59 protein-coding genes, 1 pseudogene and 1 other annotated feature (1 of these 61 running past the window's edge) are annotated in these 57671 nt (G+C 31.4%); of the genes and pseudogenes, 9 read left to right on the top strand and 51 right to left on the bottom strand.

Annotation, left to right across the window (positions count from 1 at the left end):
• From N3C_RS01015 to N3C_RS00965, 11 genes and pseudogenes are all read right to left on the bottom strand, one after another.
• Positions 1-2249, bottom strand: partial view of a valine--tRNA ligase gene (locus N3C_RS01015; RefSeq protein WP_074364203.1) — the 5' portion only. 397 nt of this gene lie to the left of the window's left edge; only the first 2249 of its 2646 coding nucleotides appear in the window; its start codon is at positions 2247-2249; the stop codon falls past the left edge of the window.
• A gap of 86 nt (positions 2250-2335) precedes the next feature.
• Positions 2336-2557 (bottom strand) — a binding site (T-box leader).
• 69 nt (positions 2558-2626) lie between these two features.
• A pseudogene (locus tag N3C_RS01010) lies at positions 2627-6915 on the bottom strand (acyl-CoA dehydratase activase-related protein).
• A gap of 155 nt (positions 6916-7070) precedes the next feature.
• Positions 7071-7688, bottom strand: coding sequence for a V-type ATP synthase subunit D (locus N3C_RS01005; protein WP_074364202.1), 618 nt, complete (start codon positions 7686-7688; stop codon positions 7071-7073).
• A gap of 76 nt (positions 7689-7764) precedes the next feature.
• The gene (locus N3C_RS01000; RefSeq protein ID WP_074364201.1) at positions 7765-9138 is read right to left on the bottom strand and encodes a V-type ATP synthase subunit B; all 1374 of its coding nucleotides are present in this window, start codon (positions 9136-9138) and stop codon (positions 7765-7767) included.
• A gap of 12 nt (positions 9139-9150) precedes the next feature.
• Positions 9151-10932 carry a V-type ATP synthase subunit A gene (locus N3C_RS00995; protein ID WP_207648603.1) on the bottom strand — a complete coding sequence of 594 codons (1782 nt, stop codon included), beginning with the start codon at positions 10930-10932 and terminating at the stop codon, positions 9151-9153.
• Positions 10933-10943: 11 nt separating this feature from the next.
• Positions 10944-11555: a V-type ATP synthase subunit E gene (locus N3C_RS00990; RefSeq protein ID WP_074364200.1), complete on the bottom strand. Its 612-nt coding sequence runs from the start codon at positions 11553-11555 to the stop codon at positions 10944-10946.
• Positions 11556-11565: 10 nt separating this feature from the next.
• The gene (locus tag N3C_RS00985) at positions 11566-11874 is read right to left on the bottom strand and encodes a V-type ATP synthase subunit F (RefSeq protein ID WP_074364199.1); all 309 of its coding nucleotides are present in this window, start codon (positions 11872-11874) and stop codon (positions 11566-11568) included.
• A gap of 10 nt (positions 11875-11884) precedes the next feature.
• Positions 11885-12310, bottom strand: coding sequence for an ATP synthase subunit C (locus tag N3C_RS00980; protein WP_074364198.1), 426 nt, complete (start codon positions 12308-12310; stop codon positions 11885-11887).
• A 135-nt stretch (positions 12311-12445) separates the two neighbouring features.
• Positions 12446-14446: a V-type ATP synthase subunit I gene (locus N3C_RS00975; RefSeq protein ID WP_178377746.1), complete on the bottom strand. Its 2001-nt coding sequence runs from the start codon at positions 14444-14446 to the stop codon at positions 12446-12448.
• Positions 14447-14462: 16 nt separating this feature from the next.
• Positions 14463-15509: a V-type ATPase subunit gene (locus N3C_RS00970; protein WP_074364196.1), complete on the bottom strand. Its 1047-nt coding sequence runs from the start codon at positions 15507-15509 to the stop codon at positions 14463-14465.
• Between the two features lies 1 nt (position 15510).
• The gene (locus N3C_RS00965; protein WP_074364195.1) at positions 15511-15834 is read right to left on the bottom strand and encodes a hypothetical protein; all 324 of its coding nucleotides are present in this window, start codon (positions 15832-15834) and stop codon (positions 15511-15513) included.
• Positions 15835-16117: 283 nt separating this feature from the next.
• Between N3C_RS00965 and N3C_RS00960 the strand changes: the two genes are divergently transcribed.
• Complete coding sequence (locus N3C_RS00960) at positions 16118-16528, top strand: tetratricopeptide repeat protein (RefSeq protein ID WP_083604377.1); 411 nt, start codon at positions 16118-16120, stop codon at positions 16526-16528.
• Here the strand turns inward: N3C_RS00960 and N3C_RS00955 are convergent.
• From N3C_RS00955 to N3C_RS00945, 3 genes are read right to left on the bottom strand one after another with little or no spacing between them, the layout of a single operon-like run.
• Positions 16482-17633 (bottom strand): transglutaminase domain-containing protein, encoded by a 1152-nt coding sequence (locus tag N3C_RS00955; RefSeq protein ID WP_074364194.1) that lies wholly within the window; start codon positions 17631-17633, stop codon positions 16482-16484. The two genes, N3C_RS00960 and N3C_RS00955, sit on opposite strands and share 47 nt — an antisense overlap.
• A gap of 16 nt (positions 17634-17649) precedes the next feature.
• Positions 17650-18291, bottom strand: coding sequence for a recombination regulator RecX (gene recX / locus N3C_RS00950; RefSeq protein WP_074364193.1), 642 nt, complete (start codon positions 18289-18291; stop codon positions 17650-17652).
• 13 nt (positions 18292-18304) lie between these two features.
• On the bottom strand, positions 18305-19549 hold the full coding sequence (locus N3C_RS00945; protein WP_074364192.1) for a M16 family metallopeptidase: 1245 nt from the start codon (positions 19547-19549) through the stop codon (positions 18305-18307).
• 238 nt (positions 19550-19787) lie between these two features.
• On the opposite strand from N3C_RS00945, the gene N3C_RS00940 reads away from it, so the two are divergent.
• Entirely contained in the window at positions 19788-20285 is a 498-nt protein-coding gene (locus tag N3C_RS00940) for a QueT transporter family protein (RefSeq protein WP_074364191.1), read from the top strand.
• 44 nt (positions 20286-20329) lie between these two features.
• Here the strand turns inward: N3C_RS00940 and rd are convergent, their stop codons facing one another.
• Complete coding sequence (gene rd, locus N3C_RS00935) at positions 20330-20494, bottom strand: rubredoxin (protein ID WP_074364190.1); 165 nt, start codon at positions 20492-20494, stop codon at positions 20330-20332.
• A gap of 293 nt (positions 20495-20787) precedes the next feature.
• Between rd and N3C_RS00930 the strand changes: the two genes are divergently transcribed.
• From N3C_RS00930 to N3C_RS00920, 3 genes are read left to right on the top strand one after another with little or no spacing between them, the layout of a single operon-like run.
• Complete coding sequence (locus N3C_RS00930) at positions 20788-21585, top strand: DeoR/GlpR family DNA-binding transcription regulator (RefSeq protein ID WP_074364189.1); 798 nt, start codon at positions 20788-20790, stop codon at positions 21583-21585.
• Between the two features lie 4 nt (positions 21586-21589).
• Positions 21590-22711 (top strand): DegT/DnrJ/EryC1/StrS family aminotransferase, encoded by a 1122-nt coding sequence (locus N3C_RS00925; RefSeq protein ID WP_074364188.1) that lies wholly within the window; start codon positions 21590-21592, stop codon positions 22709-22711.
• A 26-nt stretch (positions 22712-22737) separates the two neighbouring features.
• Positions 22738-23904, top strand: a complete 1167-nt coding sequence (locus N3C_RS00920; protein WP_074364187.1) for a DegT/DnrJ/EryC1/StrS family aminotransferase — start codon at positions 22738-22740, stop codon at positions 23902-23904.
• Positions 23905-24009: 105 nt separating this feature from the next.
• Here N3C_RS00920 and N3C_RS00915 read toward each other — a convergent pair whose 3' ends face one another.
• Positions 24010-24477 (bottom strand): chemotaxis protein CheX, encoded by a 468-nt coding sequence (locus N3C_RS00915; protein WP_074364186.1) that lies wholly within the window; start codon positions 24475-24477, stop codon positions 24010-24012.
• A 296-nt stretch (positions 24478-24773) separates the two neighbouring features.
• Positions 24774-26063: a homocysteine synthase gene (locus N3C_RS00910; protein WP_074364185.1), complete on the bottom strand. Its 1290-nt coding sequence runs from the start codon at positions 26061-26063 to the stop codon at positions 24774-24776.
• A 613-nt stretch (positions 26064-26676) separates the two neighbouring features.
• Here N3C_RS00910 and N3C_RS00905 point away from each other — a divergent pair.
• Positions 26677-27660, top strand: coding sequence for a sulfide/dihydroorotate dehydrogenase-like FAD/NAD-binding protein (locus N3C_RS00905; RefSeq protein ID WP_074364184.1), 984 nt, complete (start codon positions 26677-26679; stop codon positions 27658-27660).
• A complete protein-coding gene (locus N3C_RS00900) occupies positions 27657-28934 on the top strand; it encodes an FAD-dependent oxidoreductase (protein ID WP_074364183.1) in 1278 nt (425 codons plus the stop codon). The genes N3C_RS00905 and N3C_RS00900 overlap by 4 nt, the downstream gene beginning before the upstream one ends.
• A 34-nt stretch (positions 28935-28968) precedes the next feature.
• Here N3C_RS00900 and N3C_RS00895 read toward each other — a convergent pair whose 3' ends face one another.
• On the bottom strand, positions 28969-30087 hold the full coding sequence (locus N3C_RS00895) for a D-alanyl-D-alanine carboxypeptidase family protein (protein ID WP_074364182.1): 1119 nt from the start codon (positions 30085-30087) through the stop codon (positions 28969-28971).
• A gap of 165 nt (positions 30088-30252) precedes the next feature.
• Here N3C_RS00895 and N3C_RS00890 point away from each other — a divergent pair, with 165 nt between their 5' ends.
• Both N3C_RS00890 and ytfJ read left to right on the top strand, forming a co-directional pair.
• Complete coding sequence (locus tag N3C_RS00890) at positions 30253-30753, top strand: DUF2953 domain-containing protein (RefSeq protein WP_074364181.1); 501 nt, start codon at positions 30253-30255, stop codon at positions 30751-30753.
• Between the two features lie 33 nt (positions 30754-30786).
• Entirely contained in the window at positions 30787-31227 is a 441-nt protein-coding gene (ytfJ, locus tag N3C_RS00885) for a GerW family sporulation protein (RefSeq protein ID WP_074364180.1), read from the top strand.
• 145 nt (positions 31228-31372) lie between these two features.
• Here the strand turns inward: ytfJ and scpB are convergent, their stop codons facing one another.
• The 33 genes from scpB to N3C_RS14930 all read right to left on the bottom strand — a co-directional run.
• Positions 31373-31999, bottom strand: a complete 627-nt coding sequence (gene scpB / locus N3C_RS00880; protein WP_074364179.1) for an SMC-Scp complex subunit ScpB — start codon at positions 31997-31999, stop codon at positions 31373-31375.
• Positions 31986-32741 (bottom strand): segregation/condensation protein A, encoded by a 756-nt coding sequence (locus N3C_RS00875; protein WP_074364178.1) that lies wholly within the window; start codon positions 32739-32741, stop codon positions 31986-31988. Before N3C_RS00875 ends, scpB begins: the two co-directional genes overlap by 14 nt.
• Before the next feature lie 201 nt (positions 32742-32942).
• The gene (locus tag N3C_RS00870) at positions 32943-34112 is read right to left on the bottom strand and encodes a D-alanyl-D-alanine carboxypeptidase family protein (RefSeq protein WP_074364177.1); all 1170 of its coding nucleotides are present in this window, start codon (positions 34110-34112) and stop codon (positions 32943-32945) included.
• 79 nt (positions 34113-34191) lie between these two features.
• A complete protein-coding gene (locus N3C_RS00865) occupies positions 34192-35073 on the bottom strand; it encodes a site-specific tyrosine recombinase (RefSeq protein WP_074364176.1) in 882 nt (293 codons plus the stop codon).
• 293 nt (positions 35074-35366) lie between these two features.
• The gene (gene spoIIM / locus N3C_RS00855) at positions 35367-36014 is read right to left on the bottom strand and encodes a stage II sporulation protein M (RefSeq protein WP_074364174.1); all 648 of its coding nucleotides are present in this window, start codon (positions 36012-36014) and stop codon (positions 35367-35369) included.
• A 95-nt stretch (positions 36015-36109) separates the two neighbouring features.
• A complete protein-coding gene (locus tag N3C_RS00850) occupies positions 36110-36640 on the bottom strand; it encodes an NUDIX hydrolase (protein ID WP_074364173.1) in 531 nt (176 codons plus the stop codon).
• Between the two features lie 164 nt (positions 36641-36804).
• Entirely contained in the window at positions 36805-37617 is an 813-nt protein-coding gene (gene spo0A / locus N3C_RS00845) for a sporulation transcription factor Spo0A (protein WP_074364172.1), read from the bottom strand.
• A 164-nt stretch (positions 37618-37781) separates the two neighbouring features.
• On the bottom strand, positions 37782-39008 hold the full coding sequence (gene spoIVB, locus N3C_RS00840) for a SpoIVB peptidase (RefSeq protein WP_074364171.1): 1227 nt from the start codon (positions 39006-39008) through the stop codon (positions 37782-37784).
• A 320-nt stretch (positions 39009-39328) separates the two neighbouring features.
• Positions 39329-41053 (bottom strand): DNA repair protein RecN, encoded by a 1725-nt coding sequence (gene recN / locus N3C_RS00835; RefSeq protein WP_074364170.1) that lies wholly within the window; start codon positions 41051-41053, stop codon positions 39329-39331.
• Positions 41054-41110: 57 nt separating this feature from the next.
• Positions 41111-41566: an arginine repressor gene (locus N3C_RS00830; RefSeq protein ID WP_074364169.1), complete on the bottom strand. Its 456-nt coding sequence runs from the start codon at positions 41564-41566 to the stop codon at positions 41111-41113.
• 3 nt (positions 41567-41569) lie between these two features.
• Positions 41570-42424, bottom strand: a complete 855-nt coding sequence (locus tag N3C_RS00825) for an NAD(+)/NADH kinase (RefSeq protein ID WP_074364168.1) — start codon at positions 42422-42424, stop codon at positions 41570-41572.
• Positions 42425-42471: 47 nt separating this feature from the next.
• The gene (locus N3C_RS00820) at positions 42472-43284 is read right to left on the bottom strand and encodes a TlyA family RNA methyltransferase (RefSeq protein WP_074364167.1); all 813 of its coding nucleotides are present in this window, start codon (positions 43282-43284) and stop codon (positions 42472-42474) included.
• The gene (dxs, locus tag N3C_RS00815) at positions 43271-45157 is read right to left on the bottom strand and encodes a 1-deoxy-D-xylulose-5-phosphate synthase (RefSeq protein WP_074364166.1); all 1887 of its coding nucleotides are present in this window, start codon (positions 45155-45157) and stop codon (positions 43271-43273) included. Before dxs ends, N3C_RS00820 begins: the two co-directional genes overlap by 14 nt.
• A 63-nt stretch (positions 45158-45220) precedes the next feature.
• Positions 45221-46099: a polyprenyl synthetase family protein gene (locus N3C_RS00810; RefSeq protein WP_074364165.1), complete on the bottom strand. Its 879-nt coding sequence runs from the start codon at positions 46097-46099 to the stop codon at positions 45221-45223.
• Entirely contained in the window at positions 46096-46320 is a 225-nt protein-coding gene (locus N3C_RS00805; RefSeq protein WP_074364164.1) for an exodeoxyribonuclease VII small subunit, read from the bottom strand. Before N3C_RS00805 ends, N3C_RS00810 begins: the two co-directional genes overlap by 4 nt.
• A gap of 2 nt (positions 46321-46322) precedes the next feature.
• Positions 46323-47525: an exodeoxyribonuclease VII large subunit gene (xseA, locus tag N3C_RS00800; protein ID WP_074364163.1), complete on the bottom strand. Its 1203-nt coding sequence runs from the start codon at positions 47523-47525 to the stop codon at positions 46323-46325.
• The gene (locus tag N3C_RS00795) at positions 47515-48363 is read right to left on the bottom strand and encodes a tetrahydrofolate dehydrogenase/cyclohydrolase catalytic domain-containing protein (protein ID WP_074364162.1); all 849 of its coding nucleotides are present in this window, start codon (positions 48361-48363) and stop codon (positions 47515-47517) included. The genes xseA and N3C_RS00795 overlap by 11 nt, the downstream gene beginning before the upstream one ends.
• Before the next feature lie 13 nt (positions 48364-48376).
• Positions 48377-48790: a transcription antitermination factor NusB gene (nusB, locus tag N3C_RS00790; RefSeq protein WP_074364161.1), complete on the bottom strand. Its 414-nt coding sequence runs from the start codon at positions 48788-48790 to the stop codon at positions 48377-48379.
• 138 nt (positions 48791-48928) lie between these two features.
• Positions 48929-49321 (bottom strand): Asp23/Gls24 family envelope stress response protein, encoded by a 393-nt coding sequence (locus N3C_RS00785; protein WP_074364160.1) that lies wholly within the window; start codon positions 49319-49321, stop codon positions 48929-48931.
• A 78-nt stretch (positions 49322-49399) separates the two neighbouring features.
• Positions 49400-49948, bottom strand: coding sequence for a SpoIIIAH-like family protein (locus tag N3C_RS00780; RefSeq protein ID WP_074364159.1), 549 nt, complete (start codon positions 49946-49948; stop codon positions 49400-49402).
• A 47-nt stretch (positions 49949-49995) separates the two neighbouring features.
• Positions 49996-50589 (bottom strand): stage III sporulation protein AG, encoded by a 594-nt coding sequence (gene spoIIIAG, locus N3C_RS00775; protein ID WP_083604375.1) that lies wholly within the window; start codon positions 50587-50589, stop codon positions 49996-49998.
• A gap of 34 nt (positions 50590-50623) precedes the next feature.
• Positions 50624-51211: a stage III sporulation protein AF gene (gene spoIIIAF / locus N3C_RS00770; protein WP_074364158.1), complete on the bottom strand. Its 588-nt coding sequence runs from the start codon at positions 51209-51211 to the stop codon at positions 50624-50626.
• Between the two features lie 37 nt (positions 51212-51248).
• Positions 51249-52400 (bottom strand): stage III sporulation protein AE, encoded by a 1152-nt coding sequence (gene spoIIIAE / locus N3C_RS00765; RefSeq protein ID WP_074364157.1) that lies wholly within the window; start codon positions 52398-52400, stop codon positions 51249-51251.
• 8 nt (positions 52401-52408) lie between these two features.
• Positions 52409-52792, bottom strand: a complete 384-nt coding sequence (gene spoIIIAD / locus N3C_RS00760) for a stage III sporulation protein AD (protein ID WP_074364156.1) — start codon at positions 52790-52792, stop codon at positions 52409-52411.
• Positions 52793-52800: 8 nt separating this feature from the next.
• Positions 52801-52998, bottom strand: coding sequence for a stage III sporulation protein AC (spoIIIAC, locus tag N3C_RS00755; protein WP_074364155.1), 198 nt, complete (start codon positions 52996-52998; stop codon positions 52801-52803).
• A gap of 15 nt (positions 52999-53013) precedes the next feature.
• On the bottom strand, positions 53014-53532 hold the full coding sequence (gene spoIIIAB, locus N3C_RS00750) for a stage III sporulation protein SpoIIIAB (RefSeq protein ID WP_074364154.1): 519 nt from the start codon (positions 53530-53532) through the stop codon (positions 53014-53016).
• Positions 53525-54451 carry a stage III sporulation protein AA gene (gene spoIIIAA / locus N3C_RS00745; RefSeq protein WP_178377750.1) on the bottom strand — a complete coding sequence of 309 codons (927 nt, stop codon included), beginning with the start codon at positions 54449-54451 and terminating at the stop codon, positions 53525-53527. The genes spoIIIAB and spoIIIAA overlap by 8 nt, the downstream gene beginning before the upstream one ends.
• 148 nt (positions 54452-54599) lie before the next feature.
• A complete protein-coding gene (locus N3C_RS00740; protein WP_074364152.1) occupies positions 54600-54962 on the bottom strand; it encodes a CD1247 N-terminal domain-containing protein in 363 nt (120 codons plus the stop codon).
• A 36-nt stretch (positions 54963-54998) separates the two neighbouring features.
• Positions 54999-55556, bottom strand: coding sequence for an elongation factor P (gene efp, locus N3C_RS00735; RefSeq protein ID WP_074364151.1), 558 nt, complete (start codon positions 55554-55556; stop codon positions 54999-55001).
• Positions 55557-55706: 150 nt separating this feature from the next.
• Positions 55707-56114, bottom strand: coding sequence for a hypothetical protein (locus N3C_RS00730; protein WP_074364150.1), 408 nt, complete (start codon positions 56112-56114; stop codon positions 55707-55709).
• The gene (locus N3C_RS00725) at positions 56111-56581 is read right to left on the bottom strand and encodes a hypothetical protein (protein WP_074364149.1); all 471 of its coding nucleotides are present in this window, start codon (positions 56579-56581) and stop codon (positions 56111-56113) included. Before N3C_RS00725 ends, N3C_RS00730 begins: the two co-directional genes overlap by 4 nt.
• Positions 56581-57270 (bottom strand): hypothetical protein, encoded by a 690-nt coding sequence (locus N3C_RS00720; protein WP_074364148.1) that lies wholly within the window; start codon positions 57268-57270, stop codon positions 56581-56583. Before N3C_RS00720 ends, N3C_RS00725 begins: the two co-directional genes overlap by 1 nt.
• Positions 57260-57671, bottom strand: a 412-nt coding sequence (locus tag N3C_RS14930; protein ID WP_074364147.1) for a hypothetical protein, incomplete at its 5' end; no start/stop codon positions are given. The genes N3C_RS00720 and N3C_RS14930, both read right to left, overlap by 11 nt.

The following is a 57671-nucleotide window of genomic DNA, read 5'->3' as shown; positions in this document are numbered from 1 at the left end:
TTTGGAACGTTCATTTCAGCCCTTGCATTTCTAATACCCTTAATGGCATCAATTATATAACCCATCTGAATTTCAGCCTGGCTATCATGAACTTCTTCCTTATATTCAGGCCATTTAGATATAGTTATAGATTCATATTCTGCATCTAAATGTGTATAAATTTCTTCTGTAATAAATGGCATTACAGGATGAAGTAGTTGTAGTCCTGTAGTTAATACTTTATATAATACGTTGTAGGTTACACCCTTAGCCTTATCATCCTCTCCATATAGAACTGGTTTTGAAAGTTCAATATACCAATCACAGAACTCACTCCATAGGAAGTCATAGATCTTTTGAAGGGCTATTCCTAGCTCATATTTTTCTATATTTTCTGTAACCTCTTTAACTACTGTATTTAATCTTGATAGTATCCATCTATCAGCAATATTGAAATTCTTTGATTCCTTTTCCTGCTCCATTAGATTTCTATCTAAATTCATCATAACAAATCTTGAGGCGTTCCAAATCTTATTAGCAAAATTTCTAGCCGCTTCTACTCTTTCAGGATAATATCTAATATCGCTTCCTGGAGCATTTCCTGTTACCAAGCTAAATCTTAAAGCATCAGCGCCATAGGTATCTATTACGTCTAATGGGTCTACACCATTTCCTAGGGACTTTGACATCTTTCTACCCTGTGAGTCTCTTACAATTCCGTGAATTAATACAGTTTCAAAAGGTGTTTCTCCCATATTGTGGATACCAGAGAAGATCATTCTAGCTACCCAGAAGAATATTATATCGTAACCTGTAACAAGTACATTAGTTGGATAGAAATAATCTAATTCTTCAGTTTTTTCTGGCCATCCTAGAGTTGAGAAAGGCCATAAAGCTGAACTAAACCAAGTATCAAGTACATCCTCATCCTGCTTAAGATTTTGTGATCCACATTTGCAGCAAGTCTTTGGTGTTTCCTCTGCTACTATTATTTCTCCGCAGTCCTTGCAGTACCATACTGGTATTCTATGTCCCCACCATAGCTGTCTTGATATACACCAGTCCTGGATATTTTCCATCCAGTTAAAGTATATCTTTTCAAATCTCTCTGGTACAAACTTAGTTTTACCAGTTCTAACGGCTTCTATAGCAGGTTTTGCCAAGGATTCCATTTTTACATACCATTGTTTAGATATCATAGGCTCTATAACTGTACTACATCTGTCATGAGTACCTACATTATGAACATGAGGTTTGATCTTAACAAGGTATCCTTCCTTTTCCAAATCCTCAACTATGGCTTTTCTTGCAGCATATCTGTCCATGCCTGCATATTTTCCACCTAATTCGTTTATTGTACCATCAGGATTCATCACATTAATTTCTTCAAGATTGTGTCTTTTTCCTACTTCATAATCGTTAGGATCATGAGCTGGAGTTATTTTAACAGCACCGGTTCCAAATTCTTTATCTACATATTCATCTGCAACAACTGGAATTTCTTTATTTACTAATGGAAGCATAAGCTTCTTTCCTATAAGGTGAATATATCTTTCATCGGATGGATTTACTGCTACAGCGGTATCCCCCAACATAGTTTCTGGTCTTGTAGTGGCTATTTCTAAATATTCATCACTACCTACTACAGGATATTTAATATGCCAGAAGTTGCCCTCTTGCTCACTATATTCAATTTCTGCATCAGAAAGAGCAGTTTGACACTTAGGACACCAGTTAGTTATTCTATTTCCTTGATATATTAAGCCCTTTTCATATAACTTTACAAAAACATGTCTAACAGCTTTATTTAAATTCTCATCCATAGTAAAGGCTTCTCTTGTAAAATCTGCAGAAGCGCCTAACTTTTTCAACTGACCTCTTATTCTTTCTCTATATTCATCAGTCCATTCCCATACTTTATCTAAAAAGGCTTCTCTGCCCATTTCCTTCTTCTTAAGTCCCTGCTTTAATAGTTCATTTTCTACCTTTACTTCTGTAGCTATGCTAGCATGGTCTTCTCCAGGCAACCATAAAGTGCTATATCCCTGCATTCTTTTAAATCTAATTATCATATCTTGAAGAGTATTATCTAAAGCGTGACCTAAATGAAGCTTTCCAGTAATATTTGGTGGCGGCATTACTATAGTAAAAGGCTTTTTATCCTTATCCACCTTTGGTGTGAAATATCCTTTTTCTTCCCAGGTTTTATATATTCTTTCTTCAAATTCTTTTGGATTATAGGTTGTAGACAAAGTAATCTTTTCTTCCATCTTTCTTCCTCCTTCTTTTGATTAGAAATTGCTTATAATTGTCCATTAAAGCTAATTTTGCAAATTATATAAAAAAGTCTTCGTCCTAAAAGGACGAAGACTCGCGGTACCACCTTTTTTCCCACAATATTATGGGCTCTCATATAATAACGGTTGAAAAAAACCGTCTTTGCTTACATTTAGCATTTTTCAGCAAAGAAGCTCAAAAGCTACCTTCAAAGTTCTCCATATAAAAGGTCTCTCAGCCAACGAACCTTTCTCTCTTAATATGGTTTTGAACTTTTACTCCTCTTTATCACAGCTTATTTTCCATATATTAATATAATATGTTAATATACCATATTATAATACAATTTTTTTTAATGTCAAGGGCCTCACTATGCCTTACTACCAGCTGCTTCTTCCATAGCTATCCTTTCCTGTTCCAGCTCACTTGTTCTGGACTCAAGATTTTTAAAGGCTGCAGCCATCATAAGCTTAATTCTATTTAATTGGTTAACTTCGCTAGCACCTGGATCGTAATCTATAGCAGTTATATTAGCCATTGGATATTGTGCCTTTAAGGCCTTTACCATTCCTTTTCCTGTAACGTGATTAGGCAAACAAGCAAAAGGCTGCATACAAATAATATTTTCAGTACCACTTTCAATAAGTTCTATCATCTCAGCAGTTAAGAACCAACCTTCACCGGTTTGATTTCCCAAGGATAAAATCTTAGAAGCTCTCTCTGCCAATCTTTCTATAGTTTCTGGTGGATGGAAACGCTTGCTCTGCTCTAAGGCCTCTCTCATATGTCTTCTATAGAATTCAATAACCTTAATTACAAGTTTACCTCCAAGCTGTCCCTTTTTAGTTCCTTCCAAAAACTTATATTTATAATCTGCATCATAAGCACAGTAAAGGAAAAAGTCTATCAAATCCGGCATAACTGCCTCTGCACCTTCACTCTCAACAACATTAACTACGTCATTATTAGCGGTTGGGTGGAATTTTACTAATATCTCACCTACCAAACCAACCCGCGGCTTCTTAATGTCTCTTAATTCTAGATTATCAAAGTCTTTAACTATATTATAAATATTCTTTTTAAAGGTTTTATGACTACCGCTAATTACAGACTCCTTACATTTTTCTACCCAGCTTTCATAAAGGGCATTTGCAGAACCTTTAATTTTTTCATAAGGTCTTACCCTATATAGAACTCTCATTAATAAATCGCCGTAAACCAAAGCAATAAGAGCTCTATTTAATAGGCCATAGGAAATTTTAAAGCCTGGGTTACTTTCTAAGCCCGCTGCATTTAATGATATAACTGGTACTTGTGGATAACCTGCTTCTACCAATGCCTTTCTTAAGAAACCAATATAGTTGGTTGCTCTACAACCACCTCCAGTTTGGGTAATAATTACAGATGTATTATTTACATCGTATTTACCAGACTGAAGAGCCTCTATAATTTGTCCTACTACAATTATAGATGGATAGCAGGCATCGTTATTAACATACTTAAGTCCTACATCAACAGCACCTTTATCCTTGGAAGGTAGAACCACTACATTATAACCTGAATGCCTAAAGGCAACTTCTAGGAACTGAAAATGTATAGGTGACATTTCCGGTGCTAGTATTGTATGGTTTTTTCTCATTTCCTTTGTGAAAAGTATTCTCTTATATTTTGATTCTTGTGGCTTTCTTATATAGTTATTTCTATCTCTTTCTTCTATAGCAGCTTTTAAGGATCTTATTCTTATTCTAGCAGCTCCTAAATTATTTCCTTCGTCTATTTTAAGGGTAGTATATATTTTCCCTTCTTTTTGCAAAATCTCCTGTACTTGATCTGTAGTTACCGCATCTAATCCACAACCAAAGGAATTTAGCTGAACTAATTCTAGGTTATCCTGTTTTGCTACAAAAGAAGCTGCTCTATATAATCTAGAATGATAAACCCATTGGTCTACAACTCTTAATGGTCTTTGTACCTCTGCTAAATGAGCAATAGAATCCTCCGTTAATACTGCCATATTAAAGCCTGTAATTATATTTGGAATACCGTGATTTATCTCTGGGTCCACATGATAAGGACGTCCACTAAGCACTATTCCTTTAATGCCCTTTTCCTTTATATAGGATAAGACTTCTTCTCCTTTCTTGCGAATATCCTTTTCGAAGTTAAGCCTTTCCTGCCATGCAGCTTCTACTGCCATATTAATTTCATCTTTTGAAATATTAAAGCCATTTAGTTCTTCAAATAATCTTTTCTTCAGTTTCTCTTTATTGTTTAATGAAAGGAAAGGATTCATAAATAATATATTTTTTTCATTTAATATATCCATGTTATTTCTTATAACTTCTGGATAGGAGGTTACAATTGGGCAATTATAATGATTATCTGCCTTTGGATCCTCCTTCTTTTCATAAGGAATAGATGGATAGAAAATAAAGTTAACACCCTTATTAATAAGACTCATTATATGTCCATGTACAATTTTACCTGGATAACATACTGATTCTGATGGTATGGTTTCAATACCCATTTCATAAACCTTTTTAGAAGATCTTTGAGATAGCTCTACTCTAAATCCTAATTTTGTAAAGAAAGTAAACCAAAAGGGATAATTCTCATACATATTAAGAACTCTTGGTATTCCTACCACACCTCTAGTTGCTTCTTCTTTGCTTAAAGGTTTATATTGGAAAAGCCTCTTATATTTATAATCATAAAGGTTTGGTATTGCTTCCCCTTTTTTACTGCTTATTCCTAATCCTCGTTCACATCGGTTACCAGATATAAATTCACCACCATCATTAAACTTATTAATGGTTAGCAAACAATTATTGCCACACAATCCACAACGTCTCATAGTGGTATCATAAATAAATTCTTTAATCTGCTCCTTGCCTAGAATCGTACTAATTTTTCCTTCTTCTGCTCTCTCTCTAGCAATAAGAGCTGCTCCAAAAGCTCCCATAAGTCCAGCTATATCTGGCCTTATTGCTTCTCTTTCTGCTACCAACTCAAAACTTCTTAATACGGAATCATTGTAGAAGGTACCACCTTGTACAATGATATTTTTCCCCAAATCCTTAGGATCCCGTACTTTTATTACCTTCTGAAGGGCATTTTTTATAACAGAATATGCTAATCCAGCAGATATATCGCCTACAGAAGCACCTTCCTTTTGAGCCTGCTTAACCCTAGAATTCATAAATACAGTACACCTTGAACCTAAGTCTACAGGATATTCTGCTTTAATAGCTTCCTTTGCAAAATCTTGCACAGACATATTTAATGAATGGGCGAAGGTCTCTATGAAAGAACCACATCCAGAAGAACATGCCTCATTAAGTAATATACTATCAATAACACCATCTTTTATTCTTAGACATTTCATATCTTGTCCGCCAATGTCTAAAATAAAATCTACCTCCGGTTGGAAAAAGGCTGCAGCCTTATAATGCGCTATAGTTTCTATCTCACCAAGGTCAAGCTTTAAAGCTTCTTTAATCAGTGCTTCTCCATAACCAGTTACACAAGAATTTGCAATGATAACATTTTCCGGTAACTGTTCATATAATTCTTTTAAAATATATATTACCTGCTGCAAAGGACTACCTTGATTACTTCCATAATAGGAATACAAAAGTTGTCCATTTTCTCCAATTAGCGCCATCTTTGTAGTAGTAGAACCGGCATCTATACCTATATATGCTCTTCCTGAATAGCTAGTTAAATCCTCTTTAGCTACCTTATTCTTTTTATGTCTTTCTATAAACTCATCATACTCAGCCTTATTTATAAATAAAGGTCTTAGTCTTTGTATTTCCACAGAATTTTCTTCATGAATATTTTTTAATCTATCCATTAACTCTGAAAATTCAATTTTAGGTAACTCTTGAGATTTAAGTGCTGCTCCCATAGCAACAAAAAGCTGAGAATTCTCTGGAAATATAATTTGCTCTTCTGTTAACTGTAAGGTTTCAATAAATCTTTTTCTAAGTTCTGATAAAAAGTATAAAGGTCCTCCTAGAAAAGCCACATTTCCTCTAATTGGTTTTCCGCAAGCAAGTCCACTTATTGTCTGATTAACTACTGATTGAAAAACAGAAGCAGCAATATCTTCCTTAGCAGCCCCTTCATTAATTAAAGGCTGAATATCTGTTTTAGCAAATACACCACATCTAGAGGCTATTGGATAGATAACTTTAAAGGACTTAGCCAATTCATTCAAACCGGAAGCATCTGTCTGTAAAAGACCAGCCATTTGATCTATAAATGCTCCAGTACCTCCTGCACAGGTTCCATTCATTCTTTGTTCTAATCCGCCAGTAAAATAGGTTATCTTTGCATCTTCTCCTCCTAATTCTATGGCGACGTCAGTTTGAGGAATGTATGTTTCAACCGTGTGAGTACAAGCTATAACCTCCTGTATGAAAGGTATATTCATCCAATTTGAAACAGACATACCCCCTGAACCTGTAACCATCATAGTAATATGGCTATCCGGTATTTTTTTGTATGTTTCTTGAAATAACTCTACAATGGTTTTTTGATATCGGAATAATGACGTCTATAATCGCTAAATACCAATTTACTGTTCTTGTCCAAAACTACCATTTTGACTGTAGTTGATCCTACATCCATCCCCAAATGATAAGTTTCCCTCATCTAATCAACTCCATTTACTCATTTAAATAAAACAAAAGCTTTTCTTAGCAAATTCTAACATCAAAGATTAATCAAGTCAATGAACTCTTTTTTATTGCTCTGAATAAATAAAAGGCAGCATTTTATCTATATAAAATAAAAACTGCCAATATTAACTATTTACGATCTTTATTATTTTTTACAACTTTCAATCTAAAGAAATCTTCTCTTTCTTTTTCTTCCAATACTTCTCCTATGGACTTAACTAGTGCTTGATATTTAGGAATTTGAATATTATCTAAAGCATTAGCTCTTTTTTGAGTTTTCTTTATCTCTTTAGCCAACCTAAAGATGGCATTTTCTACTTCTGCTAATTCATAAATTAAATATTTTACTTCACTAAATTTTTTATAAGCTACATCCATAGCTGAATTGCTATGATAAAAACCGTACTCTGGTGATATGTCTTTCTTTTCATATATAATATGTGGTATTTCTACACCCATTACACTTTTAAATACAATATCATAGTCTTTCTCTTTAGATATGGCCAAAGCTATATCTTCAACATTGGTTATACCCATGCTTATATTAGCCTTTCTAATAGCATCGTAAGCATCACTAAAAACTTGGGTAACTCGTTTTTGAAGTTCTTCTGCTCTATCTACATAAGACATCATTTCCCTAATAAGTACATTTCTTTTCTTATCCAGCAATTCAAAACCCATTTTAGAAAACTGCAAGGAATTTTGTGCATTTATAAGATTAGATTTGGTTGGTGCTACATTATCCATTCTACAGCCTCCTTCCGTTAAATATTAACACAGAAGACAGAAAACAACTAGTGTTTTCTATGTCTTCTGTGGTTAATTATTCTACATAATATTTATCTAAGATTTCCGGACTAACTCTGTCTAATTCGTTCTTGGGAAGAATAGATAATACTTTCCATGCTAGGTTTAAAGTTTCTTCTATGCTTCTATTGTCATTATAATCCTGCTTTAAGAATTTATTCTCAAATTCTTCACCAAATTTCATATATAGCTTATCTATATCCGAAAGTTCGTCTTCGCCAATAACCTGTGCCAATGAAATTATTTCCTGCACCTTAGAGTATGCTGCAAAAATTTGATTTCCAACATCAGCATGGTCTTCTCTTGTATAACCTTCACCTATACCATCCTTCATAAGTCTAGATAAGGAAGGTAAAATATCAACAGGAGGATAAATATCTTTTTGATTAATACTTCTATTTAAAACTATTTGTCCTTCTGTTATAAATCCTGTTAAGTCAGGAATAGGATGTGTAATATCATCATTAGGCATTGATACAATAGGTATTTGAGTGATACTTCCCTTTTTATTTTTCATCATACCTGCTCTTTCATATAAAGAAGCCAAATCTGAATATAGGTAACCTGGATATCCTTTTCTACTTGGTACTTCTTCCTTTAGAGAAGAAATTTCTCTTAATGCTTCACAGTAGTTTGTTAAGTCATTCATTATAACTAGTATATGCATACCTTCTTCAAAAGCAAGATATTCAGCAGCAGTAAGAGCACATCTAGGTGTTGTGATTCTTTCAACTATAGGGTCATCCGCTAAATTCATGAAAGTAACAACTCTATCCTGCACCCCTGCTTGTTGGAAACTCTTTCTAAAGTAGTCTGCATCGTCATGTTTTAAACCCATAGCTGCAAAGACTATAGCGAAATTATCATTTTCATCTCCACTAATTGTTGCCTGTCTAATTATTTGTGAAGCCAATTCATTATGAGGCATACCGTTACCAGTAAATATAGGAAGCTTTTGTCCTCTAATTAATGTAGTCAAGCAATCTATAGATGATATACCAGTTTGAATGAAATTTCTAGGATACATTCTTGCAACTGGATTCATAGGTCTTCCATTAATATTATACTTCCTATCACTATAAATTTTTCCATTACCATCTATAGGTTCTCCTATACCATTAAACTCTCTACCTAATATGTTTTTATTCAAAGGAATTTCTAGTGGCCTTGCAGTAAAGGTTACAGCAGTATTATCAACAGACATTCCGGTTGTAGCCTCAAAAACTTGAACAACTACCGTATCACCATATATGCTAACTACTCTACCTTTCTTTCTTTCCTTGCCTTCAACCACAATATCTACTATCTCATCATAAGCTGCATCTTCTATTCCAGAAAGTATAACAAGAGGGCCTTTTACCTTGTCTAAAACTAAATATTCTTTTTTCAACTTAATCCCCCCCTATTTGTACTTAGCATCAAGTTCTTCAAAATAATTTTCTATTTTTGCTTCTAACTCGTCTAATTTAGTTAGATCATCATTTGGTACATTGTATTTCATCTTTAATATATCTTCAAGTAGTGCTCTATCTTTTATTTTTGTTATAGGCACACCTTTCTTAACGCTTATATTGGCAAGATCATAAAACTTTTCAACAACTTTCAACATTCTATACTGCTTATTTAATGGCACATAGGTATCCTGTGAATGATAAGCATTTTGCTGCAAGAAAGCAACCTTAATTATATTGGCTGTCTCTAGTATAAGTCTTTGATCATCTGGCAGCACATCTTCTCCAACCAACTTTACTATTTCCTGAAGTTTGCTTTCTTCTGATAAAACTCTCATCATTTTATTTCTTAATGGTATCATATCCCTAGCTACATTTTCCTCATACCAGTTCTCTAGCATAGGTATGTAACCACTGTAACTAGAAAGCCAATTAATTGCTGGATAATGTCTAGCATAAGCTAATTTTTTATCCAAACCTAAAAAGGCACTAACGAATCTTTTTGTATTTTGAGTAACAGGCTCAGAAAAGTCTCCACCGGCTGGAGATACTGCACCGATTACTGTTATGGATCCCTCTGAATCATTCAAATTCTCTACATAACCAGCTCTTTCATAGAACTCAGCAAGTCTTGATGCTAAATAAGCTGGATATCCTTCTTCTGCAGGCATTTCTTCTAGTCTACCAGAAATTTCTCTTAAAGCTTCAGCCCATCTAGAAGTTGAGTCTGCCATAATTGCTACATGAAGTCCCATATCTCTATAGTATTCTGCTATAGTAATACCAGTATAGATACTTGCTTCTCTCGCTGCAACTGGCATATTGGAAGTGTTAGCTATCAATACTGTTCTATTCATAAGAGCTAAATTCGTCTTTGGATCTATAAGTTTTGGAAAATCCTCCAAAACTTCTGTCATTTCATTTCCTCTTTCACCACAGCCTATATATACAATTACATCTGCGTCAGACCACTTTGCTAACTGGTGCTGAGTCATTGTTTTTCCTGTTCCGAAACCTCCAGGAATCGCTACTGTTCCACCCTTTGCCAATGGGAAAAAGGTATCAAGTACTCTTTGTCCAGTTACTAAAGGTATGGATATAGGTTTCCTACGTTTTACCGGTCTTGGTACTCTAACAGGCCATTCTTGATATAGGGGCAAATCCTTGTTTCCGTTCTTAGTTTCCAAGATTACCACTGCAGTATTAATGTTATACTCCCCATTAGGTAGAGTTTTAACAACTGTTCCTTCTACACCTGGAGGTACCATAATCTTATGCATAATAAGAGGTGTCTCTTGAACCTGAGCATATATATCCCCAGCCTTAAGATATTGTCCTTCTTTTACTAAAACTTCTGTTTTCCAAAGTTTATCTTCATCTATTGATAATAATCCTATACCTTCAGGAATAAATCCTTCAGAAAGCTCGTTAATTTTATTCAATGGTCTTTCAATACCATCAAAAATATTTCCCATAATACCTGGTCCAAGTTTTACACTTAAAGGACTTCCAGTAGAAATTATAGGTTCTCCAGCCTTTAAACCAGCGGTTTCTTCATAAACCTGTATAGTAGCCCTATCTCCTTCGAGAATGATTATTTCACCGATTAGCTTTTTATTACCTACCATAACCATTTCTCTCATGGCAAAACCTGTCATGTTATCTGCCATTACTACAGGACCATTTATACTATAAATATAACCCATTTTCTTGCTATCAGCAGTAGTTTCCATTCCCATATTTATCATCCCCTATAAAAGTTCTCATTTATCTTCATGCCTACATAATCCTTTAAGTCTAAGAACTTACTCTCTAAAGTATGGTCAATTCTATATTTCCTATCGCTATCTTCTATAATGAAGCCACCTAAAATATCTGTTTCCTGTAACTGCAGATTTAGGTCAAGCTCCTTACTAAAGTTCATTAATGATTCTTTAACCTTTTCTAAATCATTATGTGTTAAATATAAAGTATAGGATCCCTTATCTAATTTTTGCAAAGCAGCCTTTACTATGTTTAAAAGAGTTTTGCTGTATTCTTCTGTCTTTACATAGGCATCTACTCGCTCTTTAACTCCTTTTTCAACTTCCTTCATCATCCCCTGATGAAGGATTAATTCCTTTTGTTTTTGCTTTGCTTTTTCTTCAGCTAATAGTTCCTTTGTCATAACTTTTGTCTTTTTACGAAATTCTTTTAGTTCTTCTTCTCTACTTTTTTCTAGACTTTTGTTTAGTTCTTCTAATTTTATAGCTCTCTCTTTTTCTAAACTATCAAGCTCTGATTGATTTTCTTCTTCTATCTTATCGTAAATAATTTTGGTAAATAGTTTCAATTTTTCTTCAATTGTAGTAGCCAATACTATCACCTCATATCTTTAGGCCTATGGAATCTCTAATATATCCCATAATGGCATCTTTATCTTTACTTTTACCATGTCTATCCGGTATTTCTATAATAAGTGGAAGCTCCTTAGCCAATTTTATTTGTGTCACCTTTTCAGGCACTACACTGGCTGCTTTTTCTGTCAATAGAATTATCCCAATTTCCTTATCTTCCAAAAGTTTATCTAGTAAATACTCTATTTCATCTTTGCTATGTAAAACAATGCCATCAATTCCAGCAATCCTCAAACCTAACATTGTATCAACATTATCACTGATTAAAAAGCTCTTCATAAGCATTCTCCTATAGGCTTGATAAAATCATGATAGAAATTATAAGACCATAGATAGCAATACCTTCTGCTAATCCAACATATATCAAAGTTTTACCTAACATCTTTGGATCTTCTGATACAGCACCTAAAGCTGCTGAACCAACGGAACCTACGGCAACACCTGTACCAATAGTTGCTAAACCAGTACTTAATGCTGCTGCAATATATCCTAAACCAGCTCCATTAGTAACTCCAGATTCTCCTGCTGCTCTAACAACATCTGGTACTAGTAAAATTAAAGCACCACACATAATTGGTATAAATATTGAAAGATTAATTCCCATAGCCTTTTTTAGGCTTTTCTTTCCTTGAATATCCTCTCTTGACTTTTGAATAAGTCCATAGCTTATTGTACTAACCACCAAAATAAAAGTTAAAATTGCAATAATTGTCATGATAATCCCTCCAATGATATATTATTTTTTAAATTTATTCTATATAGATGTCCACCTTCGCCAATCTATTAAACAGCCAAAAAAACTCAAATTAGTTTTTTTGACTACTTAATAGATTGGTTTAAGTTAGAATATCTATAGTACTCCAATTAATTTAACACTTTCAAATACTTCTCCTTCACCTTCATAGTACTTGCTGAAAAGTTCATAATATTCTAGTCTTAAACCTTGAATAAATACTATTAATCCTTCTAAGCCTAAAATAACAACATTACCTAATATATACATGAATACGCTACCTGCGCCATTCATCATATTTGCTAAAGCAGTAAAGGCCATAAATAAACCTACATGGTTCAAAGCAAAGGCTCCTACTCTTATGAAAGATACGGTGTTAGAAAACATGCTTATTAAGGTTTCAATAATACCAAAACCACCTTCTACATAATAATCTGATTTCCCTTCACTGTATAAAGGTCTTTTGCCTAAAATTAGATTTGCCAAAGGTTCTTTGATTAACATTAATAACAAAGATACTCCAAAAATAGCAAACCAAACGCCATTAGGTAGAAGGTTTATCTTAAAGTATGTAGTTACAACAAAGCCTAATAGAGACAAGAAGAAAATGAAACCTACTAATCCTTCTTTTCCAAAAACGCCATTTTCCAAATCTTTCTTTTTGAAATGATTTATTAAGCTGAATATATAACTTATAATTAACAATATACAACCTAAAATCACACCAAATATAAGTGTTTCCATAATATTATCCATTGGTCTAATGAAAAAGTGTGGCATTTCTTCTATGCCAAAGGCTTCATGAATAAACTCTGGAAATTCCTCAAATCCAAAAATACTACCATAAGCGAAACCAAAGATCGTTGAACTTATTCCTAATCTAAATATAACACCACCAAGATTAGGCCTTCTCATCTTCTTAACCAAGAAAATACCGGCTAAAATAAATACTAAACCTTGTCCAACATCTCCAAACATAGCACCAAATAGTAACATGTAGCTTAGTCCTAAGAAAAGTGTAGGATCTAATTCCCCATAGGAAGGTACTGCATACATGTGTACCATACTTTCAAAGGGTCGCACAATGAAGTTATTCTTCATGCTCGTTGGTACTACTATATCACTACTTACTTCATGAGCTTCCTTTTCTGTAATAATTAATCTATCTTCGCAATATTCAATAGACTTTTTAACCTTTCCAAGTAAGCTTTTTGGCACCCAGCCAGAGAAATAAAAGAACTCATTTGTACAAGCCATATGGTCTTTTATAATACTGCTTTTAACTTCTAATTCCAAACTCTTTTCAAGAATTAAAATCTGTCTCTTATTATCATTTATTTGCTTGTTAAATTCTAATTCCAACTGTTTTATTTCTATATTGATCTCATTAAGCCTTGAATTTAATGCCTGTATTAACTCTTTAGGAGTACCTTTTTCCTTTACAGAGAGGGGAATGATTTCGCAATTCAAGGAATTATATATTCTATCCGCTTCCGGCAGTAGCAAATAGGGTGTAAGTGCCATTATTATACGATAATCCTTTTGTTCGTAAATACTAATAGCAATGGAAGGGATATTTTCATAGTTGTCCTTAAGTTTTTGCATATTTTCAGAGGAAATCTTCATTAATCTACAATCCATATATTTTAGATTGTTTAATTCCTCAAAAGTTATATCTACATTTTTAAGAAATTGCAGGTACTTCAAAGTTTCTAATAGTTTCTCCTTTTCCTGTACTTTATTCTGCAATACTTCATACTTCTTCTCCAAAATTTCCTCTAGGTTCATAATACTAGCTCTGAGGGATGAATAATCATCTATTAATTCCTCTGCTTTAATTTTATTACTCCATCCTTTAGGACATATATTCCGTATTTTTTCCATTGCCTTTTCCAATTCTGAAAGGTTTCTTGAGCTGGTATAAGGCCTAATATAGCACACATCAAGTAGTGCTTCTAAATTATCCTCTGTAGTTTTAACAGTAAAGTCAGTAGTATTAAGCTCCTGCATTGCATCTACTGGCTGTACACAACCAGATAAGACCAATGACTTTGATACTTTGTCAATATCAGTGATATGACCTACTATATTTAACATTATCATTTTCTCGATTGCCATTACCTCACCCCTCTGATTACATTGTGGTAGTAATATACTTAATAATTTCATCATTGTGCTGACTATATCTCTTATTCTCAACTATGCTTACAATATTTCTATACTCTATCAAAGATAATTCAAGATAAGTGAGCATAACAGAAATATTCATTTTAGCCTCAGACTTATATCGAGTGTACATTTTTTGGAGAAAAGATAGTGTCTCCTTTTCAAGTAAGTGATCTTCAAAATCACTAGCATAAAAAATGTCTTTATAGGCAGTGCCTTTTATTCTATTAAAGAAGTCCTCAACACTTTTACTATAGCATAGCCTCTTTAAATCTTCTTTATTAAGCTTACACCCGTCTTGTACAGCGTAATTGAATAGTATTTCTGAAGGCAATTTATAGTACTTTATCCCCCTATAAATCATCTGAATATTTAAGAGATCCGCCTGAATTCCATTAATCTTTTCAACAACTTCTTTATCTTCTTTAGGAAGCTTCTTTATAAACCTTTTTAATTGAATAAAATAAACAGAGTCAAGAGCCATCTCAATTCTGAACAAGCCATCTTCCTCAATGCTATCTACTAAGTTATAAATATAGTTATAATAGATAGTACCTTTTAGCTTATCCACAACTTGTGCCACATTGCTGGCCTCCAACAACTCATCGTAGTTTATTGTACTCATAGAACACCTATGAGAAATTCGCTGTTCTAAGTCTTCCTTTAGTTTACCTATGAACTTTCCCCTTATAATAACCTTAATGTCTTCTACTTCGAAACGAGTAAAAATAACTTTTAGTAATTTTCTATAATCATTTCTTAGGTAATGAGAAAGTTTGGTAAAGTTGCTGATATATTGTCTTTTTAAAATTATTTCTAACTGTCCTCTATGTAGTTCATCTACATTGTATTCCTTTAATACTTCACCATATTTTGTCTTATCGCGAAGATAAACAAGGGCTTCTCTAAAATTATTACATTCTACTAGCTCTTTATATTGGGATTTTTTTAACCAAAACCCCTCCATAGCTTTTATTTTTGTATTAATTGTAGCAAAATCAACTACTCTACCCATATCATACTTCCTGGAAATCTTCTATCAATTTCTTAAAGGCGGCGACTTCCAGCTCCTCTTTAATTTTTGAAAACAAATCTCTATCTTCCTGCAACTTTTTTTCCGCCCTTTCTTTGAATTGGGATATTTCGTCCTTTACAGAAGCCATTTCTTCTTCGCGAATTTTTTGCTTTTCAGCTTCAATTAGTTCTTCATTCTTTTCTATAGTATCTCTTATTTCTTTTTCTAACTCTTGCCTCTTAGCTTTTACTATTTCTTTTTTAATCTTTTGATAATTAATAGCTTCCTTATCAATTTCTATGATTTTTTTAATTCTTTCTTCCATATAGCCACCCCTAACAATATGTATAAGTCTAATATAAGTGATATTTGCGCAAGATAGATTTAATATAATTAGTCTATTCCTTTTTCATAAATATTCAAAAGGCAAATTTCTTTATTTTACGTAGAATTAAATAATTTTTATCGTTTTTATTTGCAATTGCATAAATTATTGCAGTTTTCAAGTATATTCTTTTTTAACTTAGACAATACTTTATATGTAATATGTTTATTTGCAGGAATATATTATTAAGGTAGTACTGGTAATGTATTCAAGGAGGATTTTTATGAGTTATTTTGAAAAAGCAAATCAATACTATAATACAAAGAACTATAAAAGAGCTATTGAATTATACGAAAAAGCCATAGAATATAAAGAAAATGAGTCCGCTTCTCTTTATAATGCAGGAGTATGTTTTATAAAATTAAAAGAATATGAAAAAGCCATAACATTCTTAAAAAAAGCCATACAAATAAAAAGAGACAGTAAATATTTTTTTAATTTAGCTTACTGCTATGCTATGCTTAAAAATAGAAAAAAGGCTTTAATATATTTTAACACTGCCTGGAGTTTAGATAATGCAGATAAAGATTGTGAAAGAGCAATTAAGCTTATAATAGATGGGTATAAAAAAATCCCCGCTAAAGGGATTATTTCCATTCCGCTTCTACTGAAGCGTTTCTATGATCTATATTAAATCTACTGCTATTATAATAATTACCACCTTTATAAAAAGTAGTATCCACATTAACCCATTGATTATTTACATATACTTGATTCCAGGCATGACTAACCCAGCTTATACCATTAAATCCTTCACCGGTAATCAATCTTACATCTAAATCCACTGCCCTACACATAGCAATATACAAGCAAGAATAGTCAAAGCAAATACCTTTTCTTTCAGTAAAAGCAGCAATTGCTCCTGACTTAACTTCAAAATCATTATTTAAAATTTTCTTAGCCTTTTCATCATCATATTCAATATTTCTTCCAATCCATTCGTACAATATTCTTGCTTTTTCATCATCATTTTGAGCTTTACTTACTAAACTCCTAGCAAAATTATCTATAGTTGAATTGGATTTGACTCCTTCTTCTAAGGTTATACCGTTATAATATATAACAGTATCAGTTCCAGCTACGTTTTTAGAAGCCTCCTTGATTTCTATTTTCATGGAATTATTTATTATATTTGGAATTTGCCTTGTCACCTTTGAATTGGCAATAGGTACAATAACATCTCTGCAAATATAATTATATATTTTTGAACTTGACAGATAGTCATTAAGTGTACTATTTATATTGGCAAAAACCAATATATTAAAAATAACCGTTAATACAATTACATAACATATAGATTTTGGAATTTGAAATGTAGCAGATAAAAATCTCTTTACAAAATTACTTTTACCCTGTATCGACCTTTCAAGACCATCTAACACTGGAAAAATTATAGTTATGTTTAATAAGTAAAAGAAACTCTTTATTATTTCATAAAATAATAAAATCATCATTGGCAAAACCATTAAATACAATAAATAAGGCTTGGCCTCCATGTAATTTATGAAATTTTTAGGGAAGATTTCATAAATTTTTTTATAAATACCAAAATCATGTTGAAAAAAAATCCTTTTCAAAAAAAATAGTCCCAAAAACAATGCTAAAATGGAACCTATGTCCAGTTCAATTGAAATGATACTTTTTTTCAACTCAACACTAGAAAACCTCTGCAAAAATCCTAAAAAAATAGGATAAATAAAAGAAAAAATAAGAATTATGGACATGATATTTACTTCCATAAACTAACCTCTTTCATTAGTCTTCAATAGAATAATTCATTAATTTGTTAATTACAGATTTAGACAGTTCCCAAGTAAATCCTTTACTAACTAAAAATCTTATCAATTTTTCATATACTTTTCTTTTATCCCTTTCTCTTTTTATGATAGTTTTGTGTTTTTTTTCTGCTAATACTCGAGCACTCTCTTCTTCGGAATCACTTGTTAAGTTTTCAGTTACACTTTCAATAACACTATGACTTACACCTTTTTTTAACAAATCTATCTTTATTTTATTTTTTCCTGCATTTTTTTGCTTAGTTTTTATATAAAGTTCTGCATATTTTCTGTCATCTAAAAAATTGTACTCTTTTAAGAAAATTATTACCCTTTTTATTGTTGCTTCATCATATCCTTTGTTAATCAATTTATCCTTCATTTCTTTTTCTGTTTTATAGGTTCTCTCTATATATTTTAGAGCTGCATTTTTAGCCTTCATATAATTATCCTCAGCGATGATCTCTTTAAGCTCTTCCAGATTAATTATCCTTTGTTTTTTCAAATCATACTTGTAAACAAGCTCCGTATCACAACTAAAGGCATATTCATCATCAACATATACATTTACTCTATTTTTGTTATTTTTTTGAACTTCAACCTTTGTAATAATATTTTCCATATTTCTACCTTCTTCACTTTTTTGGTTTTAATATGTGAATAGTTGGATTATTAAAAACTTCCTTGGCCACCATATATATTTCTTCCTTATGAAGATTATCTATATTCTTCATATCATCTATAAATTCGTATATACTTTCTCCATCTAAGCACTGATGTAAAATATAATTAGCTAAATCCGTAGAATCTTCTAAAGTTGACGCCACTGAAGTTTTCATAACTTTCTTTATTAAAACAAACATATCGTCATCATTTACCATACTGCCCATCTTTATTTGATCTATACAATTATTTATAACATCTATAGTTTCTTTTATCAGCGACTCTTGTACTGCTGTATATATATAGAGAGTCTTTATTTCCCTAGTAGTATCAAGGTGAGTATATACATCGTAAGCCAAGCCTCTCTTTTCTCTTAACTCTCTAAACAATATAGAATTTGTACTTTCACCAAGTCTATGATTTAGAATTCTTAAGGCTAATTCCTTCTTTTTATCTAAATTATAGAAAGTATAAAGATATGTTATAGTGCTTTGCTCAATATTGCTCTTATAGGTGGTCTTCTTTATATTAATATTTTTTTCTATAATCGGATTTAATCTATCAATAATATTGCTTTTCCAATGGCCAAATTGCTCTTTCATCATTTCTATTGCCAGCTCATGTTCCATAGAAGAAACTAAGGTTATAACACAATTATTAGGAACATAGTTCTTATAATAAAAGTCTCTTAACTGTTTCCTAGTAAAATTGCTTATAGTTTCCGCTGTACCAATTACATCATACTTTAAAGGACTTTCTTTAAAACCATAATAATTTGTCATTCTAAAGCTATAATCTTCAATATCATCACTAATTGAATTATACTCCGCCAGTATAACTCCCTTTTCTTTTATTATTTCATCCTCAGGAAAAGTAGAGTTTATAAGCATATCTGCTAATAAAGCAGCCGCATTTTTTATTTCTTCTTCAAGCACTGTTATGCTATAAACGGTGTTAGTATAATCTGTATAAGCGTTATACTCCCCACCCAAAAATTCCAATTCCTGATTTAGAACTTGATTGCTTCTATTTTTAGTCCCCTTAAAAAGCATATGTTCTATAAAGTGAGATATACCCCTTTCCTCTGGCCCTTCGTATAAAGCACCAATCTTTATACCACATTGTAAAGAAGCTATACTTGTGTTTCTTTTAACGGTAATTATTCTTAATCCATTATCTAATCTTGTATCTCTTGCATCAAAAAAATTATACTCCATAGTCATCTCCAATATTTATAAGTTAATATACTATACTATTTTACTAAATTATATATACAATTACTATAACATAATAATAAAAATCAATCTTCATAAAAAGACAAAGTATAACATATTTTATCCTAATTTTTTATTGACTAAAATGAAAATACTCGATATAATGAACAAGCATTCTAAAAAAGAATGTAGACAGTTCGAAACCATCCTGTCTTAAAACAAAACTAAGGAGGTATAAAAAATGAAACTATCTATTAAACAGCTTTGCATTTCTGCTATGATTGCAGCAATTTACGCCAGTTTAACCATAATGTTTTCCTTTATGAGTTACTCAAATGTGCAGTATAGATTAGCAGAAGCTTTAACTATCCTACCAATTTACTCACCTATCTATATTATTGGCCTTTTTATTGGCTGTATTTTGAGTAATTTACAGAGTACTTTAGGACCAATAGATATAGTTCTAGGTTCACTAACAACTCTTGTAGCTGCTACCATAACTTATTTCATAGGAAAGAGCAATTTAAAATACAAGAAATTTTTGATTCCTCTTCCAGCAGTTATTTTAAACGCGCTAGTAGTAGGAGTAGAATTGCATGTATTGATAGATGCTCCACTAGCTTTAGGTATGCTTCAAGTTGGCTGGGGAGAATTTGTATGTGCATATATATTAGGATTATTATTAATGAAATTTATAGATAGTAAAAGATCACTAAAAAGACTTCTTACTAATAATTAGCATATAAAAAACAGCTTGCATAACAAGCTGTTTTTTATATGTTCTTATTCATCAGCTGGTTCAAATTGATCCTTACCTACACCGCAAAGTGGGCAAAGCCAATCTTCTGGCACATCCTCCCATGCTGTTCCTGGTGCTACACCATTATCTGGATCTCCTTCTGCTGGATCATAGATATATCCACAAGCTAAACATACATACTTTTTCATAATTATTCTCTCCTTTATTTCAAATATGATTTTAATATAATTTATATTTTAATTATATTATATCTATCATTTTTTATCTAGTACTTTTACCATTGTTTTCTTTAATATTATCTTCAATTTTCCTTTTCATATTCATAAAAGAACTGAGAGTTAAAATGTAATATTAATCCAAACACATCACAAAACAGAATAATAAAGCAAAAAATCATTAACAAAACAGCACATATGTGATATGATAATAATGCATGATTGCAAAATCATGTATCTCTTTATTTGAAAGGAGTTAGCTACTCATGTTTGCTGAGGAAAGAAGAAATTCCATACTAACTAAGGTTAAAACCTTTGGTCGAGTGTTAGCCAAAGACCTAGCAGAAGAGTTTGGAGTTTCCATAGATACTATTCGAAGAGATTTAAGCTTTATGGAGGAAAAGGGATTACTAAAAAGAACCCACGGAGGTGCTATATGTCTTCCAAAGGTTAGAAGGTCCCCTATAGAAAATAAGATAAGATATGGAGAAGGAACAATTCATCAAAATGCCGTTGCCAAATTAGCTTCCAATTATATTGAAACTGGCGATACCATTTTTATTGGTGGAGCTAGTATTCATTATATACTTCTCAAGTATCTTCCTAGAGATAAGGAGTATACTATTATTACTAATTCTCTTACTATCGCAGAAAAGCTAAAAAACTTTGATAATATAGAAACCTACATAGTCTGTGGCAAAGTAAAAAACCCAGAAGGTATGGTAGACGCCTTTGCCCTTGAGTTTATTAAAAATTTACGGATTGATACTTCCTTTTTAACAGGAGGAGGTATATCTGCCAAACAGGGTTTAAGCAGTTCTACACCGGAGGGTGCAATTTTTCAGAGAACTGTAGCTTCCATATCTCACAAACGAATATGTTTAGCTAATTTTGATAAAGTTGGAGCAGAATACTTCACCAAAACAGTTAATCTGCAGGATATAGATATTCTCATTACAGATTGGGAAGCTTCCACAGAAGAAATTGATAAGATTAGCCAGCAAGGCGTTGAAGTATTAGTTGCAAAGAATCCTAATATAAATAAAGATGTTCAGGAGGAATAGAATTATGAAGGTTAACTTTTACAGTTCTCAAAGAGAATACAATGAGAAGAAAGATGAATTTAATAAAGCTATACAGACCGTTATAGAAAAAGGAAACTTTATCCTTGGAGATCAAGTAGCCAACTTTGAAAAAAGCATCGAAGGCTACACTGGTGCAAAGCATGCAATAGGTGTTGCTTCTGGTACAGATGCTTTAGTTATTGCCGCTGATATACTAGGATTTAAGGATGGAAAAGAAGTAATAACCTCCCCTTTTACTTTCCTAGCATCTGCCTCTTGCATTATTAAACATAAGGGAAAGCCGGTTTTTGTAGATATCGATGAAGATACCTTTTCTATAGATGTAAATCAAATAGAAGAAAAAATATCTTCTAACACCGTTGGAATATTACCTATTCATCTATTTGACCAAATGGCTAATATGGATAAAATAATGGATATAGCAAATAAGTATGACTTAAAAGTGTTAGAAGATGCCGCAGAAGCCTTTGGAATGTGCTGGAATGGTAAAGATAATCAAAATAATCATGCAGGAACTATTGGGGATTTTGGTGTTTTCTCCTTTTTCCCTACAAAAACCCTAGGCGGCTATGGTGACGGTGGAATGATAGTAACTAATAATGATGAACTAGCAAAACTTGCTAAGAGCTATAGGGTGCATGGCGCATCCAAAAAATATCATTATGACTATATTGGTTATAATTCCCGTCTAGATACGCTACAAGCAGCAATACTATCCGTTAAACTTAAATATATTGACGAAGCAATTAAGAAAAGAGAACAAATTGCGCATTTATATATGGAAGGTTTAAAAGATCTTGAAAACATTCGATTGCCTAAGTTAAAAGGAAATCAGAAGCAAGTATTTTATGTCTTTAACATATTAGCAGAAAATAGAGATGGCCTTGCAGAATACTTATCAAAAAATGAGATAGGTTACAGCATCTACTATCCAATGCCTTTACATTTACAGAAAGCTTTTAAATATCTTGGCTATAAAAAAGGTGATTTTCCTGTAGCGGAGAAAGTATCACAATCTATTATTGCTCTTCCTATTTATCCTGAATTAAAGGAAGAGGAAGTTGAATATGTATGTGAAACCATTAGAAACTTCTACAAAAAATAATAATTTTAATGAAAGAAGGTTAAGTTATGACTAATAAAAAAATTCCTTTTTCACCACCAGATATTACACAGGCAGAAATAGATGCGGTGGTTGAAGTATTAAAATCTGGCTGGATTACTTCCGGTCCAAAGACTGCCGAGTTTGAAAAGAAACTAGCTGAATATAGTGAAGCTAATTATGGAGTTGCTTTAAACAGCGCTACTGCAGGTTTAGAACTTATTCTAAAGGTAATGAATGTTGGTGTTGGTGATGAAGTAATTACAACACCCTATACTTACGCTGCAACCTCCAATGTTTTAATTCACCGTGGTATAAAACCAACTTTTGTAGATGTAAAAAAAGATCATTTTCATATTGATGAAGAAAAAATATACCATGCTATAACTCCAAAAACTAAAGCTATTATTACCGTTGATATTGCTGGTTACCCAGTAGATTATGATGCTGTAAAGGCTGTGCTTAAAGCTAAAAACAGAGAAGATATCATACTTATCTCCGATTCAGCTCACTCTTTTGGTGCTAAATACAAAGGTAAAAAGGTAGGTAGTCAATTTGATTTTCATGTATTTTCTTATCATGCTGTAAAAAACTTAACCACTGCTGAAGGTGGTTCCATAACTTACAATGATAATAATTTTAAAGGCAAAGAGGACTTATATAAGGAATTTAAATATACTTCCTTACAAGGACAAACCAAGGATGCCCTTTCAAAAATGAAAGCAGGAGCCTGGAAATACGACATAGTAACAGATGGATTTAAATCTAATATGACAGATATAATGGCAGCCATAGGCCTTGTACAACTAACAAGATATGATGAAATGATAGAAAAAAGAAAGGCTTTATTTAATGTGTATAACGAAATTCTCGGTAAATATGACTGGGCTATCATTCCTCCAAGTAAAACAGAAGATACTGAAACCTGTTACCATCTATATACATTAAGATTAAGAGACTTTACTGAATCTCAACGTAATGAAATAATTCAAAAATTAGCTGAAAAAGATATTGCTACAAACGTTCATTTTATACCTTTACCTATGATGACTTTATACAAAAACTTAGGCTACAGAATAGAAGACTATCCAAACGCTTATGCTCAGTATGCTAACGAGATAACTTTACCTCTTTACTCTACCCTTACTTTAGAAGATGCAGCTTACGTTGCTGAGGAACTTGTTAAACTTATTTAAATTAAATATTAAAAGTTCTGCTGTACAACTATTAATTTTAAGGTGCCCCCAAAAAGTTTAACTTTTTGGGGGCACCTCATTTAAGTAATTATGCAACAGCCACTTTTAATTTTTCTGATAACTTACATCAATTTCCAAAGATTCTCCACCTTGAAAATTTAACGGTATACAAACTGTCACAGACTTAGTTGGAGTAAGATTGATATTTTCTCCTGTCAAAACTGTAGGTGGCGTTATATCTATGCCTATACCATTTTTATAAAAAATACTAGCAGTATTTCCCAAGATCATATTAGCCAATTCAGCAATAGCACTCTTTGATATTTCATCCAATTCAATTACTGGCATCCCACCCATCATTGCAGAAGCTATGTTTAATGCCAAATTCTTAGATAAAGAAAGAACCACATTACCATTAATTTTACCAGTTAAACCAATAAAAATCACAACCCCGTCACCGTTATAAGAATTATTTTTTACAAACACTTTTCCAATAGTAGGTTTCATATTTGTAGTTTGACTAATTACTTCTAAACTAGCCTCTATAAAAGGATTAATATATTCAACTTTCAATTTTATCGTCCCTCATTTCTCAACCTATGGTTATATAAATTCATATCAATATCCTTTGATTATTTTAATAATTATATTCAATTTTAAACCCATTGTCAACTTTTGTCTTATTTAGTCTATAAATAAACATACCTGAGATGATCACTATCACCTCAGGTATTGATTCTAGCCTTTATATATTTTCCATTATACTCTAAAATATGCATTTATTTTCTAAACAAAAAGCAAAACCGTAAGAAACTCAACTCTCCTACGGCTTTTTACTTTATATGTGATTTAATCTTACTAACTCTTTATTATTTAGTAGCTTTCTCCAAAGCCTGATCTAAGTCAGCAATTAAATCTTCTACATCTTCTATACCTATGGACAATCTTACTAAATCAGGAGTTACTCCTGCCTTTATTTGATCTTCTTCAGATAATTGTGCATGAGTAGTGCTTGCAGGGTGAATTACTAAAGATTTTGCATCCGCTACATTAGCTAACAATGAGAATAATTCTAGACTATTTATAAATTTCTTTCCTGCTTCAAGACCACCTTTTATTCCAAAGGTAAATATGGAGCCTGCACCCTTTGGAAAATACTTTTCAGCTAGCTTCTTGTATTTGTTACCTTCAAGTTCAGGATAATTTACCCAAGCTACAGCAGGATGCTCTTTTAAATAATTTACAATCTTTCTAGTATTGGATACATGCCTTTCAACTCTCAAGGATAAAGTTTCTAAACCTTGTAGCAATAAAAAACTGTTAAATGGACTTATAGCTGCTCCAGTGTCTCTTAACAACTGTACTCTTACCTTTGTAATATATGCCAAAGGACCTAAAGCTTCATAATATTTAAGTCCATGATAACTTGGATCTGGTTCAGTGAAACCAGGGAACTTTCCACTTTCAGCCCAATTAAACTTTCCACTGTCCACAATAACTCCACCTAAAGTTGTACCATGTCCACCGATAAACTTTGTAGCAGAATGAACAACGATGTCTGCTCCATATTCAATAGGTCTAATTAAGTAAGGTGTACCAAAGGTATTATCAACTATCAATGGAATACTATTTTCATGAGCTATGTTAGCTACCTTTTCAATATCTATAATATTTATTCCTGGATTTCCTATAGTTTCTATATATATAGCCTTTGTTTTTTCTGTTATAGCACTTCTGAAATTTTCTGGATCATCTGGATCAACAAATATTGTTTTAATTCCTAATTTAGGAAGAGTATTTGCAAACAAATTATATGTTCCACCATAAAGTGTACTAGCAGCAACTATTTCATCACCAGTTCCAGCTATATTTAATATAGAATAGGTTATCGCTGCAGATCCTGAACTTACAGCTAATGCCCCTACTCCTCCTTCCAAAGCTGCTATTCTCTGCTCAAAAACATCATTAGTTGGATTAGTTATTCTTGTATATATGTTACCAGTCTCTCTTAAATTAAATAAATTTGAAGCATGATCTCCATCATTAAAAACATAAGATGTTGTTTGATAGATAGGTACTGCCCTTGCCCCTGTTGTAGGATCAGGTTTCTGACCTCCGTGTACTTGTATTGTGTCAAATTTGTATTTTTTTTCTGTCATTATAGACCCTCCTTTATTATTATTATAAATTTTTTTAATATTGATATATATTAATTTATTTATTATTATTCATATCTGTTTTATATGGTTTTTTATATTAATAATCCTATCTTACTAATATGTCCTATGTTATACAAGAGTAGTAAATCATTCTTCTATAGCATTTACAACTATCATCAATTTTCTATTTCATAAAATTGATTATTTAGATTCACTCACTTCTTGATATACAGAGGTTGTACATTTATTAACTACTATTTTATCCATTTATATAAAGTACAATCTCTTTATGTCAATTAGTTTATAATTGAATTATACTTAACTTTCAGTGTAAAGTGTTAATACATAAAATAGATAGTTGGTTATAAAATTTTCCTATAACAGTTTTCATTTACCAGTTTTATAGTTAAATTTTTACCTTTATTATTGCCTATATTTTAAAATATGTTTAACTAATAAATAATTAATATTCCATCAGTTTTAGATTTTCTAAAATAACTCTAAGAACATTTTTACCTGTTATTACAGTAACAAAATTAAAGAAAATAAATAGTTTAATAGTATAGTAATGTTTTTAACTTAAGGTTATTAATGGAAGAAAGGCAGGTTAAAAATGAATTACGAGGTAACGGATTGCATTGATGCGGGAACTGAATTTTGTCCTTGTCATCTGGCAGAAGTTGGTCAATGTATATTATGTTCACAACTATCCGGAAAAACCTTTTGCGATTGCATAAATTGGAAGGGTGTATGTATCTACCAAGAATATGTTTGGAATAGAAAAAAAGCAAAAAACCAAAGAAAAACATATTTTTGCAAAGTTTTAGAAAAGAAAGTATTAGAAGATAAATTAATAATTCTTACATTGCTCACTACTCACAAAATAGCTCAAGATTTAATGCATCCCGGTAGTTATATTTTTATGAGAAGTCCTAAAACAAGTCAATTTTATGATACCCCTATTTCTATAATGGACGTAAATACAGAAGAAAATTGGATAAAAGTTGCTATAGAAATTAAGGGTATTAAAACCAAAACTATAAATACTATTCAAAAAAATGAAGATATGCTTATAAGAGCTCCCTTTTGGAACGGAATATTTGGTTTAAAAAATATATACGCTGCTAAAGATGGAGCGTCTTTAATAGTGGCCAGAGGTATCGGACAAGCACCTATGATTCCAGTATTAAAGAAGTTATATTCAAATGGTAACAAGTTAATTGTGGTTTTAGATAATGCTAATTTTAAGAATACATTTGTACAAGAATATTTAATTCAATATGATTGTAAAGTTATTAATTGCAATACCTTAGAAAAAGGCGAGCTTACAGAAGAAATTAAAAAAATAATAGATAAGGCTATAGAAGAAGAAAAAATTAACCTTATACATTGCGATGGAGCAGATATATTGAATTTAAAGATAGTAGAATATGTAAATGATAGAGTAAAAACCTCTTGCTGCAATAATGCAAAAATGTGTTGTGGAGAAGGAGTTTGTGGTAGCTGTAGTGCACGATATAAAGGAAGAGTAGTTAAGCGACTATGTAAAGTTCAGACTGAACCAAAAAAATTATTCGAGGGGAGAAGATTAATATGAAGGTCCTTATTATTGGAGGAGGTTGGGCAGGCTGCGCCGCTGCAATAACTGCAAAAAAAGCAGGAGCTGATGTTACACTATTTGAGAAAACAGATATGCTACTAGGTTTAGGTAATGTTGGTGGCATTATGAGAAACAACGGAAGATTTACTGCCTCTGAAGAATTAATAGCTATAGGTGCTGGAGACTTAATAAATATTACTGATAAATTAAGCAGACATAAGAATATACAATTTCCAGGGCATAAGCATGCTTGGCTATATGATGTAAACAAAGTTGAACGGGCTGTAACCGATTATTTAAAAGATATAGGAGTAAATATCTGTCTGCTTTCAAGGGTTGTAGATGTAGAAAAATCAGGAAATAAAATTACAGGAATTTATTTATCCGATGGAAGCTTTTATGAAGGTGATGTTTTTGTTGAAACTACTGGTTCTACTGGACCTATGGGCAACTGTTTAAGATATGGTAACGGCTGCTCTATGTGTGTGCTAAGGTGTCCAGCTTTTGGTCCCAGAGTTAGCATAAGTGCTAGAGCTGGTATTGATGACTTACAAGGAGAAAGAGAAGATGATGTTTTCGGCGCTTTCAGTGGTTCCTGTAAATTAGCTAAGGATAGCTTATCTGATGAAATTGTTAAAGAACTAGACGAAAAAGGCGTGGTAGTATTAAAGGTACCTTCTGAAGACATTAATCTAGATAAACTAAAACTAAAAGTTTGTCAACAATATGCACTAAAAGAATTCGCAGAAAATATCATATTGCTAGATACTGGTCATGCTAAATTGATGACATCTCATTACCCTTTAAATAAATTAAGAAAAATCAAAGGATTAGAACATGCTAAATATGTAGATCCCTATGCAGGAGGAAAAGGAAATTCCATCCGTTACCTATCTGTAGCACCCCGTAGTGATGATATGAAGGTGAAAGGTTTAGACAATCTCTTTGTAGGAGGAGAAAAGGCTGGCTTATTTGTAGGTCATACGGAGGCCATAGCTACCGGTTCCCTAGCAGGTCATAATGCTGTTCGATATGCTCTTGGTATGCCATTATTAATTCTTCCTAGATCCATTGCCTTAGGTGATTTAATCACCTATGCTAACTATAAATTATCCACTAAAGAAGGAAGAAGAAATCGCTATACCTTTGCCGGTGCAGAATACTTCAAACGAATGGTTGACCTTGGATTATATACCACAGACCTAGAAGCAATAAAATCAAAAATTCAAAAACTAAATTTAACAGATGTAATGAATCAAAAATTAGTATAAATATTTTAAGAGGAGTCATTAACTCCTCTTTTACCTATTTAAGCCATCTAAATATCCCTTTATTTTTCCTAACATCACTTTCTGAATAAAGCGGAGTAGTATAAATTAGTTTTTTATCTTCATATACGTTTATAGTTCCTAATTTCAGGTTAGCATAAACCGGTGCCTCTATTTCTTTAGGCACCTTAATCTTAACCTCTACCTTACTTCCCTTTTTTACTGGTATCTTTATTGTTGTCTTGCTTTTCAAATTCAATTTATCCTTTGATTTTTCCACAGTAAGACTTTTTATTTTTCGATCTTTTTCCACTATCTTTTTAAACTCATAGGTATTTTTTATATAATCATCGATCTTTGCTGTTTCCTTCCACCTACCAGGACAATTTATTACGACTATTATAATATCACTGTCATCCATTTTTACAGAACTTACAAGGCATTTACCAGCTTGCCCTGTATAACCTGTCTTTACTCCATTAGCTCCTGGTATTTGCCATAATATCTTATTAATATTATGAAAGCTTCTACTAAACCCCTCACTGCTTCCATCTATATCCTTTGTAGCTACAATTTTGTTAAACTCATCAATTTCTTTTGCATGAGCGGTTGCTATAGCTAAGTCATATGCAGTAGTATAATGATTAGCGCTATCTAAACCATGCGGTGATTCAAAATGAGTATCTACTAGTCCAATTTCTGTAGCATATTCATTCATTAATTTTACAAATTCATCTACACTACCAGATATACCTTCTGCTATAGCTATAGCTGCATCATTACCACTTTTCAGCATCAGTCCGTAAAGCAATTCTTTAATAGTTACCTGCTCACCTTCTTTATATCCTACCACAGAACCTCTGATGCTAGCGGCTCTAGAACTTATAGTTACTTTTTTATTTAAATCTCCATATCTTAAAGCTACACAAGCAGTAATAATTTTAGTTGTACTAGCCATAGGTGTTATAACATGAGCATTTTTTTCATATAGAACCCTCTTGCTTTTAGCATCTATTGCTATTGCATTTCTAGCATATACTACAGGAACTTTAGTTTTTTCATTAGGTTCTGCTTTAACCTCCTTGCCAGGAATAAAAATACATAGAATATTAAATAAGAGCAATAGTAGACAAATAACTTTCTTCCTCTTGCACAAATATAACACCCCACTTTTTCTTCGTATTACTATTTTATTTTTTGTAATTTTCACCGAAATAACCTTATTAAATTCTACTTCAAATTTATTATTAAGGTTTTTATGATATATTTTCTTATTAATGGTTATAATATGTAATGTTATTCAACTCTGGAGGAGTGTTTTATGTATTACTGGATTGCTATTGTAATCATTATTCTCTTTTTTCCCTTGAGCATAAAACTAACTATAATTTATAAAGACGGAAAGTTTCATGTTTATATATTTAATAAACAACTAAATCTAAAAAAAAAGGTATCCAAACATAAGCCAAATCCAAAGACAGCAAAAAACTCTGAATTTAAGCTAATAAACTTTTTGCCTAGCAACATAAGAAAAATACTATATAAGATTTCCAACGAAAAACATAAACTATCGGCAAGAATAAACTTTCATTTAAATTATGGCTTTGAAGATGCAGCTACCACCGCCATTAGCTATGCTCTATTACACGGACTTAATAGTATACTGTATAATCAGTTTTCTTTTTTGCTCAATATTAAAGAATATAACTATAAAATAGTTCCTCACTATAATGATGCCATGTTTAATTTTAGGTTAAACTGTATAATCTCATTCAATTTAGCAAAAATTATATATATGATATTTGTCATATACGTATTTTAAGGAGGTGAATTCCCCTATAATCGGGAATATATTATGAATAATCATCCTATTGAAGGCTTAATGGAAAGCACCTTAGAAAACTTTAGAGATATGATCGATGTTAATACTATCGTTGGAGAAGCCATTGAAACAAAGGACGGTACAGTTATTTTACCTATATCAAAGGTTACCTTTGGCTTTGCTTCTGGCGGTAGCGAATTTAATCAAAAAAAAGAATTTGAAGGAAATGAAAAATTACCCTTTGGAGGTGCTAGCGGAGCTGGTGTATCCCTTAGACCTGTTGCTTTTCTTGTAATAAAAGGTGATTCTGTAAGACTGCTATCTGTAGATCACGAAAACACTTGTGACAGACTAATTGATTCAGTTCCTCAAATTCTTGATATAATAAAAGGAAATAATAAAAATAAAAAAGATGACAACAATAAAGATAAGGTAAAGGGAGAAAATTACAATACCACATCCGATAGTATATAAAAAGTTTTCTAGATTACTAACGTTATTACACTAGCCTATTAAGTTTACTTCATGATACAAGTATAAAGAATAAGCTTCTTCTTAGTGATTTTAAGAAGAAGCTTAAAATTCATAATTATAAAATTAGAAAGTTCAATGCTATGGTTTATAAAGATTCATTTTCTGCTGCTACTTCATCTTTATTATTACCGGTATCATCCTCATCTAAATATTCGTCAATTATGCTTTCTATAGAGGGCAATTCTTTTATATTTTGGAGATTAAAATGTTTTAAAAACTCGTCTGTAGTAGCAAATAAAGCAGGTCTTCCTGGAGCATCTAATCTTCCTGCCTCCTTTATAAGATTTTTCTCCAACAACCTATTTATTGCACTTTCGCTTTTTACCCCTCTTATCTCGTCTATTTCTACTCTTGTAATAGGTTGTTTATAGGCAATTATAGCTAAGGTTTCTAAGGATGCTTGAGAAAGAGCTTGTCTATGGCTATTTTTTAATATTTTTAATACGTATTCACTATTATCTGCCTTGGTTACTAATTGATACTCATCATTCATGTTTACTAATTTAATGCCTCTATTGCTCTCTTCATAATTAAACATCATCTCTTTTAAAATCTTTTTTGTATATGCTACACTACATTCTATAATCTCTGCAATTTGCTTTAATTTCATAGGTTCTCCACTTACAAATAGAAGGGATTCTATAATGGAAAAGTACTTATCTTTATTAGAAATTTCTTTCATCTCAGTCTGTAGGATTTCATCTTTCCTCATTAGTTTCCACCCTTTCAATATAAATTTCCTTGAAATTAGCTTCCTGATACACTTTAACATTCTTTACTCTTATTAGTTCCAGCAAAGCTAAAAATGAAACTACTACTTCTATCTTGCTTTCACAAAGCTGTATTAGCTCTGTAAACTTATACTTATATCCACTTTGAATTTTAGCTTTTAACTCAACCATCTTATCTTCAATCTTATATTTATCTACAGGTATATGATCTGGTAAGGTATTATTTTGGTTCTTTTTATTCCTATATCTATTTATTAAATCATTGTATAAATTGTATAGATCTAACATTGTTATATTCTTAAAAATGTCTTCATCATTTTTATTTATAGCCTTATCGTCAATTATTTCTGGCTTCTTACTAAATAAATAGCCCGTATCCCCTATTCTTTCCTTAAAATAAGCTGCTACAGCTTTAAACCTTTTATACTCCAACAATTTCTCCACTAACTGTGCTCGTGGGTCTCCTTCTTCTTCTTCCTTGTCATTAGTTCTAGGTAACAGCATTTTAGATTTTATCTCCAATAAGGTAGATGCCATAACTATAAATTCAGAGGTTATCTCTAAATCTACTTCTTTCATTTGGTTTAAATAGTTCAAATATTCATTGGTTATATCGTAAATTTTTATATCGTAGATATCCATTTCGTTTTTCTTTATAAGGTGAAGAAGTAAATCGAAAGGACCTTCAAAGTTTAAATCAGAAATTTTTATGTTATATTCCACAGTGCTGTCACCCCCTTTGATATTGTAACAGAAAGCATAAAATTTATTCAATCATATTAATAATATATCATTAAAACCATATAATTACTATAGTTAAACAAGAAAGCAAAAACTTCGCCATATAAAGTACCTATTAATATTATCATTTTTTAGGTACTTTACAAAGGTGAAGTTTTTGCTTTTAGTATATTCTAAGCTATATTATATGGAATGTTTAAATAGATTTTTAAAATTAAATTCCAAATTTTCAAAAAATCCCGAAGACTTTTTAGCATCTCTATCACAATAAACCTTAATTTTACCTATAAGTTCTCCATTGTTGTAATATTCACAATATCCTATTATTTCTCCCTTTTTATACTCTTTTTTATTGTTATCAATCGTCACCTTCTTACTTATATTGTTAGCACTACCTTTTTCAAGTGTAATAGTTAAATCCTCTGAAGCCTTTACTATAAAGAACTTGTCTCCACTTTTATTTAAAGGAACCTTTTCTAATTCTTCATCTTTCTTTACAATCTGCTTACTTTCAAATTTTGAGAAACCATAGTTAAGCAACATACTAGCATCTCTATTTCGAATTTTATAAGTAGGAGCTCCCATAATTACAGCTAACATTCTAACTCCGTCTCTTGTGGCAGTGGCTGAAATACAGTATTTAGCTTCATTAGTAAAGCCTGTTTTCAAACCATCACAGCCTTTAAAGAATCTTACCAATTTATTATGATTAACTAATTCTATTGGAGTTTTTCTACCTTCACTTATGGTTTCCATATAAGTTCCAGTGTACTTTAATATAGCTGGGTGTTTTAATAGCTCTCTAGACATTAAATATATATCATATGCGGAGCTATAATGATTTTCTTCTGGTAAACCAGTACAGTTTTTGAAGGATGTATCCTTCATCCCAAGAGCTTTTGCTTTATCATTCATCATATTTACAAAGGCCTCTTCACTTCCACCTAAATACTCTGCCATAGCTACTGCCGCATCATTACCGGAAGCTATTGCTATTCCCTTTAACAGCTCTTCCACTGTTCTAACTTCTCCTGTATCAAGGAGCATGGTGCTTCCACCCATTTTTTTTGCATTCTCGCTTACCGTTACTTTATCACTCATCTTTATTTTTCCACTATCAATAGCTTCCATTGCCAGTAGCATAGTCATAATCTTAGTAACGGAAGCTGGTGCAAATTTTTCATGGGAATTATATTCATATAAAATCTTACCACTGTTTGGTTCTACTAATACTGCGGATTTTGCTTCAACTTTTATTCCTTCCCCTTCCGCCTTTACCCTTATACCAAAAGAACTTATAAATAAAGTAATTATTAAACAGAACATAACAATATTAATAAATTTTTTCTTCATTTCTAATCCTCCTCTCACCTTTATTTTTTCCAATAAGCCTTATATTATCACAAAAAAATAAAAGCAGCCCAAGCTGCTTTTATGCTCTAGGATGAGTATTTTTATAAACTTCCATTAACTTTCTTTTTTCTATTACCTCTACATACATTTGAACGGCAGATATATCTTTATATCCTAATAGTTCCTTTAAAGATCTCATATCTGCACCATTTTCTATTAAGTGAACTGCTATAGAATGTCTTAAGGTATACAAATTTATTTCTTTATTAATATTAGCCTTATTCCCATAATACTTAATTATCTTCCAGAAGCCTTGCCTTGTCATTCTTCCGCCTCTATTATTTAAGAAAAGATAATCTAATCCATCTACATTGAGCTCTTCTCTTACCTTAAGATACTTGTCCATGCATTCAACACAATAGCTTCCTAAAGGTATAATTCTTTCCATACCCTTTGTACCTTTACATTTTAAATATTTATATCTTAAATCTATATCACTTTCAGTTAAATTTAACATTTCAGTTACTTTTATTCCAGTAGCATACATCATCTCCAACATAGCCTTATCTCTTATACCTTTAACAGTGTTAGTATCTGGCATAGATAGCAATCTATTAACCTCATCTATAGTTAATATTTCCGGTGTGTTTCTTTTATATTTTGGAATTTCATAGTCTATTACAGGAGTATGATCTATGTATCCCTTTTTAAGCAAAAACTTATAAAAATTTCTTAAACATATTACATTTCTAGCAATAGAGGATTGCTTCTTACCCTTTTGACTTAAATTATCTATATAATTCATAATAGTTATTTTATTTACTTCTTCAAAAGTAACATTATTGTACTGCAAGAACTTATCAAATCTACTTATATCTCGCCTATATGCATCTATTGTATTTGAACTTAAGCGTTTATCTTCACTTATGTACGTTAAATATTTATTAATGAGCTCATTCATAAATACACCTACCAACTTATTCTATAGTTTCTCACTTTATTATATAAAATTAATTTATTGTTCTCAATTCTAATAAGTTATATAAGTCCTAAATGCGTTGTAATAATATTGAAATATATTAATATTATTATGTATATCAACTACAAATATACTATTCTTATAAATAACATTTCTTTTAAAAAAATAAAACAAGAGATAATCAAAAAATTTAGGCAATAAATAACCTAACAAAATCAAAGCAAGTAAACACTTTATATATATAATTATGAAGCCAACTATATCTTTTTTTATCATTAAGCATAAACACTCCCTGATAACATTGCTATGCTCTGCAAAGCTTTAGGTGTAATATAGGCTTCGTATATAAACCCTAAAATCATAATAAGGGTTATTATTAGAAAGGTTATAGAATAATCAAAGAAATAACTTTTATTATAGTTCATTTGCTTATTTACTCTATCTTTTAACTTAAACAAAGAAAGCTTCATGGCTAGCACTGAGGAAACTATTATACAAGGCACATAAATTATGTTTTGAGGAAGTATTCCTAGCATTGTAAACCATATTCCCTTATAGCTTAAACCATAAAATATAGTTGTAAGAGAAAATCCTAGTGAAAATCCTTTTATGATATCAATAATCAATATTGCAGGTATTCCTATAATAGTAAGACCTAAGATCCACAACCCTATTATAATTGGTAAATTACTTTTAATTGTTTGAAGCAAAACAGCCTTGCTATCTACTTTTATTGAATTCAAATTATTTTTAAAACTAAGGAAATAGTTAATCAAATCCTGCCGTTCCATGTCTCCCATATATCTTACGGTGTAAATTCCTAAAACAATTCCTGTAAAAAGACAGATTAGTGTAATTACATAGAGCCACATACTTTCTTGAAAATGTCTTGTCACATTCGTATTTGCTTTTATTTTTCTCATTACTTTTTCCTCCTTAAGGTGTATCTTTTTATACACTAGGTGAATAATCTCACTTAATATTTATGACACCTTAGGAGAATATATTCCTATGATAATTATATGTCTAAGAAATAGTGTAAGAGAGCTGCTAAAGTTTTTCCGTCTATAATTTCACCACTTTTAATTTTTTCTTTAACTTCTTCTATAGAAAATTCTTTTATATCAATAAACTCATCTTCATCTCCACCAATAGTACCTTTATAAAGCTTTTCTGCCTTATATAAATAAATATATTCATCACAGAAACCAGGACTACTTACTATTTTCCCTAAATAAGTGAACTTTTCCGCCTTATAACCTGTTTCCTCTTCTAATTCTCTAATACCACATGCTTTGGGATCTTCCCCCTTTTCCAATTTTCCTGCTGGCAATTCCAAAAGATGCTTATCTATTGCTTTTCTATATTGCTCCACAAATAATATCTTATTTGACTCTGTTAGTGCTAGTACGGCTACCCCGCCAGGATGTCTAACTATTTCTCTTTTTGCTACTTTTCCATTAAAGACCTCTACGTCTTGTACAACCACACCTATAACCTTACCGTTAAATACCCTTTCTTCTTTTAAGGTTTTTTCAGAATAATCCATATTATCTGCCTCCTTATTAAAGCTTAATAAATTACTTATTAATCCAACTGAGCTGCCGATGGAAGTATTTATGCCTATCACTTTTATTAAAATCAATACTCAGTCTATATAATTTAAAAGAGGCTCCTTATAAAAGTAAGGCCTCTCAAATTATAGTTGATATGTTAACTTACCTTATTTTTAAGTCTTAATTTATCTGCTACCATAGCTATAAATTCTGAGTTTGTTGGCTTACCCTTATCATTATGAATAGTATAGCCAAATAGCTTATTTATAGTCTCAACTTGACCTCTTCCCCATGCTACTTCAATAGCATGTCTAATAGCTCTTTCTACTCTGCTAGCAGTCGTATTATACTTTCTAGCAATTGAAGGATATAACTCTTTTGTTACTGCTGACAAAAGTTCCATGTCGTTTACTACCATGGTTATAGCTTCTCTTAAATACATATATCCTTTAATATGTGCAGGAACTCCGATTTCATGTATTATATTTGTAATTTCAGTTTCTAAATCCATAGGTTCCTTGTGAGTAACTTTTACTTCTCTAGGTTCATCCACTGCAATGCTTCTCTTTACTTCGTCGCTAGAAATAGTGTTATTGAATAGCTGTCTAATTCTCTTTGTAAGCACATCCATATCAAAGGGCTTAATTACATAATAATCAGCACCTAAAGTTATAGCTCTTTGAGTTATTTTGTCTTGTCCAACAGCAGATAATACAATTATCCTTGGTTTTGGATCTAAATCCATAGCGTTTAATCTTTCTAAAACTTCAAGACCATCTAAATGAGGCATAATTATGTCTAATACAATTAAGTCAGGTTTATGTTCAGAAATTAGCTTAATAGCTTCAATTCCATCTTTTGCTATACCGGTAACGATGATATCTCTTTGATTTGCTAAATAATCATTTAAAATGTTACAAAATTCCTTATTATCATCGGCTATAAGAACTGATATTTTAGATTCTTCCATATTTAATCTCCTTTCAAAACTTGATTACATATCTTAACAAATTACTAATTCGACAAAGTTAAAAAAATTCCTTCTAGTTGATGAAAAAAATATGTAAATTTTATCCATTTTTTAATTTTACCATTTTTTTAAAAAAGCCGTCTTTTTCAAGACAGCTTTCATGTTTATTCCAATATTTTGGAATCCTTTAGCATCCATTCAATATAAATTCCATATCCTATATCTGGCTTATTAATTAAAACATGCGTTACCGCTCCAACTATTTTATTATTTTGTATAATAGGACTACCACTCATTCCTTGTACAATGCCACCAGTTTTATCTAAAAGTTCTGGATCTGTAACCTTTATAATCATACTTTTAGGACCGGGTTTATCTTGACTTAATAATTTCTCAATTTTAATATCGTAATATTTAGGACCGCTTTCATCTAAGGTTGTAATTATTTGAGCATCTCCTTCTTTTATTTCATCTCTTAATGCTATTTTCATAGGTTTTACCTTATGATTCTTTATTATACTTTTATCTGCTTTTCCAAATATACCACACTCAGTATTATCTGTCACCTTCCCAATACTCTTATCTTCATCGATAAATATTCCCTTTAATTCACCAGGATTTCCTTTGCTTCCTTTTCTAATATTTATTATAGCTGAAGAAACTAGTTCTCCCTTATCCACTTTTAATATGCTGCCGGTATCCACATCAGTTATTGGATGTCCTAAAGCTGCAAAACTACCTGTTTTACTATCATAGAATGTTAATGTACCAACGCCTGCGGTAGAATCTCGAACCCATAATCCTACTTTATACTTATTTTCTTTAGAGGACTTCACCGGTTTAACTAATTTTGTTAAAGTGTGTCCTTTTCTTTCTAATTCTATTTTTATTTCTTTTCCTCCACAATTATTAATAGTTTCTGATAACATTTCTGCACTTTTTATGTTTTTTCCATCTACAGATAAGATACTATCACCTACCATTATACCACTTTGTGCTGCAGGACTGGATACTTTTTTATTATCCACTTCTATATCACTTAGTGCAACTACTAATACACCCTTTGTGTTTAATTTTACTCCTATACTGGTACCGCCAGGATATAAACTAATATCTGGTACTCTTTTTACATTAACGGATTTTACCGGAAATAACCCTAGGAATTTTACATTAATTTTATATTCATTTTTCGCTTCTTTGTCATTATCTATAGAAAGGGTGGGGATATTTTCTTTTTCATGTATTTGGAAGACATAATTGGATTTTACATCCTCCTTCATACGAATAAATATGGTATCTGGAATATCTTTTATAGAAAAAATAAAAGCTAACAATAATACTGTTACAGGAGTTAAAATATACATTAGTTTTTTCAAATTTTTCCCATACATTATTTTAACCTCCTTTTTCTTTAAGCTATTGATATCATCAAATCTATGATATTATTTATTATCTTGTAAGTCCTTTTCTCTGTCTTTGAATTTAAGTTTCCCGATTTAGAATTTAGTTATGCTATAATATCTCTTCATCCAAATCCAAAACTTTAATTTGATTGCACAAAAATCTTTAACATTAATCTCATTTTATTACATAAAGAAAACAAAAAAAGAATAAAATCATAGTAAAAAGAACTATGACTTTATTCTTTCAAATATCTATTAAATTATGTATAAATTCAATTAGTTATACAGGACTTTCTTGTTTTTTTATATTAAACTGCAGAATTCTCAAGTTTTAATGAACTTGATATAACTTTTTTCAATTCATTTGCCATTTCTACCAGTTGTTTCGAATTATTAATAGTTATTTCTGTTACTTCTATTCCACCAATCATACGGCTAATTTCTTCAATCTTTTCATCTATTGTAAGCTTTTTCACATTAGTATAGGTCTTATTGTCAATCACTTCTTTATAAACTCTATAATGCACATCAGACATAGTAGCTATCTGTGGTAAATGAGAAATACAGAAAACCTGATGCGTACAGGAAATTAAGTACATCTTTTCCGCTACCTTTTGAGCAATAACGCCACTAATACCAGTATCAATTTCATCAAATATTACTGTAGGTATCATATCTCTATCGATAAATACGGTTTTCAAAGATAGCATTATTCTAGACAATTCTCCACCGGAGGCGATTTTATCTAGCGGCTTTAATGGTTCACCAGGATTAGTAGAAATAAGAAATTGCACTTTGTCAAAACCATTGTTTTTTAATAGAGATTCCTTGTCCACTTGAATCTTAAAGGTGCTTTTGCCCATTCCTACATCCGTTAATTGTTCTTTGATTTTACCTTCTAGAATCAAGGCATTTTCTTCTCTAATTATGTGTATTTTCTCTGCAATTTCCCTACATTTTTCTTCCACATCTGCTCTTTGCTTAGTTAATTTTTTTATAATTTCATCTTTATTTATTATATCTTCATATTGCTCCTGCAATTTATTTTTATATTCCAAAATACTTTCTATAGTTTCACCATACTTTTTCTTCATTCTTCCTATTTCATAAATCCTACTATTTATCTCCGCCAATTCATCGGCGTCATAATAGTAACTATCCTTTATAGAACGTAGTTCATTTATATTCTGCTCTATAATAAAATAGGCTTCTTCCAAACTATCTCCAATGGTTTTAGCTACTTTTACTTTATCCTCAATATTTCTTAAATCTTTAATTATAGCATCAAGCATATCGTATACAGATAGACTTGTTTCTATTCCGTTATATAACATCTCGTAGCTCTTGTTTAAAACTCCACTAATTTTCTCCGCATTAGTTAATACTAAGGCTCTTTCTTCTAGTTCTTTATCTTCTCCTATCTTTAATTTAGCCTTATCAATTTCCTCCAGCTGAAATTGAAGATAGCTAATTACTTTTTCACTTTCGCCTGAATCACCTTTGAGTTTTTCAATTTTACTATCTATTTCGCTAAGCATATGGAAATATTTTTTATACTCATCAATTATTTCTGTAATCTTGTCTCCACAGTAACAATCTAAATAATAAATATGAGTGTTAGAACTTAGCAAATTTACATTTTCATGTTGTCCATGAATATCGATTAGGGTTTCAGCTATAGATCTTAGAGCACTTAAAATAATGGACTTTCCATTTACTTTAATTATGCTTCGTCCTGAACTAAAGCTTTCTCTGCTTATAATTAGAATATCATCGTATTCAATTTCCATTTCATCAAGTATATCTTTGGTGTTTTCTGTATCAATACTAAATACAGCCTCTACATAAGTACTTTTTTCACCTGTCCTGATTAAATCCTTATTAAATTTGCTTCCTAATACATAATTAATAGCGTCTATTAAAATAGATTTACCAGCTCCAGTTTCTCCCGTTAGTATATTTAATCCAGAATCAAAATTTAAAGATAATTCCTCGATTAAAGCAAATCTCTTTATATTTATTTGTAGAAGCATTTAAACCCCTCCAAATGCAACATTCTACTATTACCAGTTGCTCTTTTCTATTGTTAGTTACTGATTATTTAGCAATTTTTTTATCTTCTTAACAAGTTCCTGCGCCTTACTTACGCTACGAACAACTACAAAAATAGTATTATCTCCAGCTATAGTACCGGCAATTTCGTCAAAGTTTAGTGAATCAATTGCTTCTGCTGCTGCTGAAGCAGATCCAGTAATAGTTTTAATAATTACCATATTTTCAACGTTTTCAACATACAACACTGTTTGTGAAAAAATATTTACCAATTTATTAGATAAGAAATTTTGCTCTGGTGTTGTAGTTACATACTTATACTTACCACTGTTGGATAAAACCTTTATTAATTTCAATTCTTTAATATCTCTAGATACAGTAGCTTGAGTAACATCCATTCCGCATCTTTTTAACTCTTCTGCTAATTCTTCTTGAGTTTCTATTTCCTTAGAATTTATTATTTCAATGATTTTTGCATGCCGTAAAACCTTCATAATTTACTCTCCCTTGCAATTTATTTCTCGAGTTCTCCAAATAATTTTATCTCTTAACACATTAAAATAATCATAATCATTTAATCGCACTAGTTTACATTTATATCCAGATTGAGTAATTATTATACATACATTTTCATGTAATTTTAAATATTCTTGACCATCTATAGTTAAAAAAGCACTTTCCTTCCAATCCTTTATTGTAACTTCAATTATGGATTTAGGATCTAATATTATAGGTCTTAGCCCCGGTGATTGAGGACAAATTGGAACGATTTCTATAAGGTCTAATGTAGGATATATTATAGGTCCACCGGCAGATAGTGCATAAGCTGTAGAACCGGTAGGAGTTGATACTATTACACCATCTGCACTAAACTCTGCATATAACTTACCATCAACTTTAATTTCATACTTCATCATTCTTGACAAGGCACCTTTAGCAAGAACAATATCATTTAAAGATGTACATTTTTGATGCTTATCACCTTCTATAACCTCGCAATTTAGTAACATTCTTTCTTCAACATTAAAGTTTTGATTTTTTATTTCAATCAAAGCTTTCTCTAAATCTTCCTTTTCAACGCTTGCCAAAAAACCCAAATTTCCGATATTTACCCCAAATATCGGAATATTATAATTGTATAGCATTCTACTCATTCTTATTATTGTTCCATCTCCGCCAAGGGTAATCATCATTTCAATTTTATCTAAAAGACTTTTATCCTTCCCTTCAGCATCCTGAACAACTAGTATTTCACTATCTGGAAACACCTTGCTTACACAAGCTTTTACATCTTTTAAAATTGTACCACTTATATCCTTAGAACTATTTATATTTAATCCTATATACTTCATTATACCTCCTAGAATTCGTCCACTAAAACTCACTTATGAAAAAGACTTTAATCTAAATCATTATGGGATGCTTCAACAATATCATCAATTAAGCTTTCATTTATGTTTATATTTTCATTATCCCCTTTTTTCAAATAGATTAAATACTCAATATTTCCTTCTGGTCCTTTAATAGGAGAATAATCTAAGCCTAAAATATTGAAATTCTCACTAATTGCGAAATTAATCACATTACTTATTACTTCTTTATGTGTGCTTTTTTCTCTAACAACACCTTTTTTTCCAACCTTATCTCTACCTGCTTCAAACTGAGGTTTTATAAGAGCTATTATTTCACCAGATTCCTTTAATAATGCTTTTGCCGCTGGTAAAACTTTACTTAAAGATATAAATGAAACATCTATAGAAGCAAAATCACATAATTCCTGCAAATCTTCTGGTGTTACATATCTTATATTAGTTCTTTCCATAGAAACTACTCTTGGATCTATTCTTAACTTCCATGCAAATTGTCCATATCCCACATCTATTGCATATACTTTTGCCGCTCCATTTTGTAGCATACAATCAGTAAAGCCACCAGTAGATGCACCTATATCCATGCAAGTTTTTCCTTCTAATTGAATATTAAATGATTTTATAGCCTTTTCTAGTTTATATCCACCACGACTTACATAGGGCATAGTATTTCCTTTAAACTCTATAGAATCTTCCTTTTTCACAATATGTCCACATTTAGTTATCTTCATACCATTGACGTAAATATCTCCTGCCATAATGGCTGCTCTAGCCTTTTCCCTAGATGGAAACATTCCTTTTTCAACAAGTAATAAATCTAATCTTTCTTTAGTATTGCTCATCTTTAACTCCTTTTTTAAATCTAGCTAATATACTTTTTGCAATTCCCTTTGGATCTAAACCTAATAACGAATACAATAAGTCAGGATTTCCTTGCTGAATAAATTCATCCTTGTAACCTAAATTTAAAACTTCAATATTGTTATTTTTACTGAATATATAATTTAATACCAATGAACCAAAACCTCCATTGATAACATTATCTTCTACAGTAACAATTTTATAACCTTTTTTGCATAAATCATCTAATAAATTAAAATCTAAAGGCTTTACAGAATAAGCATTAATAACAGAAACCGCTATACCTTCCTCTTCAAGTATTCTAGCAGCTAATATGGCATGACTAACCATTTTACCTACCGCTAGTATAGCTATGTCTCCTCCACTTTTCAACACTTCCCATTTACCTAACTCTATTTTCTCCACCGCTTCTAACTCTAAATCTTGTAAATCTCCACCTCTAGGATATCTTATTGCTATTGGACCATTATAGTCTACAGCCCACCTTAACATACTCCTAAGCTCCTTTGTACACTTAGGAGCCAATACGGTCATATTTGGTATGTGACATAAATAAGATAAATCAAATATACCTTGATGAGTTTCCCCATCCTCTCCTACAATTCCTGCTCTATCAACAGCTAATATCACAGGCAAATTTCCTATACAAACATCATGAACAACTTGATCATAAGCTCTCTGTAAAAATGTTGAGTATACAGCAAATACTGGCTTAGCACCATCCTTAGCCATACCTGCTGCTAAAGTTACAGCATGTTGTTCCGCTATACCTACATCGAAAAATCTATCTTTAAATTTTTTAGCAAACTCTCCTAGTCCTGTACCATCCTTCATTGCTGCAGTAATTGCTATTACCTTATGATTTTTTTCTGCAATCTTAACAAGCTCATCTCCAAAAACCTTGGAATAAGTATTACCGCCAGTAAAGCAAATTTCACCACTATCACAATCAAAAGGACCTACACCATGAAACTTATTAGGATTTTTTTCAGCAAAATCGTATCCTTTTCCTTTTTGAGTGATAGTATGGATAATAACTGGTCCATCAGTATTTTTAGCTAAGGCTAGCACCTTACTTAGTTCTTTAATATTATGTCCATCTATAGGACCTAAATAGGTTAATCCCATTTCCTCAAAAAGCATTCCAGGTACTACAAATTGCTTTATGCTGTCTTTAATCTTATTGATACTATTCACTACACCCTTACCTAAAGGACTTTTAAGCATAGTAGAATTAAACTCATTTTTAAATTTGGTATAACTTGGACCTATTCTTAATTGACTGAGGTAAGTAGATATGCCCCCTACATTTTTAGCAATGGACATCTGGTTGTCATTTAATACTATAATAATTTTTGTTTTTCTATCTCCCACATCATTAAGGGCCTCCATTGCCATACCCCCAGTTAAGGCTCCATCACCAATAACTGCTACTATGCAATAATCTTCTTTTTTCAAATCTCTAACTCTAGCCATACCTAAAGCTGCAGAAATAGATGTACTACTATGTCCTGTTATAAACATATCATAAGGACTTTCCTGCGGTTTAGGAAAGCCACTTAATCCTCCATACTGTCTTAGGGTATCAAAAGCTTCCATTCTACCCGTTAATACTTTATGGACATAGGATTGATGGCCTACATCCCATATTAATCTATCCTTTTTAAAATCGAAAACATTATATAAACTTATCGTTAACTCCACTACTCCTAGATTTGAAGCTAAATGTCCTCCGTTCTTTGATACCTTCTCTATCAAAAATGACCTAATTTCCTTGCTAAGTATTTCTAGTTCACCCAAAGTCATTTTTTGAATTGCAGTAGGTTCATGGAACTTTCCAAGTATTTTATACATTGTCAAATCTTCCTTCTTGTTTTTTAATTTGAAACTCCTTTACACAATCTATAGATAATAGTCTTAATACTCTCTTACTAATAGAAAATCTGTTAGCTTTTTTAATTCTGTAGTGTTTAAGTTTAACTGATCCAATAAGGCTATACATTGAGAAGTTAAATCTCCACATATAATTTTACATTTTTCCAATCCATACTCAGTAACATAAGTGGTTTTATGATTTTCTAAATCGCTGTTTATATTTTTTCCTAAAAGATTAGTATCACCAATAACATCTAAAATATCATCTTTTATTTGAAAGGCTAAGCCTAATTTTTCACCATAATTGGCCAGAATCCTTAATTCTTCCTCAGAGGCCCCCCCCACAAGAGCACCTGCTAAGATGGAAGCTTTTATTAATGCTCCTGTCTTATTTCTATGAATATAATTCAATTGATCAAGATCTATCTTCTTATTCTCACTCAAAATATCAACTACTTGACCGCCTATCATTCCTTCTGATCCACTAGCTTCAAGAATAAGATCCGTTGCTCTCAAAGCTTTTTCTCCATGGCTAATAGCATACTTTACAAGTACGTTTGCAGCCTCATTTAAAAGTGCATCGCCAGCTAAAATAGCCATTCCTTCCCCATAAACCTTGTGACAGGTAGGCTTACCACGCCTTAAATCATCATTATCCATACTAGGTAGATCATCATGTATTAGAGAATAAGTATGAATCATTTCTATGGCAGCAGCCATTTCTATTACATCCTTATAGTTTTCTTTATATAAACCATAACTTAGCATTAAAAGTATTGGTCTTATTCTTTTTCCACCTACGGATAAACTATAAGACATTGCCTCATAAATTAATGAATTATATTGCTTTTTATTTATTTTATCTTCAAAGTAGTCCTTTAGCCACTTGCTAATCTCCTTCTTTAACTCTTCTAATATCATGCTTTCTCCTCACTATCAAAATCTATTTCTTCTCCATTGCTTAAGATCTTTATTTTCCCTTCTGCTTCATTTAATATTTTGTAAAGACTATTACAGGTTTTCATACCCTGTTCATAATATTTAATAGATTCATCTAAAGATAAATCTCCATTTTCCATTTTAGCTATAATATCTTCCAGTTTCAACAATAAATCTTCATAACTTTCCTTTTTCTTCGCCATAGCTATTCTCCTTCAAAAGTAACCTTTGCTTCTATTTTTCCATCCTTTAAAAGAATTTTCAGCTTTTCTTGCTTTTTTAGCACTTCTATACTGCTAATAACATTGTCTTCTTTATCTTGTATAATCGAATATCCTTTATTTAATATATTTAAAGGATTGTAAGCAGCTAACAAAGCATAGTTTTTAGACAATTGCTCCTTTTTTAATTCTAAATTTAGTTTCATATGATGAGACAATCTATTTTTCAAGTTGTCTATATAATTATAAGAATTTACTATTTCATTAATAGGGCTGATTAATCTTAGCCTATTTTTCAATCTTTCCAAAGTATTACTTTTATTATTAATTGTATTATATATATTATTCTGCAACAAGGACCTAAGTACTCCTATTCTTTCTTCTACTTCTACTAAAGAAGGTACTGCAATTTCTGCTGCAGCTGATGGAGTTGGAGCTCTTCGGTCACTTACAAAATCAATTATTGTAAAATCCGTTTCATGACCTACTCCTGATATTATAGGTTTCTTCGAATTATATACGGCATAAGCTAATTCTTCGTCATTAAAACTCCATAATTCTTCTATGGAGCCACCACCTCTTGCAATTATTATGGTATCAATATCCTCTATGCTGTTTAAATATTCTATGCCCTTTATTATTTCTTTACTAGCTTCCTTACCTTGCACTAAGGAAGGATATATTAATATATTGCAATTTTTATTTCTTCTTTTAGAAACATTAATTATATCTCTTATAGCTGCTCCAGTAGGTGAAGTTATTACACCTATCCTTCTAGGATAAAGAGGGATAGGTTTCTTTCTACTCTCATCAAATAGACCCTCTTTTTCCAATTTTTCCTTCAGATTTAAGAAGGCAACATATAAATCTCCTATACCTATCTGCTCCATTTTATCACAATAAAGCTGATAACTTCCTTCCTTAAGATATAGAGAAACTCGTCCTGTTACCTCTACATCCATACCATTTTCCGGTATGAACTTTAGATTTTCTACCTGGGTCCTAAACATCACCCCATTAATTTTTCCAAACTCATCCTTCAAGCTAAAATAGATATGGCCACTATTATGTATCTTAAAATTGGAAATTTCTCCTTTAACACGAACATTGTTCAATATGTAATCATTATCCATAACTTTTTTAATATAATTATTAAGAGCGCTAACTGTTAATACTTTAATATACATTTCTTTTATACGCCTCACATACATTATTTATAAGCATTGTTGTAGTCAATGATCCTACTCCACCGGGTACCGGAGTTACAAAGGCTGCTTTTTCTATTACATTATCATACTGTACATCTCCAGTAATTTTTTCATTTACTGAACTTGTACCTACATCTATTACTATGGCTCCTTTTTTTACAAACTCTTCATTTATAAATCCAGGTCTTCCTATAGCAGAAATCAAAATATCTGCTTCTCTACATATCTCCTTCAAATTAATAGTCTTTGAATGACATATTGTAACGGTGCAATTTTCATTAAGCAATAACTGAGCAGTAGGCTTTCCAACTATGTTGCTTCTTCCTATAACTACAGCCCTTTTTCCTGTAAGATCTATACCAGTACTTTTAATTAAATTTATTACACTTAAGGGCGTGCAAGGTGCAAAACTAGCTTCCCCCTTATAAAATTTTCCATTATTAATGTCCGTTAAGCAATCTATATCTTTCTTATAGGAAATTAATGAAGTCACCTTTTTCTCATCAATGTGCTTAGGTAAAGGAAGAAAGAGCATAATACCATCAACATTTCCATCATTATTAAGCTTAGTAATTTGTGTACAAAGCTCCTCTTCCTCTATGCTTTCCTTCTTAATATGTACCTCTACATGTACACCCAATTCTGAACACAATTTTTTAACATTATTCAAATAATAGTGTGATCCTCCATCTTCCCCAACTATAATTGCTGCAATACACGGTATTCTCTTACCTTCTTTTAAAAGAGAATCTGTAAAAGCTTTAATTCTCTCTTTATATGTAGCGGCCACTGCTTTTCCGTTAATGCTTACCCCCATGGAAAAACCTCCTCTAAATCTCACTATCACTATTTGCTATTCTATCCAATACCCCATTAACAAAAGCTATAGATTTATCCTCTGAGTACTTTTTAGCAATCTCTATAGCCTCATTAATATAAACTGCCGCAGGAGTTTCCTTATCCGTTAATATTTCGTAAATACTGCATCTTAAGATAGCTAAATTAATCTTTGATATTCTGTTCATCTTCCAATTTATCAAATGCCTTTCAATTATGTCATCTATCTTACCAATGTTATTACTTACTCCTGCAACTATGGATCTAACATATTCCATATCAATTTCATCAACATTTCCTTCGTACTCTTCAAAGTAATTTTCTATAGCCTCTTCGAAAGTATATTTATTAATTGACATTTGATATATCAATTTTACCGCTTCTTCTCTTGATAATCTTCTATTCACAACAGTATCCTCCATAATATTTAATCTTATTCTATTATCAACTATATCTCAAAAAAAATATACACTAATTTATAAAAATAATAAAGAGTTATAAAAAAACATGGAAAAACCCTCTGAATCAAAACAGAGGGTATCCCTTTATTCTTCGATTAAGTCTTTATCGTTCTCATTCTTTGGAACAATAACATTTTGTACATATATGTTAACTGCAGATACCTTTAAACCTGTCATTGTCTCTACTGTCTTTTTCACATTGTCTTGAACAACTTTTGCAATTTCAGGTATCTTTACTCCATATTCAACTCCCACAACTATATCTATGGAAGCGCTATCTTCTGCTACAGTAACCTTAACACCTTTTGAAGGGTTCTTTTTGCCACCTAAAATTTGAGTTATTCCTCCAGCTAAGCCTGTGCTCATGCCAGTTATACCCTTTACCTCTGCTGCTGCTAAACCTGCTATAACACTTACTACGTCATCAGAAATTTTCACTATTCCCATATTTACTGAAGTATTTGTATTTTCATCCATAACTGCTCCTCCTTAACTCGCCTAAGGCTATTTCAATCTTATGTATATTATATCAAAGGTAATAATATTTTACAAATATTATTGTCTTAATTCAACTTCAACATCACTAATTTTTGCAACACTTTGCACCACATCTCTTATAACTTTAGTTTCGTTTTCTGAAAGTTCTTCCTTATCTGTCTTTAGAATAATCCTTGCTTTAGTGTAATCATTTTCTAAATAACATATTGCATCTTCATATCCTTTTCCTTTTAAATGCTGTGCTATTTTATTCTCTTGATCTTGTGCCACTACCATTTTTGAATATTTCTCTGCAGCAACAGCCTTTTGCTCATCTGATAAACTTTTATCATCCACTACAGCCTTTAAATTAGCTAGTGATTGTTGATCTGTTTGTTCTTTCTGTGCATGAGCAGTAGCAAAATAACTATTAGATTTTGAGCTGGAGTTAGTTTCATTTGCTTTCTTTGTATTAGTATTCTCATTACCGAAAGTTAAAATTCCACCTTCTTCATTAAACCCATTTCCAGCCACCTCTAAAGGTCCATTAACCTTTGTTGCCAGTATTCCAGCACATACGATTAATGCTAAAAGTGTAACAATTATCCCCGCTTGTTTTTTGTTCATTCTAATGCCTCCCATCAATATTACTATTCAATTATATGTATATGCAATTAATTCATGGCAAATACCTGTATCTTATAATTTGGAATTCCAAACAAACTAGATACAGCTAATATTACATCTTTCCTTATTTGTTCATCTTCTGCACCTTCAGCCACTATAATAACACCTTCAACCTTTGGGCTTATTTTCTTTAGCATTACTGGCTTAGTAGTATTGCCATCACTAGAAACAACTATTTTGGTTCCATCGGTATCTTGAGTAATCTTTCTTTCACCTCCTTCATTATCTTTTTCATTAGTAACACTGGTGCTAGTGCTTTTTTCTTCTGCTGGTACATATTCTTCACTGCATTGAAAATTTATCATCAAGTCCACTTTCCCAATTCCTTTGATTTTGGATAAGGTGGACTTTAACTCTTGTTTTAGTTTTTCCTCTGTAGCTGACAATTGCAATTCATCACTGCTACTGGTTTTAGTATCTTCAAGATCTGTGGCAGTGCTAACTGCAGCCGTAGGCTGTCCCTTGAAAAAATTAGACACAATAACTAAAAGTATCCCTATTAGGAAAAGTACAATGAGATTATACATGTTTTTCTTAGACATCAGTTTATTTATGTACTCCAGCAATTTATTTGAGTTCACTTTTATCTCCTCCTATTTAATTAATAAATTAAGTTCATTCCTTATCTAGCCTGTACACTGTTATCTTATCCTCTGTAAGATCCAATAAGTTGCTTAAATAACTTTTAAGCTCCATACCGGATTGGCTGTAATCTAAACTTTCTTTTACACTATTAGTACTTGTACTAATATCAATTTTCTCTATTTTTTTAACGGATCCGTTATTAATTCCTACTGATAGGTTTTTAATAACATACTGATCGTTTTCCGAATCATATTCCACTTCAGCTTCTACTTCGCTTACATACTTAGGATATTTTTCTTTTAGTTTTTCCTCACAGGTTTTTTCTAGATTCATTTTGAATACTTGCAAAGTCTCCTGAATATTCTTTTCTCTTAAGTCACTATTATCCTGTGGATATTGTTCTATTAGATTTGAATAGGTGTTATCTATAAAAGTAGTTATTTCAGAGCCTTGATTCAGAAACTTAACCAAGGGATTTAAAATTACCGTCATAAGAATTAATCCAAGAACAAATTTACAATACTTCTTTAAATTATTATCAGGAAGTATCATTTCTACAGCGGTTATAAAGAACACTGTAGTACAAACATTGATTATCCATGTCCTTAGTGCTTCCAACCTATCTCACCTATTTCCTTGTTAATCAATCTCTCCATCATCCCATCACTACCTTTCCAGCTGATGCTAATATGGAAATCATTATAAAGAAAATTACAGAAACTGAAACTAAACAAGAAGCTATTAGTATCAAAGAGTCTCCAGCGTTAGTAACGCAATTCACAAACTTCTTGTCGCTAATGGGTTCTATCATAGCAGCAGTAAATTTATACATCATAGCTAAAATAAAAACTTTTAAAATTGGCAATGCCATAATCAAGATAATAATTATTAAACCAAGGGCAGAAAGTGAATTTTTTAATAGGATTGAGTATCCCGCTACAGAAGAAATAGCATCTGATAAACACTTTCCTACTATAGGCACGAAGTTATCTACCGCAAACTTTGCTGTTTTTACAGTAACCTGATCAATAGTTGTTGCAGTAATTCCTCTAATGGTTAAAATGGCAATAAATATGGTCATGATTATTCCTTGTATCCACAGAGCCCATTGATTGATTAACTTTGTAAGCTTACTGATCTTATAATCATCAGATATATTATTTACAAACTGCATTATGAATCCTATTAGTATTAAAGGTATTATTACTGTGGCATATATCCTTGCAGCGATAATAACTCCTGACACAATTATTGGATTCATAACAGCTGCTTCTGTAACCCCTCCCACACTAGCCACCAGCATTATAAGTACCGGCACTAACGCTGTCATAAAATCTGTCATCTGCTGAATTGTTTCCTTTGCTAAATTTAAGCCTACAATAAAACTATTAGAAACTACGATAATAAGTACAGAGTAACAAGCAAAATATGCTATATTAGACAATCCTTCCTTACTAAAGGCTGTCTGAAGATTATGAAGTAAGGCAGCCACTACGGCAATTACCACCACTATTATCATTAATTTTGAAGATGCTGCCAGCTCTTTGAATAAATATGTAAGTAACACCTTATATATATCCTCATTTGATATTCCACCGTCTCCTGTCTGAATAAAACTATCTACAAACTCCCTAACATCCAAGTCATTTAAAATTTCATACTTGCTCTTCATGTTGCTTATGTAATTATATAAGCTTTCTATTTTCTCTTCCTCATTTATACTTATTCCTTGCCCCTCTTGTGCCAAAACTTTTATAGGAACCATAAGAATAAATATAAAGATTAGCATTAATATTACTTTTTTCATTTTTTCACCTACAGTATCTTTAGAATTGATTGTAATACTGCCATGAGAATTGGTATGGCCAGTACTAAAATCAGTATTTTACCTGAAAACTCTACTTTTGAAGCTAAACTATTTTCTCCAGCATCCCTGCATATTTCACTGCAAAAGGAAGCTAAATAAGCAATGCCTAAGATTTTTAAAACTGTATTCAAGTAAATAAAATCTATATTAGCCTTTAAAGATAGCTGTTCTAAGAATTGAAGCACTGCAGTAATTTTCGATAACATGAAAAGGAATATTGATAATCCTGCCACTATACTTATTTGAACTGCTATATCGCTTCTTCGATCTTTAAATATCAGAACAATAAATAAGGCTATAAAGGCAAAAGCTACTATTTTTACGATTTCCATGTTATCACCTACAATTGGAACATGACTTTTACGTCATTGAATAGCTTTGCTATTAAGCTAATTACCATCATTAAAATAATTACTATACCTGCTAAATTAGTAATGGCAGCAATATCATCCTTTCCATTACTCTTTAACACCTTATCTAAGACAATCAACACTACTCCAGTAGCACCTATTCTAAACAATAAAGAAACATCTAACATCCCACCATACCTCCATTAAACTAGTAAAATAGCTACAGCGGCACCTAAGGAAAATCCTAAATACCTATACATTTTAACGTTCTTGTCCACATTCGCTTCTATGGACTGTATCCTCGTTTTTAGATTATGTTCTGCTAGATTAAAAACCTTTCTATGTCCTTCTAAATCAGACTCTCCTAAAGCCTTTGCTAAATCTAGTAATATATCCTTATCTTCTTTAGTTACATAAAGCCCCTCAATCTCTCCATTCAATGTCTTATAAAAGGCATCGTAAACGGAGTCTGAGCTATTATCTGTCAGTAAATTTGACACCTTCTTAAATAAAGTATTTATTGGATACTTACTCTTAAATGACACACTAAGGCAGGCTTCTGGCAAAGCTGTTCTCGTAAAAAAAATTTCATTTTCCAGTTGAATTAGAGCTCCTTCTAATTCTTTTAGTTGTAAAAGCCTTCTTCTAGCAAACTCTGCAAACATAAAACCTATAAAGGTAGAGGCCCCTATCATTAATACAGCTCCAAATATTTTAATCATATTGCTTCCTCCAAATATAATCTGATTTATTGAAATCATAAATGGCTTCAAGAGTACCTACACCTTTTCTATTACTGAGTATCACAGCTCTTCTAAAAACATGATTATTAATTAAATCTTTAAATACTACTCTGTTATGAAAATCCTCCAATCCATTACCATGAATAGTTGTAATTAAATTTACTCCACAACTCAAAGCAGATAAAATACTTTCCATATCTCTATATGTACCAATCTCATCACAAACAATAACTTCCGGTGACATACTTCTAATAGCCATCATTATCCCTTCACTTTTTAGGCAATTATCAAACACATCGGTGCGAATACCTACATTCATCTGTGGTATGCCATCACAACAAGCAGCCAACTCACTTCTTTCATCAATTATGCATACCTTTTTACCACTGAATTTGTATGTTCTCATACCTGTGGATATATTTCGTGCTATATCTCTAAGTATGGTCGTTTTCCCACATTTAGGAGGAGAAATAATAATAGTATTTAATACTTGATTTTCTTCTATGAGAAAAGACATAAGCTTATCTGAGCAACCTACTATTTCCCTTGATACTCTAATATTTATCGATCCAATATTTTTTATTGTTTTAATTCTATTATCTTCAATAACGCACTTGCCGCAAATTCCTACTCTATGCCCTCCCTTTATGGTTATAAAACCTTGTTTTATTTCCTCCTCAAAGGCATATAAAGAATAGTTGCTTATCCTTTGCATTACCGTCTTTAGATCCTCTTGTGTAGCATCATAGCTTAAAATTTTTTCCTCATTATCTACACAGAGGATGATTGGACGATTTATTTTCATTCTTATTTCCTGAAGCTTATTTAAATTTTTCACAGTGATTACAACACTCTGAATTTTCTGCGGTAGTATACTTAAAATATCATTGGTATCCATATTTTTCATCTTACTCTAAACACTAAGTTTTAGAGTAATGTTTCACCTCCCTTCATACTAATTTTTATTTACTAGACAGGTAAATTATTACAAACAAAAAAGAAAATCCTTAAGTATTTTTACTTAAGGATTTTCTTAAAGCTATAAATTAGTCATTTAAAGTTAACGTTGAGTCACTCATTAAATTATAAGTACAGTTAGGACATTCTATTTGTTCTTTGTTATTCACAATTGACTTATCTATGTATATTGTTTCTCCACATCGGTGACATAGAAACTCTACGAAGTCTTCCTCATCAAAATTAGCCTCTGAATCTTCATAGTATATATCATCACCAATATACATTTCAAGCTCTTCCTGTCTTAAATCTATTTCATCAATTTTGTCAGCCATTTCCTCCATTAGGCTTAACATAGCTGACAAAACCTTTCCTTCCTTTGTATCTAAATCAATTGCGAGCCCATCCATCATTCCACGAATGTAAGCTACTTTTGCTTTTATCGTGTCCATAAAACACACCTCATATTAGTGCATAAGTCAAAAGCCTTATACTCTTTCCATGTATTCACCAGTTCTTGTATCTATTCTTATGATATCTCCTTCATTAACGAACAATGGAACATTAACTGTTGCTCCTGTTTCTACTTTTGCAGGCTTAAGTGTATTTGTTGCAGTATTTCCTTTAAATCCAGGTTCAGTTTCAACTACCTGAAGTTCTACAAAGTTTGGAGCTTCTACAGAGAAAGCTTCTCCCTTATAGAACTTGATAATAGCAAACATGTTTTCCTTCAAATATTTAATAGCCTCTTCAACCTTTTCATAGTTTAAAGGAATTTGCTCGAAAGTTTCCTGATCCATGAAATAATATAATTCACCATCAGAATACAAGTATTGCATTTCTTTTCTTTCAATTACAGCTTCCTGCATTTTTTCTGTTGGGTTAAAAGTTCTATCAGTAACTCCACCTGAAATAACATTTCTAAGCTTAGTTCTAACAAAAGCAGCACCCTTACCTGGCTTTACATGCAAAAAGTCAACAACTGTATACACTTGTCCATCTAACTCAAAAGTGGTTCCTTTTCTTAAATCTCCTGCTGAAATCATTCAGTATCCCTCCAAATATTAAATTCGTTAATATTATTACCTTATTAGGTGTATTAATACCATTTAACTCATAATACTACCTTATTATAGTACAAACCAATGATATTTTATCAAAACTTATAGACATTTGCAAATATTATTTTACCAGAGCTATTTTTCAAAGACAAAAGAAAGACAAAGTTTTTTCCTACCCTTATCATCCTCCTGGTAACTCTCTATTTTTTGAAATCCTGCTGAGGACATAAGAACTTTAAATTCTTCTCTCATGTGATCTATAGTACCTGAATAGTTTACTTCCACTTCTAATATTTGCCCCTCCTCCTTAAAAGATAGATTATTCACTTCATATTGTCTATTCTTAGAGTAAAGTAACTCCATTAAACGGTTTATTTTTATAGATTCTTCTACATTCTTTCCCATTGTTTTGTAGGAAGTTTCATTTATTAATGTGGAAGTTAACTTTTCTTTCTCCCTTTCGGCACATAATATAAGTTTTCCTTGTATTAAAAAAATTATTATAAGCACTATACAAGCAATTGAATATAAAAACTTTTTCATTTACTCTGCCAACTCTCCTTTGCAGCAATATCAAAAGATACTTTATATCCCTCTTCAGTACTCTCTATACTTGAAAGACCTAAAATATAAAATTCTTCTTTTTCCTCTAAGTCTTTTATAATCTCAATACAATTACTTTCTTCCTTTCCTAAAACTTCAACCTTAATCTTTTCTTCCTCATAGAAAAAAGACTTTAACTTAATAGCTTCACCTAAATACTTTTCAAATCTCTCCCTAAGTTCAAAAATATAGGTATAATTACCTTTTTTCTTTGTAACTTTATCCTCTTCTATATTAAAAATAGCTTTGCTCCTAACAGAATCTAATTGATCTTTTTTATATGAAAGTAAAGAAAAAGTAATAAAATTAACGGTAAATAAAATCAACAATATGAATCTATACTTATTCCTTTCTCTCTCCCAAAGAACCTTTTTATAATCCTTCAATATAAAGTTATGTCTTTTCATTAAAACACACCTACATATTTCCTAATTATTTTATTTTCATTTACAGTGCCCATATTCTTAAAGCAATAGTCATTTAGCAATTCCATTAACAAATCTGTTTTTTCGTAATTAAGCATTATGATGGGAAGAATCTTTCCCTCTTTAGTAAGGCAATGATCTGACAGTATTTTATTAATGGAATCAACAACAACAGATATTTCCACTTCATCTCTATTGTATAATAAACTATTTTGCAAAAATCCCTGTTTAGAGTAAATTATATATGTATATTTTTTTGAATCAAACACTAGTATATAATCCTTTACTTTCAAATTTTCTTTCACATAGTAATGATAACAATGTTGAATAAGATACACTCCTACGATCTTATGTTTATCCTTTATACTTTTATATAAAATGTTTTTCTTTGAATTAATACAATACAAAATTATCTTATATTTACTATTTTTCTTGCTGATAATCTCATAACTAAAGGCAAGTTTTCTAATGTCTTCAAAGTTATAAATTAAATTATTACTAATAAGATTATCCATCCATGCCTTTTTAACTGGAGGAATGTATATCCTATCAATGTATATATCTTCATCATAAAAAATAAATTTAATCTTTCCTCTCTTTATCTCCTTTAATTTATCTATAACTGAGTCTATATTATCCTCATGCACCTTTATTATTTTACTAATAACCATAATCATATCTCCCAACCAAATTACTACTTAGTAAATTAAAAACAAGTCTCCCTTCTGACAGATCTAAGTCATAATATTCTACACATTTATAATAAGCATTATAATTATAAGCTAATAATATTTGCTCTTTATCTGAAAGAAACTGTAAGCTCATATCATCAAAGTCCAACTTAAAATCGGAACTATATGTTTTTAAATAGTCAATAACAGTAGCTTTATCCAGGGCAATTCCCTTTTCATTTAAAATCTGATTCAAGTTAGAAAATAACCTTTCTCTTCTATAATCAGTTTCATTTAAATTCTCTAAAGCTTTTCTTCTGTAACTTAGAATCTTTTTTCTTTCTAATTCAAATTTAAAAACCACCAATGAAATAGATAGAAGTAATAATCCTGCTATCATA

This window comes from Clostridium sp. N3C (assembly GCF_900095445.1).
Taxonomy (GTDB): Bacteria; Bacillota; Clostridia; order Clostridiales; family Clostridiaceae; genus Clostridium_AU.
The sequence above is the reverse complement of the archived record's forward strand: the minus strand, read 5'-3'. Positions and strand labels throughout refer to the sequence as shown.

Excerpts from the sequence above, each read along its gene's own strand:
- N3C_RS01005 (WP_074364202.1), bottom strand. The coding sequence starts at position 7,688 with ATGGATAATGTAGCACCAACCAAATCTAATCTTATAAATGCACAAAAT.
- N3C_RS00995 (WP_207648603.1), bottom strand. The coding sequence starts at position 10,932 with ATGGAAACTACTGCTGATAGCAAGAAAATGGGTTATATTTATAGTATA.
- N3C_RS00985 (WP_074364199.1), bottom strand. The coding sequence starts at position 11,874 with ATGAAGAGCTTTTTAATCAGTGATAATGTTGATACAATGTTAGGTTTG.
- N3C_RS00980 (WP_074364198.1), bottom strand. The coding sequence starts at position 12,310 with ATGACAATTATTGCAATTTTAACTTTTATTTTGGTGGTTAGTACAATA.
- N3C_RS00975 (WP_178377746.1), bottom strand. The coding sequence starts at position 14,446 with ATGGCAATCGAGAAAATGATAATGTTAAATATAGTAGGTCATATCACT.
- N3C_RS00970 (WP_074364196.1), bottom strand. The coding sequence starts at position 15,509 with ATGGGTAGAGTAGTTGATTTTGCTACAATTAATACAAAAATAAAAGCT.
- N3C_RS00965 (WP_074364195.1), bottom strand. The coding sequence starts at position 15,834 with ATGGAAGAAAGAATTAAAAAAATCATAGAAATTGATAAGGAAGCTATT.
- N3C_RS00960 (WP_083604377.1), top strand. The coding sequence starts at position 16,118 with ATGAGTTATTTTGAAAAAGCAAATCAATACTATAATACAAAGAACTAT.
- N3C_RS00955 (WP_074364194.1), bottom strand. The coding sequence starts at position 17,633 with ATGGAAGTAAATATCATGTCCATAATTCTTATTTTTTCTTTTATTTAT.
- recX (WP_074364193.1), bottom strand. The coding sequence starts at position 18,291 with ATGGAAAATATTATTACAAAGGTTGAAGTTCAAAAAAATAACAAAAAT.
- N3C_RS00945 (WP_074364192.1), bottom strand. The coding sequence starts at position 19,549 with ATGGAGTATAATTTTTTTGATGCAAGAGATACAAGATTAGATAATGGA.
- N3C_RS00940 (WP_074364191.1), top strand. The coding sequence starts at position 19,788 with ATGAAACTATCTATTAAACAGCTTTGCATTTCTGCTATGATTGCAGCA.
- rd (WP_074364190.1), bottom strand. The coding sequence starts at position 20,494 with ATGAAAAAGTATGTATGTTTAGCTTGTGGATATATCTATGATCCAGCA.
- N3C_RS00930 (WP_074364189.1), top strand. The coding sequence starts at position 20,788 with ATGTTTGCTGAGGAAAGAAGAAATTCCATACTAACTAAGGTTAAAACC.
- N3C_RS00925 (WP_074364188.1), top strand. The coding sequence starts at position 21,590 with ATGAAGGTTAACTTTTACAGTTCTCAAAGAGAATACAATGAGAAGAAA.
- N3C_RS00920 (WP_074364187.1), top strand. The coding sequence starts at position 22,738 with ATGACTAATAAAAAAATTCCTTTTTCACCACCAGATATTACACAGGCA.
- N3C_RS00910 (WP_074364185.1), bottom strand. The coding sequence starts at position 26,063 with ATGACAGAAAAAAAATACAAATTTGACACAATACAAGTACACGGAGGT.
- N3C_RS00905 (WP_074364184.1), top strand. The coding sequence starts at position 26,677 with ATGAATTACGAGGTAACGGATTGCATTGATGCGGGAACTGAATTTTGT.
- N3C_RS00900 (WP_074364183.1), top strand. The coding sequence starts at position 27,657 with ATGAAGGTCCTTATTATTGGAGGAGGTTGGGCAGGCTGCGCCGCTGCA.
- N3C_RS00890 (WP_074364181.1), top strand. The coding sequence starts at position 30,253 with ATGTATTACTGGATTGCTATTGTAATCATTATTCTCTTTTTTCCCTTG.
- ytfJ (WP_074364180.1), top strand. The coding sequence starts at position 30,787 with ATGAATAATCATCCTATTGAAGGCTTAATGGAAAGCACCTTAGAAAAC.
- scpB (WP_074364179.1), bottom strand. The coding sequence starts at position 31,999 with ATGAGGAAAGATGAAATCCTACAGACTGAGATGAAAGAAATTTCTAAT.
- N3C_RS00870 (WP_074364177.1), bottom strand. The coding sequence starts at position 34,112 with ATGAAGAAAAAATTTATTAATATTGTTATGTTCTGTTTAATAATTACT.
- N3C_RS00865 (WP_074364176.1), bottom strand. The coding sequence starts at position 35,073 with ATGAATGAGCTCATTAATAAATATTTAACGTACATAAGTGAAGATAAA.
- spoIIM (WP_074364174.1), bottom strand. The coding sequence starts at position 36,014 with ATGAGAAAAATAAAAGCAAATACGAATGTGACAAGACATTTTCAAGAA.
- N3C_RS00850 (WP_074364173.1), bottom strand. The coding sequence starts at position 36,640 with ATGGATTATTCTGAAAAAACCTTAAAAGAAGAAAGGGTATTTAACGGT.
- spo0A (WP_074364172.1), bottom strand. The coding sequence starts at position 37,617 with ATGGAAGAATCTAAAATATCAGTTCTTATAGCCGATGATAATAAGGAA.
- spoIVB (WP_074364171.1), bottom strand. The coding sequence starts at position 39,008 with ATGTATGGGAAAAATTTGAAAAAACTAATGTATATTTTAACTCCTGTA.
- recN (WP_074364170.1), bottom strand. The coding sequence starts at position 41,053 with ATGCTTCTACAAATAAATATAAAGAGATTTGCTTTAATCGAGGAATTA.
- N3C_RS00830 (WP_074364169.1), bottom strand. The coding sequence starts at position 41,566 with ATGAAGGTTTTACGGCATGCAAAAATCATTGAAATAATAAATTCTAAG.
- N3C_RS00825 (WP_074364168.1), bottom strand. The coding sequence starts at position 42,424 with ATGAAGTATATAGGATTAAATATAAATAGTTCTAAGGATATAAGTGGT.
- N3C_RS00820 (WP_074364167.1), bottom strand. The coding sequence starts at position 43,284 with ATGAGCAATACTAAAGAAAGATTAGATTTATTACTTGTTGAAAAAGGA.
- dxs (WP_074364166.1), bottom strand. The coding sequence starts at position 45,157 with ATGTATAAAATACTTGGAAAGTTCCATGAACCTACTGCAATTCAAAAA.
- N3C_RS00810 (WP_074364165.1), bottom strand. The coding sequence starts at position 46,099 with ATGATATTAGAAGAGTTAAAGAAGGAGATTAGCAAGTGGCTAAAGGAC.
- N3C_RS00805 (WP_074364164.1), bottom strand. The coding sequence starts at position 46,320 with ATGGCGAAGAAAAAGGAAAGTTATGAAGATTTATTGTTGAAACTGGAA.
- xseA (WP_074364163.1), bottom strand. The coding sequence starts at position 47,525 with ATGTATATTAAAGTATTAACAGTTAGCGCTCTTAATAATTATATTAAA.
- N3C_RS00795 (WP_074364162.1), bottom strand. The coding sequence starts at position 48,363 with ATGGGGGTAAGCATTAACGGAAAAGCAGTGGCCGCTACATATAAAGAG.
- N3C_RS00785 (WP_074364160.1), bottom strand. The coding sequence starts at position 49,321 with ATGGATGAAAATACAAATACTTCAGTAAATATGGGAATAGTGAAAATT.
- N3C_RS00780 (WP_074364159.1), bottom strand. The coding sequence starts at position 49,948 with ATGAACAAAAAACAAGCGGGGATAATTGTTACACTTTTAGCATTAATC.
- spoIIIAE (WP_074364157.1), bottom strand. The coding sequence starts at position 52,400 with ATGAAAAAAGTAATATTAATGCTAATCTTTATATTTATTCTTATGGTT.
- spoIIIAD (WP_074364156.1), bottom strand. The coding sequence starts at position 52,792 with ATGGAAATCGTAAAAATAGTAGCTTTTGCCTTTATAGCCTTATTTATT.
- spoIIIAC (WP_074364155.1), bottom strand. The coding sequence starts at position 52,998 with ATGTTAGATGTTTCTTTATTGTTTAGAATAGGTGCTACTGGAGTAGTG.
- spoIIIAB (WP_074364154.1), bottom strand. The coding sequence starts at position 53,532 with ATGATTAAAATATTTGGAGCTGTATTAATGATAGGGGCCTCTACCTTT.
- spoIIIAA (WP_178377750.1), bottom strand. The coding sequence starts at position 54,451 with ATGGATACCAATGATATTTTAAGTATACTACCGCAGAAAATTCAGAGT.
- N3C_RS00740 (WP_074364152.1), bottom strand. The coding sequence starts at position 54,962 with ATGGACACGATAAAAGCAAAAGTAGCTTACATTCGTGGAATGATGGAT.
- efp (WP_074364151.1), bottom strand. The coding sequence starts at position 55,556 with ATGATTTCAGCAGGAGATTTAAGAAAAGGAACCACTTTTGAGTTAGAT.
- N3C_RS00730 (WP_074364150.1), bottom strand. The coding sequence starts at position 56,114 with ATGAAAAAGTTTTTATATTCAATTGCTTGTATAGTGCTTATAATAATT.
- N3C_RS00725 (WP_074364149.1), bottom strand. The coding sequence starts at position 56,581 with ATGAAAAGACATAACTTTATATTGAAGGATTATAAAAAGGTTCTTTGG.
- N3C_RS00720 (WP_074364148.1), bottom strand. The coding sequence starts at position 57,270 with ATGGTTATTAGTAAAATAATAAAGGTGCATGAGGATAATATAGACTCA.